Annotated in this window: 61 protein-coding genes (1 of these 61 cut by a window edge); 36 read left to right on the top strand and 25 right to left on the bottom strand. The window is 53.9% G+C overall.

The genetic code is table 11. The features are described 5' to 3' along the window. The 3 genes from CLV80_RS15960 to CLV80_RS15950 form a co-directional block, all read left to right on the top strand. Positions 1–287 carry the 3' portion of a hypothetical protein gene (locus CLV80_RS15960; protein ID WP_106358938.1) on the top strand. Its footprint begins 220 nt before the window's first position, so only the last 287 of its 507 coding nucleotides appear in the window; its start codon lies beyond the left edge, outside the window; its stop codon occupies positions 285–287. A 265-nt stretch (positions 288–552) separates the two neighbouring features. After that, on the top strand, positions 553–2,250 hold the full coding sequence (locus CLV80_RS15955) for a tetratricopeptide repeat protein (protein WP_106358937.1): 1,698 nt from the start codon (positions 553–555) through the stop codon (positions 2,248–2,250). Further along, on the top strand, positions 2,237–3,112 hold the full coding sequence (locus CLV80_RS15950) for a 4-(cytidine 5'-diphospho)-2-C-methyl-D-erythritol kinase (RefSeq protein ID WP_106358936.1): 876 nt from the start codon (positions 2,237–2,239) through the stop codon (positions 3,110–3,112). Before CLV80_RS15955 ends, CLV80_RS15950 begins: the two co-directional genes overlap by 14 nt. On the opposite strand, the gene CLV80_RS15945 is transcribed toward CLV80_RS15950, so the two are convergent. From CLV80_RS15945 to CLV80_RS15935, 3 genes are read right to left on the bottom strand one after another with little or no spacing between them, the layout of a single operon-like run. Then, positions 3,109–3,753: an HAD family hydrolase gene (locus CLV80_RS15945; RefSeq protein ID WP_106358935.1), complete on the bottom strand. Its 645-nt coding sequence runs from the start codon at positions 3,751–3,753 to the stop codon at positions 3,109–3,111. The genes CLV80_RS15950 and CLV80_RS15945 overlap by 4 nt on opposite strands. Continuing rightward, positions 3,753–4,307, bottom strand: coding sequence for a 16S rRNA (guanine(966)-N(2))-methyltransferase RsmD (rsmD, locus tag CLV80_RS15940; protein ID WP_106358934.1), 555 nt, complete (start codon positions 4,305–4,307; stop codon positions 3,753–3,755). Before rsmD ends, CLV80_RS15945 begins: the two co-directional genes overlap by 1 nt. Then, positions 4,304–5,518, bottom strand: a complete 1,215-nt coding sequence (locus tag CLV80_RS15935; RefSeq protein ID WP_106358933.1) for an NAD(P)/FAD-dependent oxidoreductase — start codon at positions 5,516–5,518, stop codon at positions 4,304–4,306. Before CLV80_RS15935 ends, rsmD begins: the two co-directional genes overlap by 4 nt. Before the next feature lie 86 nt (positions 5,519–5,604). On the opposite strand from CLV80_RS15935, the gene CLV80_RS15930 reads away from it, so the two are divergent. After that, the gene (locus tag CLV80_RS15930; protein ID WP_106358932.1) at positions 5,605–6,096 is read left to right on the top strand and encodes a peroxiredoxin; all 492 of its coding nucleotides are present in this window, start codon (positions 5,605–5,607) and stop codon (positions 6,094–6,096) included. 39 nt (positions 6,097–6,135) lie between these two features. On the opposite strand, the gene CLV80_RS15925 is transcribed toward CLV80_RS15930, so the two are convergent. From CLV80_RS15925 to CLV80_RS15895, 7 genes are read right to left on the bottom strand one after another with little or no spacing between them, the layout of a single operon-like run. Beyond that, the gene (locus CLV80_RS15925) at positions 6,136–6,981 is read right to left on the bottom strand and encodes a mechanosensitive ion channel family protein (RefSeq protein WP_106358931.1); all 846 of its coding nucleotides are present in this window, start codon (positions 6,979–6,981) and stop codon (positions 6,136–6,138) included. A 1-nt stretch (position 6,982) separates the two neighbouring features. After that, positions 6,983–7,282: a 4a-hydroxytetrahydrobiopterin dehydratase gene (locus tag CLV80_RS15920; RefSeq protein WP_106358930.1), complete on the bottom strand. Its 300-nt coding sequence runs from the start codon at positions 7,280–7,282 to the stop codon at positions 6,983–6,985. Continuing rightward, entirely contained in the window at positions 7,279–8,463 is a 1,185-nt protein-coding gene (locus CLV80_RS15915) for a GNAT family N-acetyltransferase (protein WP_106358997.1), read from the bottom strand. Before CLV80_RS15915 ends, CLV80_RS15920 begins: the two co-directional genes overlap by 4 nt. A 31-nt stretch (positions 8,464–8,494) precedes the next feature. Then, positions 8,495–9,247 carry a glycerophosphodiester phosphodiesterase family protein gene (locus CLV80_RS15910; RefSeq protein WP_106358929.1) on the bottom strand — a complete coding sequence of 251 codons (753 nt, stop codon included), beginning with the start codon at positions 9,245–9,247 and terminating at the stop codon, positions 8,495–8,497. Further along, complete coding sequence (locus CLV80_RS15905) at positions 9,244–9,705, bottom strand: RidA family protein (protein ID WP_106358928.1); 462 nt, start codon at positions 9,703–9,705, stop codon at positions 9,244–9,246. Before CLV80_RS15905 ends, CLV80_RS15910 begins: the two co-directional genes overlap by 4 nt. Before the next feature lie 54 nt (positions 9,706–9,759). Continuing rightward, a complete protein-coding gene (locus CLV80_RS15900; RefSeq protein WP_106358927.1) occupies positions 9,760–11,064 on the bottom strand; it encodes an HlyD family type I secretion periplasmic adaptor subunit in 1,305 nt (434 codons plus the stop codon). Next, a complete protein-coding gene (locus CLV80_RS15895) occupies positions 11,061–12,794 on the bottom strand; it encodes a type I secretion system permease/ATPase (RefSeq protein WP_106358926.1) in 1,734 nt (577 codons plus the stop codon). Before CLV80_RS15895 ends, CLV80_RS15900 begins: the two co-directional genes overlap by 4 nt. Before the next feature lie 194 nt (positions 12,795–12,988). Between CLV80_RS15895 and CLV80_RS15890 the strand changes: the two genes are divergently transcribed. After that, entirely contained in the window at positions 12,989–13,312 is a 324-nt protein-coding gene (locus CLV80_RS15890; protein ID WP_243394600.1) for a hypothetical protein, read from the top strand. A 51-nt stretch (positions 13,313–13,363) separates the two neighbouring features. On the opposite strand, the gene CLV80_RS15885 is transcribed toward CLV80_RS15890, so the two are convergent. Continuing rightward, positions 13,364–15,520 (bottom strand): transglycosylase domain-containing protein, encoded by a 2,157-nt coding sequence (locus CLV80_RS15885; protein WP_106358924.1) that lies wholly within the window; start codon positions 15,518–15,520, stop codon positions 13,364–13,366. A 273-nt stretch (positions 15,521–15,793) separates the two neighbouring features. On the opposite strand from CLV80_RS15885, the gene CLV80_RS15880 reads away from it, so the two are divergent. The 5 genes from CLV80_RS15880 (at position 15,794) to CLV80_RS15860 (ending at position 20,588) form a co-directional block, all read left to right on the top strand. Continuing rightward, positions 15,794–16,132 (top strand): P-II family nitrogen regulator, encoded by a 339-nt coding sequence (locus CLV80_RS15880; RefSeq protein ID WP_106358923.1) that lies wholly within the window; start codon positions 15,794–15,796, stop codon positions 16,130–16,132. Between the two features lie 22 nt (positions 16,133–16,154). Continuing rightward, complete coding sequence (gene amtB, locus CLV80_RS15875; protein ID WP_106358922.1) at positions 16,155–17,474, top strand: ammonium transporter AmtB; 1,320 nt, start codon at positions 16,155–16,157, stop codon at positions 17,472–17,474. 232 nt (positions 17,475–17,706) lie between these two features. Next, a complete protein-coding gene (dgcN, locus tag CLV80_RS15870; RefSeq protein ID WP_106358921.1) occupies positions 17,707–18,708 on the top strand; it encodes an N-acetyltransferase DgcN in 1,002 nt (333 codons plus the stop codon). Positions 18,709–18,765: 57 nt separating this feature from the next. Next, positions 18,766–19,725, top strand: a complete 960-nt coding sequence (gene dgcA, locus CLV80_RS15865; protein WP_106358920.1) for an N-acetyl-D-Glu racemase DgcA — start codon at positions 18,766–18,768, stop codon at positions 19,723–19,725. Continuing rightward, complete coding sequence (locus tag CLV80_RS15860; protein WP_106358996.1) at positions 19,722–20,588, top strand: D-amino-acid transaminase; 867 nt, start codon at positions 19,722–19,724, stop codon at positions 20,586–20,588. Before dgcA ends, CLV80_RS15860 begins: the two co-directional genes overlap by 4 nt. A 67-nt stretch (positions 20,589–20,655) precedes the next feature. Here CLV80_RS15860 and CLV80_RS15855 read toward each other — a convergent pair whose 3' ends face one another. The 3 genes from CLV80_RS15855 to CLV80_RS15845 are packed head-to-tail and all read right to left on the bottom strand — an operon-like array spanning position 20,656 to position 22,356. After that, complete coding sequence (locus CLV80_RS15855) at positions 20,656–21,291, bottom strand: hypothetical protein (RefSeq protein ID WP_106358919.1); 636 nt, start codon at positions 21,289–21,291, stop codon at positions 20,656–20,658. A 22-nt stretch (positions 21,292–21,313) separates the two neighbouring features. Continuing rightward, positions 21,314–21,607 carry a DUF1244 domain-containing protein gene (locus CLV80_RS15850; RefSeq protein ID WP_106358918.1) on the bottom strand — a complete coding sequence of 98 codons (294 nt, stop codon included), beginning with the start codon at positions 21,605–21,607 and terminating at the stop codon, positions 21,314–21,316. 11 nt (positions 21,608–21,618) lie between these two features. After that, the gene (locus CLV80_RS15845; protein WP_106358917.1) at positions 21,619–22,356 is read right to left on the bottom strand and encodes an N-formylglutamate amidohydrolase; all 738 of its coding nucleotides are present in this window, start codon (positions 22,354–22,356) and stop codon (positions 21,619–21,621) included. A gap of 118 nt (positions 22,357–22,474) precedes the next feature. On the opposite strand from CLV80_RS15845, the gene pyk reads away from it, so the two are divergent. The 7 genes from pyk to CLV80_RS15810 all read left to right on the top strand — a co-directional run bounded on the left by pyk (position 22,475) and on the right by CLV80_RS15810 (position 27,711). Beyond that, positions 22,475–23,920 carry a pyruvate kinase gene (gene pyk / locus CLV80_RS15840; protein ID WP_106358916.1) on the top strand — a complete coding sequence of 482 codons (1,446 nt, stop codon included), beginning with the start codon at positions 22,475–22,477 and terminating at the stop codon, positions 23,918–23,920. Between the two features lie 33 nt (positions 23,921–23,953). Beyond that, positions 23,954–24,178 carry a hypothetical protein gene (locus CLV80_RS15835; RefSeq protein WP_106358915.1) on the top strand — a complete coding sequence of 75 codons (225 nt, stop codon included), beginning with the start codon at positions 23,954–23,956 and terminating at the stop codon, positions 24,176–24,178. Positions 24,179–24,288: 110 nt separating this feature from the next. Continuing rightward, entirely contained in the window at positions 24,289–24,489 is a 201-nt protein-coding gene (gene rpmI / locus CLV80_RS15830; RefSeq protein ID WP_045997239.1) for a 50S ribosomal protein L35, read from the top strand. Between the two features lie 17 nt (positions 24,490–24,506). After that, a complete protein-coding gene (gene rplT, locus CLV80_RS15825) occupies positions 24,507–24,869 on the top strand; it encodes a 50S ribosomal protein L20 (protein WP_106358914.1) in 363 nt (120 codons plus the stop codon). A gap of 36 nt (positions 24,870–24,905) precedes the next feature. Further along, positions 24,906–25,682 carry a lysozyme family protein gene (locus CLV80_RS15820; RefSeq protein ID WP_133169787.1) on the top strand — a complete coding sequence of 259 codons (777 nt, stop codon included), beginning with the start codon at positions 24,906–24,908 and terminating at the stop codon, positions 25,680–25,682. A gap of 82 nt (positions 25,683–25,764) precedes the next feature. Beyond that, the gene (gene pheS / locus CLV80_RS15815; RefSeq protein WP_106358912.1) at positions 25,765–26,829 is read left to right on the top strand and encodes a phenylalanine--tRNA ligase subunit alpha; all 1,065 of its coding nucleotides are present in this window, start codon (positions 25,765–25,767) and stop codon (positions 26,827–26,829) included. A 453-nt stretch (positions 26,830–27,282) separates the two neighbouring features. Further along, complete coding sequence (locus CLV80_RS15810; RefSeq protein WP_106358995.1) at positions 27,283–27,711, top strand: ASCH domain-containing protein; 429 nt, start codon at positions 27,283–27,285, stop codon at positions 27,709–27,711. On the opposite strand, the gene CLV80_RS15805 is transcribed toward CLV80_RS15810, so the two are convergent. Continuing rightward, entirely contained in the window at positions 27,708–27,971 is a 264-nt protein-coding gene (locus CLV80_RS15805) for a hypothetical protein (RefSeq protein WP_106358911.1), read from the bottom strand. The genes CLV80_RS15810 and CLV80_RS15805 overlap by 4 nt on opposite strands. A gap of 160 nt (positions 27,972–28,131) precedes the next feature. Here CLV80_RS15805 and pheT point away from each other — a divergent pair, with 160 nt between their 5' ends. Together pheT and CLV80_RS15795 are read left to right on the top strand one after the other, a co-directional pair. Continuing rightward, positions 28,132–30,528 (top strand): phenylalanine--tRNA ligase subunit beta, encoded by a 2,397-nt coding sequence (pheT, locus tag CLV80_RS15800; RefSeq protein ID WP_106358910.1) that lies wholly within the window; start codon positions 28,132–28,134, stop codon positions 30,526–30,528. Between the two features lie 43 nt (positions 30,529–30,571). Then, on the top strand, positions 30,572–31,024 hold the full coding sequence (locus CLV80_RS15795; protein ID WP_106358909.1) for a YtoQ family protein: 453 nt from the start codon (positions 30,572–30,574) through the stop codon (positions 31,022–31,024). On the opposite strand, the gene CLV80_RS15790 is transcribed toward CLV80_RS15795, so the two are convergent. After that, the gene (locus CLV80_RS15790; protein ID WP_106358908.1) at positions 31,016–31,720 is read right to left on the bottom strand and encodes a glutathione S-transferase family protein; all 705 of its coding nucleotides are present in this window, start codon (positions 31,718–31,720) and stop codon (positions 31,016–31,018) included. The genes CLV80_RS15795 and CLV80_RS15790 overlap by 9 nt on opposite strands. Before the next feature lie 151 nt (positions 31,721–31,871). Here CLV80_RS15790 and mscL point away from each other — a divergent pair, with 151 nt between their 5' ends. Then, positions 31,872–32,300 (top strand): large conductance mechanosensitive channel protein MscL, encoded by a 429-nt coding sequence (gene mscL / locus CLV80_RS15785; protein ID WP_106358907.1) that lies wholly within the window; start codon positions 31,872–31,874, stop codon positions 32,298–32,300. Between the two features lie 47 nt (positions 32,301–32,347). Here mscL and ald read toward each other — a convergent pair whose 3' ends face one another. Further along, a complete protein-coding gene (gene ald / locus CLV80_RS15780) occupies positions 32,348–33,466 on the bottom strand; it encodes an alanine dehydrogenase (protein ID WP_106358906.1) in 1,119 nt (372 codons plus the stop codon). 130 nt (positions 33,467–33,596) lie between these two features. On the opposite strand from ald, the gene CLV80_RS15775 reads away from it, so the two are divergent. The 3 genes from CLV80_RS15775 to CLV80_RS15765 all read left to right on the top strand — a co-directional run bounded on the left by CLV80_RS15775 (position 33,597) and on the right by CLV80_RS15765 (position 36,426). Beyond that, entirely contained in the window at positions 33,597–34,055 is a 459-nt protein-coding gene (locus tag CLV80_RS15775) for an Lrp/AsnC family transcriptional regulator (protein WP_106358905.1), read from the top strand. A 377-nt stretch (positions 34,056–34,432) separates the two neighbouring features. Beyond that, a complete protein-coding gene (locus CLV80_RS15770) occupies positions 34,433–35,455 on the top strand; it encodes an aspartate-semialdehyde dehydrogenase (RefSeq protein ID WP_106358904.1) in 1,023 nt (340 codons plus the stop codon). Positions 35,456–35,532: 77 nt separating this feature from the next. Beyond that, positions 35,533–36,426, top strand: coding sequence for a DMT family transporter (locus CLV80_RS15765; RefSeq protein WP_207766603.1), 894 nt, complete (start codon positions 35,533–35,535; stop codon positions 36,424–36,426). On the opposite strand, the gene CLV80_RS15760 is transcribed toward CLV80_RS15765, so the two are convergent. Next, positions 36,423–37,307, bottom strand: a complete 885-nt coding sequence (locus CLV80_RS15760; RefSeq protein ID WP_243394599.1) for a DMT family transporter — start codon at positions 37,305–37,307, stop codon at positions 36,423–36,425. The two genes, CLV80_RS15765 and CLV80_RS15760, sit on opposite strands and share 4 nt — an antisense overlap. Positions 37,308–37,464: 157 nt before the next feature. On the opposite strand from CLV80_RS15760, the gene CLV80_RS15755 reads away from it, so the two are divergent. Together CLV80_RS15755 and CLV80_RS15750 are read left to right on the top strand one after the other, a co-directional pair. Further along, entirely contained in the window at positions 37,465–39,126 is a 1,662-nt protein-coding gene (locus tag CLV80_RS15755; protein WP_106358903.1) for a mucoidy inhibitor MuiA family protein, read from the top strand. Between the two features lie 280 nt (positions 39,127–39,406). After that, a complete protein-coding gene (locus CLV80_RS15750; protein WP_106358902.1) occupies positions 39,407–39,748 on the top strand; it encodes a hypothetical protein in 342 nt (113 codons plus the stop codon). A gap of 142 nt (positions 39,749–39,890) precedes the next feature. Here CLV80_RS15750 and CLV80_RS15745 read toward each other — a convergent pair whose 3' ends face one another. Beyond that, positions 39,891–41,540, bottom strand: a complete 1,650-nt coding sequence (locus tag CLV80_RS15745) for an electron transfer flavoprotein-ubiquinone oxidoreductase (RefSeq protein ID WP_106358901.1) — start codon at positions 41,538–41,540, stop codon at positions 39,891–39,893. 207 nt (positions 41,541–41,747) lie between these two features. On the opposite strand from CLV80_RS15745, the gene greA reads away from it, so the two are divergent. From greA to CLV80_RS15710, 7 genes are all read left to right on the top strand, one after another. Further along, on the top strand, positions 41,748–42,218 hold the full coding sequence (gene greA / locus CLV80_RS15740) for a transcription elongation factor GreA (protein ID WP_106358900.1): 471 nt from the start codon (positions 41,748–41,750) through the stop codon (positions 42,216–42,218). Positions 42,219–42,232: 14 nt separating this feature from the next. Beyond that, positions 42,233–43,141, top strand: coding sequence for a hypothetical protein (locus tag CLV80_RS15735; protein ID WP_106358899.1), 909 nt, complete (start codon positions 42,233–42,235; stop codon positions 43,139–43,141). A 62-nt stretch (positions 43,142–43,203) separates the two neighbouring features. After that, entirely contained in the window at positions 43,204–44,034 is an 831-nt protein-coding gene (fghA, locus tag CLV80_RS15730; protein WP_106358898.1) for an S-formylglutathione hydrolase, read from the top strand. Next, a complete protein-coding gene (locus CLV80_RS15725; RefSeq protein ID WP_106358897.1) occupies positions 44,031–44,474 on the top strand; it encodes a YaiI/YqxD family protein in 444 nt (147 codons plus the stop codon). The genes fghA and CLV80_RS15725 overlap by 4 nt, the downstream gene beginning before the upstream one ends. A gap of 68 nt (positions 44,475–44,542) precedes the next feature. After that, a complete protein-coding gene (locus tag CLV80_RS15720; RefSeq protein WP_106358896.1) occupies positions 44,543–45,166 on the top strand; it encodes an HAD family hydrolase in 624 nt (207 codons plus the stop codon). Then, entirely contained in the window at positions 45,163–46,083 is a 921-nt protein-coding gene (locus CLV80_RS15715; protein WP_106358895.1) for an ornithine cyclodeaminase family protein, read from the top strand. Before CLV80_RS15720 ends, CLV80_RS15715 begins: the two co-directional genes overlap by 4 nt. Positions 46,084–46,105: 22 nt before the next feature. Continuing rightward, entirely contained in the window at positions 46,106–47,026 is a 921-nt protein-coding gene (locus CLV80_RS15710; RefSeq protein WP_106358894.1) for an alpha/beta fold hydrolase, read from the top strand. Positions 47,027–47,029: 3 nt separating this feature from the next. On the opposite strand, the gene CLV80_RS15705 is transcribed toward CLV80_RS15710, so the two are convergent. Beyond that, positions 47,030–48,271 (bottom strand): MFS transporter, encoded by a 1,242-nt coding sequence (locus tag CLV80_RS15705; RefSeq protein ID WP_106358893.1) that lies wholly within the window; start codon positions 48,269–48,271, stop codon positions 47,030–47,032. A gap of 92 nt (positions 48,272–48,363) precedes the next feature. On the opposite strand from CLV80_RS15705, the gene zapE reads away from it, so the two are divergent. Then, positions 48,364–49,416, top strand: a complete 1,053-nt coding sequence (gene zapE / locus CLV80_RS15700; protein WP_106358892.1) for a cell division protein ZapE — start codon at positions 48,364–48,366, stop codon at positions 49,414–49,416. Here the strand turns inward: zapE and CLV80_RS15695 are convergent. Continuing rightward, entirely contained in the window at positions 49,413–50,060 is a 648-nt protein-coding gene (locus CLV80_RS15695; RefSeq protein ID WP_106358891.1) for a carbonic anhydrase, read from the bottom strand. The two genes, zapE and CLV80_RS15695, sit on opposite strands and share 4 nt — an antisense overlap. Before the next feature lie 113 nt (positions 50,061–50,173). Between CLV80_RS15695 and CLV80_RS15690 the strand changes: the two genes are divergently transcribed. From CLV80_RS15690 to CLV80_RS15680, 3 genes are all read left to right on the top strand, one after another. Beyond that, positions 50,174–50,590, top strand: a complete 417-nt coding sequence (locus CLV80_RS15690) for a hypothetical protein (RefSeq protein WP_106358890.1) — start codon at positions 50,174–50,176, stop codon at positions 50,588–50,590. A gap of 69 nt (positions 50,591–50,659) precedes the next feature. Then, complete coding sequence (locus tag CLV80_RS15685; RefSeq protein ID WP_106358889.1) at positions 50,660–52,039, top strand: leucyl aminopeptidase family protein; 1,380 nt, start codon at positions 50,660–50,662, stop codon at positions 52,037–52,039. Beyond that, positions 52,036–52,851 carry a C40 family peptidase gene (locus CLV80_RS15680; RefSeq protein ID WP_106358888.1) on the top strand — a complete coding sequence of 272 codons (816 nt, stop codon included), beginning with the start codon at positions 52,036–52,038 and terminating at the stop codon, positions 52,849–52,851. The genes CLV80_RS15685 and CLV80_RS15680 overlap by 4 nt, the downstream gene beginning before the upstream one ends. On the opposite strand, the gene CLV80_RS15675 is transcribed toward CLV80_RS15680, so the two are convergent. The 4 genes from CLV80_RS15675 to CLV80_RS15660 all read right to left on the bottom strand — a co-directional run bounded on the left by CLV80_RS15675 (position 52,848) and on the right by CLV80_RS15660 (position 54,497). Next, positions 52,848–53,327 carry a hypothetical protein gene (locus CLV80_RS15675; RefSeq protein WP_106358887.1) on the bottom strand — a complete coding sequence of 160 codons (480 nt, stop codon included), beginning with the start codon at positions 53,325–53,327 and terminating at the stop codon, positions 52,848–52,850. The genes CLV80_RS15680 and CLV80_RS15675 overlap by 4 nt on opposite strands. Continuing rightward, positions 53,324–53,491 (bottom strand): hemin uptake protein HemP, encoded by a 168-nt coding sequence (gene hemP, locus CLV80_RS15670; RefSeq protein WP_106358886.1) that lies wholly within the window; start codon positions 53,489–53,491, stop codon positions 53,324–53,326. The genes CLV80_RS15675 and hemP overlap by 4 nt, the downstream gene beginning before the upstream one ends. 199 nt (positions 53,492–53,690) lie before the next feature. Next, positions 53,691–54,026, bottom strand: coding sequence for a DUF2794 domain-containing protein (locus tag CLV80_RS15665; RefSeq protein ID WP_106358885.1), 336 nt, complete (start codon positions 54,024–54,026; stop codon positions 53,691–53,693). A 207-nt stretch (positions 54,027–54,233) separates the two neighbouring features. Further along, positions 54,234–54,497, bottom strand: coding sequence for an I78 family peptidase inhibitor (locus CLV80_RS15660; protein ID WP_106358884.1), 264 nt, complete (start codon positions 54,495–54,497; stop codon positions 54,234–54,236). Positions 54,498–54,700: the final 203 nt, after the last annotated feature.

Below are 54,700 nucleotides of genomic sequence, written 5' to 3'. Positions count from 1 at the left end.
CAACGCGCCAAGACGGCGCAAGTTGGATGTTACGCTATGACCCGGGCCGCGCTGTGTTCGCGACACCGGGGGAACTGGGTTTAGGGGTGACGCAGGCGTGGAACGCGAACGGGAACGCGAATGACTGTGGTAATCCGGGTTTTGGTTTCAACCTTGGAAACTATGCGCAGGATTTTTGCGTGAACGGACAGTGGATTGAGGAAAGCGGCATGCCGCCAGATACACCGTTTTTGGTCAGCCCGGTGCCCGTTGATCCATATTGCCGAACTTACGCACCGGTAAGTTAACGCCGATTCGCGAATCACTCTATTGACTGCGAATCACTTCATCGCTTAGTGTCGTTTTCAACGCGAAACGCCATACGTAATAGGCGTGCCGGAGCAGTCTTGGCAGGGCGAGTAGGCGGGCTTTCGGGCCTGTCTTCTTGTGCCAGCGGCAGGGCTTAGGTCATTCACGTTGCGACAACCCGCCATGATCACGAGGACGTGTTTGCATGACTGGCATAGTCCCTTTAGGCTCAAGGTGAACCTGACCAAAAGGCCTGATTAAATCGTGCTAAAACGCTTACTTTCTGCCGTCGCTGTTTCTTGTCTGTTGTCTTCTGGGTCTGCGGTACTAGCCGACCCCAATGCTGGGGCGTACCTTGCCGGGCGGCAAGCCGTCCACGACCATGACTATGGTTCCGGAGCAAGGTATCTGACCGAAGGACTGCTTAGCGATCCGTCGAACCCCTATCTTCTTGACCGCGCGATGACATCTTATGTTGCGCTTGGGCAGATGGATCAGGCAATTTCTATTGCCCAAGCTATCGTTGATCAGGGCTTTAATAGTCAGGTGGCGCATCTGGTTTTACAGATGGCAGACGTGAAGTCGGAAAATTGGGACGGAGTTTTTCAAGCGTTAGAAAAAGGGCGTACCGTTAGTCCACTGATCGATGGCGTCGCCCAAGCTTGGGCGCATCTTGGGAATGGTGACATGACTAAAGCCAGCGCTGGCTTTGACCGTGTGATCGAAACCGAAGGTATGGTGGTTTATGGCGTAACGCACAAAGCATACGCGCTTGCGTCTGTTGGCGATTTCGAAGGCGCCGAAGCGATGTTTAGTATGCGTATCCCCGGTGGGATGCGGTATAACCGACAAAGCGGTATCGCCCATGCGCAAATCCTGAGTCAGCTTGGCCGGAACGAAGATGCGTTGGTGATCCTTGAGGGGGTTTTTGGCGCGCAGTTGGATCCGGGTCTTGCGCAGCTGCGGGATCAATTGCAGGCGGGTGAAGCTGTCGCCTACAGTGCGGTCACCACGCCTGAACAGGGGATGGCGGAAATTTATCATATCACAGCTGGCGCGATCCAAAACGATGTGCCAGATGCTTATACGTTGATGTATGCGCGTGCGGCTAACTATCTATGGCCCGATAATACTGTCGCAACGTTGATGACTGCTGGTTTGCTGGAAAAACTTGGGCAGTACGACCTGTCGAATGCAGCTTACACGAGCGTCCCACGTGACGATCCTGCATTCCATGCTGCCGAACTTGGCCGTGCTGATGTATTGCGTTCCGGTGGTCGTGTCGAAGCCGCGATCGAAGTTTTGGATGCGCTGGCCCGCAGTCACCCTGATTTGCCACAGGTCTTTACCAACCAAGGCGACACCCTTCGGCAGGCTGGCAGGTATGAGGAAGCGGGCAGGGCCTATACACGTGCGATCGAACTTTATGCTGACGATGATCCGACCAAATGGTTTGCTTACTACACACGCGGAATTTGCGAACATAAGACTGATAATTGGCCCGCTGCTGAGGCTGATTTTCGCGCGGCGTTATCGTTGCAGCCGAACCATCCGCAGATACTGAACTATCTGGGGTATTCTTTGGTTGAACGCGGTGAAAAACTGGATGAAGCACTTAGCATGCTTGAAACAGCCGCCGCCGCACGTCCAGATCACGGCGCGATTATCGATAGTCTTGGCTGGGTTTTGTTCCAGCTTGGTCGTTATGACGAAGCCGTTGGATTGTTGGAAAGTGCTGCAGAGCTGGAACCCGTCGATTCCGTTGTGAATGACCATCTTGGTGATGTGTACTGGGCCGTCGGCCGTGAAATAGAAGCAAAGTTCCAGTGGAATAGGGCGTTGTCGTTTGACCCTAAAGAGACAGAGGCATTACGCATCCGCGACAAGTTAGAACGTGGATTGGATTTGGTGCGGCTTGACGAAGGCCTTGCGCCGATCCGGGTGGCCAGTGGCGACCATTAAGGCAATAGCACCGGCCAAGGTTAATCTTACCTTACATGTAACAGGACAACGGGCAGATGGGTACCATTTGCTGGATAGTCTTGTCGTATTTGCGGGTGTTTCTGATCAGCTCACGGCGACGATTGCGCCAGATATGCGTATTTCGGTGAATGGGCCGTTCTCGATTGGTGTGCCGACTGACGAAGGCAACTTAATGATGCGCGCTGCGGACGCTTTGCGGATCGCACGCGGTGTGGACAAAGGCGCAATGCTGACGCTTGAAAAGCATTTACCGCACGCCGCCGGTATTGGCAGCGGATCGTCAGATGCTGCTATCACCCTCGCGATGTTGGCCGAGCTTTGGCAGGTTGATCCATTGCCTGCGACCGCACCAGAAGTGGTAGCATTGGGCGCTGATGTGCCCGTTTGTTTGCGTGCACCCAACCCGACACGGATGTCGGGGATTGGTGATGTGCTTGCCTCTGTGCCGCAACTACCGCCATGTGCAATCGTTTTGGTGCGGCCTCGGGTCGATGTCCCGACGGGGCAGGTGTTTAACAGCATGACAGATAAGAATGGTGCGCCAATGACCCCGTTGCCCGAAGGCGCCGACCATGATGCTTTCGTAAATTGGCTAAAGGCGCAGCGAAACGATATGCAGGCCGCCGCCGAAAAGATCGCGCCGGAGATCAGCGAAGTCATTGCCAAGCTGGAGTCTTTGCCCGGGGTGAGTGTCGCGGGCATGTCGGGTTCGGGTGCCAGCTGCTATGGTTTGGTCAAGGATATGGCGACGGCACGCCATGTCGCGCGGATCGTCCAAGTGTCAAAGATGGATTGGTGGGTCGCCCCGGCCGAGGTCTTAGGCACAGGGCAGGTGTTTTAGCTTAGCCCAAGCGCTTGCTGGATTTGATCCATGTGGGTCACGGGCGTTGCACCTGTATCGCCAATACGCGCTGGATCACCATCGGCCACATACCCAAAGCAGGGCATTCCTGCTGCTTTGGCAGCTAAGAACCCAGCGGGCATATCGTCGATCATTACAGCGTCTTGTGGCGTGACGCCCATGTCTTTCGCGATTTGTAGCAGCATATCTGGTTTGGGCTTTGGTCCGTGGTCGTGGCCAGAATAGATGCGCCCGTCGAATAGATCGAAAAGGCCGCTTGGCGTCAGGCTGATTTCCATTTTCGGAATTGGCCCGTTGGACGCAATCGCACGTTTGATGCCTGCGCGGTCTAGCGCATGGATTAGGTCAATGACCCCTTCGATCACAGGGACGCCGTTGCGCAGTGCTTCGAAAACTTCAGCATAGATGTCATCAACCCATGTGTCAGGCAGAACCGCGCCGCGACGGGTTGCTTCAATTCCGACGCCTTCGATTGTGCCGCCAGCGAAAAGCCGGTGCACGTCATCTGGGCTGATCGCTAGACCAAAGTGGGTCAGGCTGGCCGAGATGATTTTATCAGTTGTTGGTTCGGTATCCACAAGAACGCCGTCGCAGTCGAAAATCACGAGTTTAGGAGTCATTAATTAGCCTTCAAGAATGTGACCCAAGTATCGCCATAGCGGCGTTGGTCGAGCGTCGTAAAACCGGGTGGTGCGATTTGGGCGGTGCTTTCTTCCCACACGATCAGCGCATCTGGTGCAATCCAGCCAGCGGCGTTGGCAGCAGCAAGCGCCTTTGCACCCAACCCTTGGCCGTATGGCGGATCAAGGAACGCCAACGCGCAGGGGTCGCCTTGGGGAAGGCGCGATGCGTCACTGCTAATCAACGTCGTGTCGGATTGTCGGCGCAGTTTGGCGATGTTTTCGCGGATCAGCTTTTGCGCGACCCGCCCGCTATCGACAAAGGTCACATGAGATGCGCCACGTGACAGGGCTTCAAGCCCAAGCGCACCGGTGCCCGCGAATAAATCCAACACGTTCATATCCGCGATAGGATTGCCAAAACGTCCACCTAGCAGAACGTTGAATAGGCTTTCGCGCACGCGGTCGGTCGTGGGGCGCAGATGCGCACCTGCGTCGCCTTTGCCGACAGCGGCTAGCGCGGTGCCACGATGGGTGCCTCCGATGATCCTCACGGCTTTAACAGCGCCTTCATGTCGGTGGCCGGGTCGGTGATCGCCGCTGGGGCAGGGCTCCGGCATGCTTCGATTAGGCGCTTGCCGATCATGTAATTGCGCGGGTCGTTCATCGCGTCGACAGCGAGCAGTTCGTCGCCTTTGTAGTACCAGTTGGACTGCACACCGGGCGCGTCCCCTTTGCGGATGTAAACATCGGTATAGCCAATGTTTAGCCCCGCAATTTGCAGCTTGCAGTCGTATTGATCAGACCAGAACCATGGCTTCGGCGTATATTTTTCGTCGCGCCCCATGATGTTGCGCGCGACGGCCTCTGCCTGATCAATGGCGTTACCAACGCTTTCAAGACGGATGCGCTCGCCCTTGAACAAACAAGATGCGCAATCACCTGCCGCCCAGATATGTGGGTCCGAAGTACGCCCGTGGCTGTCAGTGGTGATGCCATTATCGACGGCGATGGCAGCGCTTTCAGCTAGGATCGTGGCAGGGTTGATACCAACACCAACTACAGCAAAGTCGATCTCTAATTCGGTGCCATCGGTCAGCAGCGCACCCGTGACGTGGTCGTCGCCCAGCAATCGATCAAGACCGACACCTTCGCGGATATCAACGCCATGCGCGCGGTGAAGCTCGCGAAAATAGTCTGATGTCTCTGGGGCCGCGACGCGCTGTAGAATACGGTCTGCCATTTCGACCAAAGTAACCTTTAGCCCGCGCTTTGCGGCGACGGCTGCCGCCTCCAGTCCGATATAACCACCGCCGATGATCAGCACATGTTTGTTGGCGACAAGGGCAGGTGCCATCGCATCCGCATCGCTCAGGTCGCGCATCGCATAAATACCGTCCAGCATTCCACCGACCGAGGCGGGCAGCATGCGCGGATGCGCGCCGACTGTGAGAGCTAAATCATCGTAAGAGATGACTTCTTCGTCAGATAGCGTGATGGTTTTATTTTGACTATCGACCGCAACCACGCGTGTATTGAGGCGCAGGTTTATCTTTTGATCAGCATAGAATTCTTCGGGCCGTAGATACAGCCGCTCTTCGGCCATTTCCCCAAGTAAATAAGCCTTTGAAAGCGGCGGACGCTGATAAGGTGGCACCTTTTCTGCGCCGATAAGTGTAACATCACCATCAAAGCCTTCGCTGCGCAGTTTCGCAGCGAGAGACGCGCCTGCCTGACCTGCACCGACAATGACAACGTGAGCCATACCTATCTCCTTGGGGTTCACCCTCTTGTTTCAGGGACATCTATATGTGAGTCATCAAAAGATACAAACACGAAGGGGCTATAATAATGACTATCAAAACAGGTGATACACTTCCGGCCGCAACATTGTTGCAAATGGGCGAAGACGGACCAGCACAAGTGTCACTTTCAGACAAGCTGACGAACCGCAAAGTGGTGATCTTTGGTTTGCCGGGCGCGTATACTGGTACATGTTCTACGGCTCACGTACCAAGCTTTATGATCACGCATGATGATTTCAAAGCCAAAGGCGTTGATGAAATTATCTGCATTTCGGTCAATGATCCGTTTGTGATGAAAGCATGGGGCGACGCAACTGGCGCTATCGACGCTGGCATCACAATGCTGGCCGACGCCGAAAGCGCGTTTACAACCGAAATCGGAATGAACTTTAGCGCGGCGCCGGTAGGTTTCGTGAACCGGTCTAAGCGGTATTCGATGCTGGTAGATAACGGCGTGATTACAATTTTGAACGCCGAAGCGAACCCAGGTGAATGCGAAATTTCTGCTGGTGAAACATTGCTTGAGGCAATGGAATAAAATCAAATGGGCGGCGCTGAATGCACCGCCCATTTTTTGTTATGATTGGGACTGAACCAGCGTTCGTGTCGGGAACGGAATGTCGATACCCGCTTGATCAAGCGCCTCTTTGACTTGACGTTTCATATCAGCCTGAAACTGGAAAAAGTCACCGCTATCACACCAAACGCGCACCAGAAAATCAACAGAGCTATCGCCGAGGTTATTCACCTGAATGAACGGGGCAGGGTCCGTTTTTGCGCGTGGATCGGCAAGGATAGTGTCGCGGATAACCTGTTCGGCATTTTTAAGATTTGCGCCGTAACCAACTCCAAATGTCCATTCGGCCCGTCGTGTGGCGTAGGTCGAGTAGTTTACGATGGTGTTGCCCCAAACCTGTGCGTTGGGGATGATGATTTGTAGATTGCCGGGCGACGCCAGTTCAATAAAGTTCAAAGTGATGTCTTTTACGGTACCCATTTGGCCGGATACTTCGACAAAATCACCAATTTTTACTGGACGGAAGAACACGATCATCACACCAGCTGCGACGTTTGACAGCGTGCCCTGCAAAGCAAGACCAATCGCCAAACCTGCGGCACCGATGACGGCGACGAACGAAGTGGTTTCGACGCCAAATGTGTTCAACACAAATAGGAATGCGAAGCCAATCGCGATATACCGCGCTATATTCCCAAGGAAATTGAACAGTGTAATGTCGAGATGTTTGTTGTTTTCACCAAGATGAACGAGCCGTTTTCGTAACCAGCCACCGATCACAAAGCCGGCGATGATGATCAGTAACGCCGCAACGACATTACCAAAGATCGAGGCTAGAAACTCAAGCGTCAGTAGATCTCCGATGGTTTTGCCATTCCAGATGGCGGTGTTTAGTAGCTTGTCCAAGTCAGCCCCCTGCGAGTTTATCCAATTTTGCGCCAAGTTTGGCGTCGAGGGCCGATAGACCACCTGCGTCATGCGTGGTCAACGTGACGTAGACGGTTTTATAGATATTGGACCATTCGGGGTGATGGTTCCATTTTTCGGCCCAGATCGCCGCACGAGTCATAAAGCCGAAGGCGTCGATGAAGTTGGAAAACGTATAGGTTTTTTCAATCGCGTCGCGGCCGCTCACAAACCCCCATCCGTTTTCCAGAAGCGGGGTGATCAATTCGTTGCGTTCGGCTTCGGTCAATGTGTCAGTCATTGCTGTTCCTCACGGTTGGTTTTGCGGAATGGACCATAGCTGGTCAGAACTTCGATTTCGTGGTCGATGGCGTCACGTTCGGCATCAAGATAGCGCGCGACCGCATCTCGAAAGCCTGGATCGCCGAACCAATGCAGCGAATGGGTGGTGACGGGTAGATATCCCCGCGCCAGTTTGTGTTCGCCTTGTGCACCCGCCTCGACCCGTGACAGGCCGTGGGTGATGGCGAATTCTATTGCCTGATAATAACAAAGTTCAAAGTGAAGGCAGGGGTGGTGTTCGATACAGCCCCAATAGCGCCCGTAAAGCGTTTCGCGCCCGATAAAATTCAGCGCCCCAGCCACGGCGCGGCCGTCGCGCACCGCCAGCACCATCATCATATCGTCGCGAAGGGTTTCTTGAGCGCAGTCAAAGAAATTCCGCGTCAGATAGGGGGTGCCCCATTTGCGATTGCCCGTGTCTTGGTAAAACTGCCAGAATGCATCCCAATGTTCGGGCTGAATATCATCGCCTGTCAGGGTAATGATATCTCCGCCAAAGCTTTTCGCTTGTGCGCGTTCTTTTCGGATGTTCTTGCGCTTGCGACTGGATAGCGTGGCAAGGAATGCATCGAAGTCTTTATAGCCGTCGTTGACCCAGTGGAATTGCTGGCCAATGCGGGCTAGCAGACCCATTTCCGCGCCCGCGATTGCTTCTGCTTCGGTACAAAATGTGGCGTGGACGGATGAGATTTCGTTGTCTGCGGCGATCTGGATCGCGCCTTGGATCAGGGCGGACATTCCGATCACCTCATATCCCGGTCTTGTCAGAAACCTGCGTCCTGTGGCCGGGGTAAAAGGTACTGCGATTTGGAGCTTGGGGTAATATCGCCCGCCCGCGTTTTCATAGGCATGCGCCCAGTTGTGATCAAAGATGTATTCGCCCTGACTGTGTCCCTTTGCATAAAGTGGTGCTGCGGCGATCATTTGGCCGTTTTGGCGAACCGTCAAATAGCGTGGCTGCCAGCCACTAGCACCACCAACGGACCCGCTGTCTTCAAGCGCCTTTAGAAACCGATATGTCGTGAACGGATCATGGGGGCGACCGTCTGTTGCCTCTGGGCACGCGCAAGCATCCCAGTCGGCTGGGTGAATGTCCGCAAGGCTGGGATGGGCGGCGACTTCGATTGGGGTGTCTGTCATATCATCAGACTTGGGTGCGATCTGCGCTTCGTCAAGCGAGGTAGCCTTCAAAGGTCACATTTTCGGCGATCTCGCGCGCTTTTGCCTCGGCTGCGGGCGAACGGATTGTCCAACAAAGCACCTGTGCGCCTTGGGATTTCAGTTCCGCAACGCGCGGACGATCCAAGTCGGCAGCTTCGTGGCTGATAAAGCAGGCCCCGGTACGGTCATAGTCCGGGATCTCTCGCAAAACGGCGCGGGTTTTATCCGGGACTTCGGGCCAGAATTGCGCCTCATAGCTTGATGTTGTAATCCCGCGCGGGATATTCGGGGCAATCTGCGCCATCACGGCGACGCTGTGCGGATTGAACGACATGACCGCAACGTCGCCGGAATAGTCTTTCAGCGCATCGGCAGTGGCCTGTTCGAGGGTGCCAACATTTGGACCCATCGCGCCATCTTGATCCTTGATCTCGATCAGCAAAGGCACACGGCCACCGACGGTTTCCAGAACTTGCGTTAGCGTTGGAATGGTCCCAGCGTCACCAGTTAACTTGATCGCGCCCAGTTCTTTGCCTGTGCGTGCCCGGACGGGGCCAGTTTCCGGGGTTAAGCGATCAAGCAGGTTGTCGTGAAAAACCATTGCTTGATCATCGCGGCTTAGCTGTACGTCAATTTCGATGCCATAGCCTGCATCGACGGCAGCTTGGATAGAGGCAAGGCTGTTTTCCACCCGCCCCGCAGCGCGGTCATGTAGGGCGCGGTGCGTGATCGGGCGAGCAAAGAAAGACGGCGGCAAGGTCATTTGATCTGAAAAATCGCTTCGATTTCGACAGCAACGCCAAATGGCAGGCTCGCGGCGCTTACTGCAGACCGCGCGTGGCGTCCTGCATCGCCGAGTGCCGCAACCATAAAGTCAGAAGCGCCGTTGATTACCTTCGGTTGGTCGGTAAATTCTGGGGTCGAGTTCACAAAGCCTACCAGCTTTACGACGCGCACGAGCCGATCGATATCGCCGCCACAGGCTGCTTTGAGTTGAGCGAGCAGGTTGACCGCGCATGTTTGTGCTGCGGCAGCGCCTGCTTCGGCGTCAGTGTCCTGACCCAGTTTTCCGATAATCAGCCCGTCAGCATTGGCCGAGATCTGGCCGGATACATGGACCATATCGCCAATAACCACATAGGGGACATAGTTCGCTGCCGGGGCGGGCGCATCCGGAAGGGTGACGCCCAGTTCTGCCAGTTTGGTTTCAATCGTGCTCATGGGAATCTCCTGTCATTCTGCCCGAACGCTAGCGGGCAAAACGACAGGGTGCAATCACGACTCGCGGAACGCCTTGGCGAAATAGTCAGCCAACGGTTTTAGGAAGTACGCCATCGGGCTGCGGTCGGCCGTGCGCATGAACGCTTCGACGGGCATACCGGGAAGCAACGTCATATCTGCAGGTAGGCGATCGATCTCGCCTTCGTTTAGTTGAACCTCTGCACGGTAAAACGACAGACCGGAGTTTTCGTTCTGAAACGCATCCGCAGAAACAAGTGTCACCTTGCCATTCAGTTCAGGTGTACGGCTGCGGTCAAAGGCTGAAAAGCGCAGGGTCACATCTTGGCCGACATAAATTTGATCAACGTCTTGCACGTTAACTTGGGTTGCTATGACCAATGGGCGGTCTTGGGGGATCAAGAAAAGAACGGGGTCGGCGGGTAGGATAACCGATTGCTGCGCAAAGACCTGCATGCCGTAAATAATGCCAGAAACAGGGGCGCGCACATCAAGTCGATCTAGCTGCCGCACTAATGTTCGGCGCCGTTCGGCGAGTTCCAACTGATTGTACTGAAGATCACGCAAGCGCGTGATTGCTTCTTCGCGGCGGGTGGTTGCAATGCTTAGAATTTGCAGGTCGATTTCTGTCGTGCGTTCTGCTGCTTGGGCCGCTTGGGCTGTTAGCTCGCCCATCGTTCCTAAAAGGCTGGCCTCTTCGCGCTGCAGTGCAAGAACGCGGCTGGCTTGGGCGAGGCCGCGATCAAGTAGGCTTTGTTGGTCACGTAATTCTTCGGCTATTAAATTGCGCTGCGTGGTCAGCGCTGTTTGCTGCGCTGTGATTCCATTGATTTGGCTTGCGATCTGCGCACGCTGCTGGGTCAACTGTTCAACCGCGCCGTCATTGGATTCACGGCGGGCATCGAACAGCCGGTTTTGGCCGGCGATCAGCTCTGTAACCTCGGGGGTGTCGACTTCAAGTAGTGTGGACGAAAATGTAAGCGTATCCGTGTCATCACGTTCTGCTTCGAGACGCGCACGCCGGGCAAGGATTTCAAATAGCTGCCCTTCGACGACGGCCAGTTCTGATTGCAGGACCGTCGCGTCAAGGCGGATAAGTAAGTCACCTGCGATTACAGTGTCACCTTCATCGACAAGGATTTCAGAAACGACCCCGCCGTCAGGGTGCTGAACGACCTGTCGGTTGCGGTCTACTTCGATTTGGCCACTGGTAATAACTGCGCCTGTGATTTGGGCAAGGAAAGCCCATGTTCCAAAGCCGCCCACAAGGATAAGAAGAGTTAAAACGCCAGCGCCCAAGTGGTTCTTTGCGGACCAACGGTTTTCTGGTTGATCGGTCATGCTACCCCTCCCGACTTGCCGGTCGAGCGCTGGATGTCGCCATGATTCTTGACCAGTTCAGCCATCACAGCATCCTTTGGCCCATAGGCGCGCCGCGCGCCGTTGTCGATGACGAGCAATGTGTCACATTCCTGGATCGCAGCGGGACGGTGAGCCATGATGAATATGACGTTTCCTTCGGATTTTAGGACCTTGATCGCTTGGTTCAGAGCAACGGAACCTTCGTTATCCAGGTTGGAGTTGGGTTCATCCAACACCAACACGACCGGATCGCCATAAAGGGCGCGTGCAAGACCGATCCGTTGAATTTGCCCACCTGATAGCCGCCCACCGTTGGCAGAAACACGTGTGTCATATCCGTCAGGTAGTTTTAAAATCATGTCATGTGCTGCAGCTTTTTGTGCGGCTTTGACGACGGCTGCATCGTCGGGTTGCATGAGCATACGTGCGATGTTTTCTTTGATCGTCCCGTCAAACAGTTGCACGCGCTGAGGTAAGTAGCCAATGTGTTTGCCTAAAACGTCAGGGTCATATTGTTCAAGCGACGCGCCATCTAAACGCACGTTACCAGATGCTGGTTGCCAAACACCTGTCAGTACCCGTGCGAGCGTCGATTTTCCCGCGCCTGACGTACCAATCACGCCGACGGCTTGTCCGGGTTTGACTTCGAAACTGATTGACCGAAGTGCGGGCAGTTTTTCACCCGGCGGTACAACGGTAACCTGCTCAACGCGTAAAGCAGCCTTGGGCTTTGGCAGTTCTGTACGCGGCATGTCTGGCGGTACGGCGCTAAGCAGTACGCCCAAGTTAGCCCAGCCTTCACGTCCGCGTTGAAATACGGCCCATTGGCCGACAATCATTTCAATCGGGGCAAGCCCGCGACCCAACAAGATTGACCCCGCTATCATTGCACCGGGCGACAGTTCGTTGATTAGCACTAGGTATGCGCCAAGGCCCAGCATTGCCGATTGTAGAAATAGGCGAAACGTTTTGGTCATTGCGGTGAATGTACCAGAGGCATCAGCCGCTGAAATGCTGGCGTCCAGCGATTTACCGCGTGCCAGCTGCCAGCGATCAAAGGCCGCGCTGCGCATTCCCAAAGAATGAACCATTTCGCTTTCGGAGCGGATTTGGTTGCCGAGTTGATCTGCTGCAAAGCGTGAGGAGTTTGCGGTCTCTAGCGGTTTACGGCTGGTGACTTGGTTCGCGATGGCGACAATCATCAACACGATCGCGCCAAACAGGGCAAGAATGCCCATCGCTGGGTGGAAAATGAAGATGCCAAAGAAAAACAGTGGTGCCCATGGTAGGTCGAATAATGCCATCAAAGCGGGTGAGGTAATCAGGCGCTGAACCGACTCTAGGTCGCGCAGGCCTGTTGCCGCTTCGCGAGGGGCACGTGACAGTGTTGTCGCACGCATCACCGCTGCAAATACCGGGCGATCAAGGCGCGCTTGAAACCGTGCTCCGATCCGCCCCATGACCCGACCACGAACATAATCAAGGATCCCCATCATTCCATAAAGAAATGCGACGAGGGCAGACAATGCGATCAACGTCTCGAACGATCGTGAGCTAAGAACCCTGTCGTACACGTTTAACATATACAATGGGCCGGTTAGCATCAGAAGGTTTACGAAAAAGCTAAAGATTGCAACGGCCCAGTAAAGAGAACGGCTTTCTTGTCGTGCGGCACGCAACTGCGCGCGTCCGTTCGGATATGAGGGCATTGGTTGGTCTTTTCCTTGCATCGAAAACCTATTGTGCAACCTATAGAAAAATGCGGCGTTGGTAACTGTTTATCTGGGGTCATGCCCCGCGAAGGCGCAAGGATAATATAAACGATTGATCAATATGGCGATTTATCGCAAATATCAACGTCATGAAATATCTGACTTCTTTTTCGTTCGCCGCAGCTGTTTTGATGCCTGTCCTTGTTTTTGCAGGGCCATATGATGGTGTTTACAAACAAACCGCCCATTCCGAATGTGCGCTTGTTGGTGTCGATGGTGGTTCTCTTAAGATCGAAGAAGTCGTCTTTCACGGCGTTGAGATGGAATGCCGTATGACAAACCCTGTTGATATTAACGACATGAATGCGACGATCTATCAGATGGAATGCTCTGGTGCCGGACAGACGTGGACGGAACGGTCAATCCTGATGAAAGACGCAGAAACTGACGGTATCATCATGGTGTGGAATGGCTATGCGTTTCGCTATGACCGCTGCGAGGAAGGCGAATATTAACGCTTGGTTGATTGCCCGACACGCTTGGTGGTCGGACAATCAAATCGGGATTTAGTTTCCGACAATCGAATCTAACAAGTTCAGAATGTCTTGATCCAGCACTTCGCCGCCTTCGCTATGCAAAAGCCCCGATTGCGCTGGTTCTGGCGGGATTGTCATTGGAAGGGGCGTTGGGTTTTTGTCAGCAAGCACACGTGTCATGGTTTCACGCCAGATCGTTGCGGGCAGCCCCCCACCCGTTACGCCGCTTAGCGGGCGGTTGTCATCATAACCCATCCAGACCGCCGTGACATAGTCACCGGTAAAGCCAATGAACCACGCATCGCGCGCACCCTGTGTTGTTCCGGATTTCCCAGCGATTTGCCATCCATCAATGCGTGCGCGCCGCCCGGTGCCTTCTTCGACGACTTTCGTCATCATCCACGTTAGCTGGCGGGCCGCATCCTGACCAATGATCCGTTCGCCGATGCCCGCGCCCTGAGAATCCATCAAGGTTTCACTGTCGCCACGGATGCGCAGGTCGACAAGCCCATAGGGCGTCACTTGCGATCCGCCGTTCAGGATGCCGGCGTAGGCCCCTGTCATGTCCAGCAGTGTGCTTTCAGAAACGCCAAGCGCCAACGCCGGACCTGCCGCCAAGTCACCGTTTAGTCCGAATCCATTTGCGACATTACGTACCAGTTCACGGCCAACGTCCTCTGATAGGACAATCGCAGGGATGTTGCGGCTTTCGGCTAAGGCTTGGATCAATGTAATCGGACCTTTGAACGTACGGTCATAATTTTCGGGGCACCAATCGCTTGCGCCACGGCGTTTCCAGCATGTGCGTTCATCGTCGATCATCGTGTAAGGTGACATGCCCAGATCAAGTGCTGCGGCGAATATGAACGGCTTAAAGGATGAACCTGTCTGACGGTTTGCCTGTGTCGCGCGGTTAAATGCGCCAGTTTCGCCGATATTGCGGCCCCCGACCATTGCGCGGACAGCACCATCTGCGGACATCACAACAATGGCGGCTTGCGCTTCGGAACCTTCGCGAACTTCGTTTTCAAAGACACTGATCATCGCTTCTTCGGCAGCCGTTTGGATCGCCGGGTCAAGCGTTGTGCGGATAAATACGTCTTCGGTTGTGTTGCGGGTGAACGATTCAGGACCGCTGCGCATGATCCAGTCAGCAAAGAAAGTCGCTGCGTTGGCGCGTGCGGTTTCCGATAGCGTCGCGGGGTTCGCGCGGGCTTCATCGGCTTGGGCTTGGCTGAGATAGCCCTGATCTTCCATCAGGCCGACAACAACGGCTGCGCGGTTTTGCGAGCGCTGTAAGTTGCTTGTCGGGGCCAATGTCGATGGTGCGGTCAGCAAACCTGCAAGCATAGCAGATTGCGCAGGGCTGAGCGCCATAGCGGGAATGCCAAAGTATCGTTGCGACGCCGCCTCGAAACCACGCGCCCCTGCGCCCAGATAGGCGCGGTTGAGATAGATCGTTAAGATTTCGTCTTTGGTGTAGGCAAGTTCCATGCCTACTGCGAAGACGGCCTCGCGGGCTTTGCGCCAAAGCGACCCTTGGCGGCAGTCGTTTTCATATTCTGCCTCTGAGTCCCATCTGGTCGGGTCGAACGGTACACCAAGGCAAAGCAGCTTTGCTGTTTGCTGTGTTATTGTTGAACCGCCGTGACCCGATAACGGACCACGTCCTTCGCGTAGGTTGATGCGCACTGCGGATGCAACCCCGCGTGGGGAAATCCCAAAATGACGGTAGAACCGTTTATCTTCGGTTGCGACAACTGCGTTGGTAAGGTGCCCGGACACGGTGTCAACAGTCACCATCCCGCCGAATTGATCGCCACGCCATGCAAATACTTCGCCACGGTAGTCGGTCATTGTAACTGAGCCGCGTGTGCGACCGTCGATCAATTCGTCGACCGGGGGCATTTGCGCGGCAAAATAGAATGAAAATCCAGCGATAATCAGGCCAACAACAAGTCCCAGGCGCCAGCTAACTGCCCAGATAATGCGTGCGGCCCAGATGAATGGAAAAAGTAGCCACCCGAGTAACCCGCGCGGTTTGGTGCGCTTAGGTGCGGTCTTGCGGCGCGTTACTGGTTTTTTGACGGGCTTTTTCTTAGGTGCAGGTTTCTTTTTCGCTGTCCCGTTGCCCGGGTAGCGCTTTTCGGCCACCAAAGGTGTCCGCTTATTGCCATTTCCACTCATGTTCTGCCCGACCGACTGTTTGTCTGATTTTTTACTACCATAGCGGGGGCTTTCACAAATGTAGAGCGCGATGAGTCGCTGATACGGTGTTTTTATGCCGCTAAATATTTAGGCACTTATGGCTATTTGTGCAAAAATTGTGCAATCGTGCCTGCTTTTGGGGCGATCTGATACCTCAGGAGTCTTGCTCGCGGTGGCTACACGCGGTTTCTGTCTCTTTGCAAGCGGGCGCTGCCAAGAGCGCTTTGCATATGAATTTGCAAGGGGAAGAACGTGAAACTCATCATTGCAACAATTAAGCCGTTTAAACTCGAGGAGGTCCGCGAGGCGCTGACCACCGTGGGCGTGCGCGGCATGATGGTGTCTGAAATCAAGGGCTTCGGCTCTCAATCCGGCCACACTGAAATTTATCGTGGTGCCGAATACGCCGTGAATTTTGTACCAAAAGTTAAGCTTGAGGTCGTCGTTCCAGATTCAATGGCCGAACAGGTGGTTTCCACCATCGCATCCACAGCCAAGACCGAGAAAATCGGTGACGGCAAGATTTTCGTTCTCGACGTTGAAAGCGCCCTTCGCGTGCGCACCGGCGAGACAAACGATGACGCGCTTTAAGCGTGAATTAAGGGACAGACTAATGAAACTGAATAAATCTCTTCTTGTTGGTGCGGGCCTTGCGCTTATGCCGACATTTGCGCTGGCACAGGATGCCGCGCCAACATTCGATGAAATCGGCCCGTATCTGATGACGACCTTGCTGTTCCTTGTGGGCGGCTTTTTGGTGTTCTGGATGGCTGCCGGTTTTGCCATGCTCGAAGCAGGTCTTGTGCGCTCTAAGAACGTTACAACACAGCTGACAAAGAACATCGCGCTGTTTTCAATTGCGTCCATCATGTACTGGTTGGTTGGTTTCAACCTTATGTACCCAGGTGAATGGCTTGTCGAAGGCTGGCTTGGCCCGTTCTTCTCGATCACATCACTAGAGCCTGTAGGGCTGGCTGCTGCTGATGCGTCACTTGATTACGCATCTGTCGCTTCTGACTTCTTCTTCCAGCTAATGTTCTGTGCAACGACTGCATCGATCGTTTCTGGTACTTTGGCTGAGCGCATCAAACTGTGGCCATTCCTGATCTTCGTTGTTGTGCTGACTGGCTTCATCTACCCAATCGAAGCATCTTGGCAGTGGGGCGGCGGCTTCTTGTCTGAAATGGGCTTTTCTGACTTCGCTGGTTCAACTCTGGTTCACGCTGCTGGTGGTTTCGCTGCCCTTGCTGGTGCCTTTGTTCTGGGTCCACGGATCGGTAAATACAAAGACGGCAAAACAATCCCAATGCCGGGTTCTAACCTGACACTTGCTACACTGGGTACATTCATCCTGTGGCTGGGTTGGTTCGGCTTTAACGGTGGTTCGCAGTTGGCTGCGGGTACTGTTGGTGACATCACTGACGTTGGCCGCATCTTTGCAAACACCAACATGGCTGCCGCTGCCGGTGCTGTTGCAGCGCTGATCCTGACACAAGTCATGTACAAAAAGGTCGATCTGACCATGGTGCTGAACGGTGCGCTTGCTGGTCTGGTTTCTATCACGGCTGGCCCGCTTGACCCGTCGCTGTTCGGTGCGCTTTGGATTGGTGCTGTTGGTGGCGTAATCGTTGTCTTCGTTGTTCCATTGCTGGACAGCCTGAAAATCGACGACGTTGTTGGCGCTATTCCAGTCCACCTCGTTGCGGGCTTCTGGGGTACGATGGTTGTGCCTGTTTACACAGATGGCACAAGCTTCGTGACACAGTTCATCGGCTTCGCAGCAATCGGTATCTTCGTCTTTGTCGTATCTCTGATCGTTTGGATTATCCTGAAATCCACAATGGGTATCCGGGTATCTGAAGAGGCTGAGATCAACGGTCTGGACGTGTCCGAGCTGGGCATGGAAGCCTATCCTGAGTTCTCGAAAGGCTGATACCCTTCCTCTCAGTTTTTCAATACTTGCCCGGGCGTTCGCGCCCGGGTTTTTTCTTGGATGGGTGGATCAAGATCCACCCTACAAATTGAGCGCAAGAATTTGTTCTAAACTGCGATATCATGCAAAATTGTTGCGTATAGCTTCGTATTGAGAGTCATCTTAACGATATCATTCTAGGTATGACGCGCAATTCTCTCGATATCAGTTTTCCTCGAATCCGGAGTTTCCCATGATCCAGACCCCATACCTTTTGTTTCTGGGCGATGCGCCCGATCAGCTTGCCGCGAAGGTCGCGCAGGGCATCAAGGACTGGCGCCCGGACAATGCCGTTGGACAATTCCGTATGCCGGGTTGTGGCGCGGATGTCGGCATCAAGGACATGACGTTGGCAGAGGCCAAAGCAGCAGGTGCTAAGACTCTTGTGATTGGTGTGGCGAACCGCGGCGGTGTTATTTCGGACGCTTGGAAGGCCGTCTTGGTAGAGGCTCTGCAGATGGGCTTCGATGTCGCGTCTGGTTTGCACAATCTACTGCGTGACGAAAATGATCTGATGGCAGCAGCGCGCGTGAATGGACGTACATTGTTCGATGTGCGTATTCCGTCGGTTGCCTATCCCATCGCGAACGGCAAGAAGCGCACTGGCAAACGGTGTTTGGCAGTTGGTACGGATTGTTCGGTTGGCAAGATGTACACTGGCCTCGCAATGGACGCAGAGATGCAAAAGCGCGGCATGAAGTCGACATTCCGTCCGACCGGGCAGACCGGCATTTTGATCACAGGTGGTGGTGTTCCATTGGATGCGGTGATCGCGGACTTTATGGCGGGCGCTGTGGAGTATCTGACCCCTGATAACGATCCGGATCACTGGGATCATATCGAAGGGCAGGGGAGCCTGTTTCACGTGTCATATTCAGGTGTGACAATGGCACTGATCCACGGTGGGCAGCCCGATGCGTTGGTGCTCGCGCATGAGCCGACCCGCACACATATGCGTGGTTTGCCTGACTACGCACTGCCGAGCCTAGAGGCGCTTCGTGATACTGCGCTTTCGATGGCGCGTATTGCCAACCCTGACTGCCAGGTTGTGGGCGTATCGGTGAATACGCAGCACATGTCTGAGCCCGAAGCGATAGCATATATGGCAGAGGTCGAAGAGCGGATGGGCCTTCCAACGGTCGACACGTTCCGCCAAGGGGCAGGGCGACTGGTCGATGCATTGGCGGCGATATAAGATCAAATTTAGCTAAATTTGATCGCGCCGGCGTTCTAACCAAGAAAAGGCATATCGATGAAAATTCAAGTGACGCGTGATGTATTCCAGCTCGCGCAGGTGTTCACGATCAGTCGTGGTTCTCGCACGCAGGCAGAGGTACTAACCGTCACGGTTAGCGGCGATGGCGCCGTTGGTTGGGGTGAATGCGTGCCATATGCGCGCTACGACGAAACCTTGGATAGCGTGACAGAACAGATCAGCGGCTTTTCTGGCGCGTGGGGTGACCTGCAAGATGCTTTGCCAGCGGGTGCGGCGCGTAATGCATTGGACTGTGCGTATTGGGATCATGCAGCCAAGCAAGCCGGAAAACGGGTTTGGGACTTGTTAGGCCTGCCAGCGCCCGGCCCGGAAATCACCGCCTATACTTTGTCGCTTGATACGCCCGAGGCAATGCAGGTTCAGGCCGCAAAAAATGCGCTCCGTCCGTTGCTGAAGATTAAACTTGGTACGCCCGACGATATGGCTCGGTTAGAGGCGGTTCGTCGCGGTGCCCCTGAAGCCCGGATTATCGTGGATGCAAATGAAGGTTGGACTGCTGATGTCTATGCCGACCTTGCGCCCCATCTGATCCGGCTTGGCGTACAAATGGTTGAACAGCCACTGCCTGCTGGGGAGGACGAAATGCTGGCGGAAATCGCGCGCCCCTTGCCGGTTTGCGCGGACGAAAGCTGCCATGATCGAACCAGTCTTTCTGCGCTAAAGGGCAAATATGACATGGTGAACATCAAGCTGGACAAAACAGGTGGCCTCACCGAAGCGCGCGCATTGAAAGAGCAAGCCATCGCTGAGGGTTACGGTGTTATGGTCGGTTGCATGGTCGGATCGTCGCTTGCTATGGCGCCAGCGACCATTCTTGCGCAGGGTGTGGCCTTTACGGACCTTGACGGCCCGCTCTTATTGGCCGAAGACCGTGATCAACCACTTATTTTTGATGAACAAGGCGTGCACCCTCCTGCCGCCGCATTATGGGGATGACCATGCGCACAGTTTACGTCAACGGCGAATACCTACCTGAAAACGAAGCCAAGATTTCGATCTTTGATCGCGGTTTCCTGATGGCCGATGGCGTTTACGAGGTAACATCGGTCCTAGATGGCAAGCTGATCGACTTTGACGGGCACGCAAAACGGCTCGAGCGTTCTTTGGATGAACTAGACATGCCGCGCCCTGATGCGCTGCCTGATCTGCTGGACGTGCACCGCGAATTGGTGCGTTTGAACGGCATTGAGGAAGGCATGATTTATCTTCAAATCACACGCGGTGCGCCTGACGACCGCGACTTTGCCTTCCCTGATCCGGAAACGACGAAGCCAACTGTTGTTTTGTTCACCCAGAACAAACCTGGTCTTGCTGACAACCCAACGGCCAAGAAAGGGATCAAAGTGATCTCGATCGCGGATCAGCGCTGGGCGCGCCGTGACATCAAAACTGTTCAGTTGCTGTACCCGTCCATGGGTAAGATGATGGCCAAGGCCGCAGGCGCTGACGATGCGTGGATGGTCGAAGATGGTGCCGTGACCGAAGGCACGTCAAACAACGCCTACATCGTTAAAGGCAATACCATCATCACGCGGAACTTGGGCAATGAGATCTTGCACGGGATCACCCGCGCAGCCGTTCTGCGTTTTGCTCGCGAAGCACAGATGCAGGTCGAAGAACGCAGCTTTACCATTGCCGAAGCGCAAGAAGCTGATGAAGCATTTATCACGTCGGCCAGCACATTCGTCATGCCCGTCGTCGACATCGATGGTGCATCCATCGGCACCGGCACACCCGGCCCAATCGCAGCGCGCTTGCGTGAAATCTATCTGGATGAAAGCCGTAAGCTGGCTGTTTGATCTCGGTCGTATTCACAAGTCCACCGGCGAATAGAGCCGGTGGGTTTCGATGCCGTCCGTGCCTGCTTCAGGCCGCCAGTCCTTTCGAGCACATTCGGGCATACTCAATCTCTTCATCTGTCATGTCGGGGTGCCTGTTGATGAATGCTTGAATGACTCTGTCATTGTCTGGGTGAAGAACGTGGTTCAGGCCGTGTAGGGCTGCGCTTTGGCAGTCGTAGCTGTCGATTAAGAGTACTTTAGACAGAGTTTCAAACATCGCATTTTGAATGCGCTGGTGTTCGAGGTTCGTGCTTGGTTGCGCTCTTTTCATTGGATTGATTTCGTAGGCCAATCCGTCCCACCACATCTCACAGGCATTTCCGAGCGGTTGTTGCGCGAAAATATCGCGAAACATGAAGTACATTGAGGTAATCAGTTCTTCTTTGACTTCGATAGGGATATCTTGGTTCCAGATTAAATCGGTGAGATTTCCTTTATCACCCGGGCCAAACATCGCCCAACAGCCTCGCTCAAGGTTTGTAAGGTCATATCTTTCCAGCAGACTACCTGCATTCCTAAACATTTCGATGAAGCGATGCGTATTGTGTTTGGGATCGAAAATGATCACCAAACCCTGGTGGGAATGGGCCTTTTGATTGAAAACAAAGTCCTCAAACTCTCTTTGGGAGGCTTGTTCTATATTGAACTCAAGTTTTGTCATCGGTTTCCCGCAGTTTAATCACTCACCCATGTGACTTCTTGAACGCTTCTTTTGCTTCAGCACTCGCTTCGGTCTGGTGCTTCGCTTTCCACTCGGAAAACGGCATGCCGTAGAACGCTTCGCGGCCTTGCTCTTTGTCCATTTCGATGCCGCGTTCGTTAGCTGCTTCTTGGTACCAGCGCGACAGGCAGTTCCGGCAGAACCCGGCAAGGTTCATCATGTCGATGTTTTGCGCGTCGGGCCGATCTTCAAGAAGGTGCTGGCGCAGGCGGCGGAATGCGGCGGCTTCGATTTCGATGCGAGTTTGGTCGTCCATGGTGTTCTCCGTCAAAGCCCAGTCTGGGCGAGTACTTCTTTCAATATAGGTGCTAATCGCTGCGCCCAAAGGATTTGTCCGGCTTCTTCGGCAATAAGGTCGTTGCGCACTTCGATAAGAACGTTTGGCCGTCCATGCTGTAGCGCATGTCGGTCGACAGCGTCGCCTTTGAGGTGGCCAGAATAGGGTTCGTTGTCTCCAACGCACCAACCTTGATTGATACAGGCTTCGATGAATGGTTTCGCAAGCCGATCATCATGCGCGTAAAGAACGCCAACTTCCCAAGGCCGCGCTGACCGTCCGCGTAGTTGCGGTGTAAAGCTATGGACCGCGCAGATCACGGGGTCCTGCATTTGCGCCGCCAGTTCGGCATAGGCGTTGTGATAGGGGCGGTGAAGATGCTCTAGCCGCTTTTCCTTTTCAACCGCATCTGCATGACGGTTTGCGGGGATGATGGTCCCATCATAAAGACGCATAAGCAATGTCGGGTCATCTTCACCCCGGTTGGGATCAATCACAAGCCGCGAGAAGTTTGATAGAATTGCTGGGCTGTCCAGTGCCTCTGCTAAATGGCGGGTCACCCCAGCTGCGCCGACATCATATGCGATGTGGCGCTGCATGTCGTCATGGGGAAGCCCAAGGTTGCCGTTATTTATCCAATCAGGGACATGGTTGGTCGCATGATCACAGCTAACCAGCCATCGCCCAGACCTGTTTTTATCAATAATTTGGTAAGCAGAGTGTGTCATCTTTGGTGTCATTCCTTTGTCACCCGATTTAGGCTAGTTGTGATAGGATTGGAATTGCGCAATAAGGGCAATAAGCCGCCTGTTATCGCTAACGGCATAGCCGCACGAAGGAAAAATCATGAGACGCCACCGTAACGTAAAGATCGTCGCCACACTTGGCCCAGCTTCCAATGACTATGAGATGATCCGCGCATTGCATGAAGCAGGCGCAGACGTTTTCCGTCTGAACATGTCGCATGGTGATCACGCTGAAATTAAGGTCCGTCACGAGATTATCCGCCAAGTCGAAAAAGACATGGATAGCCCGATTTCCATTCTTGCCGATTTGCAGGGCCCAAAGCTGCGCGTTGGTGTTTTCGCCAACGGCGAAGAGGAATTGGTCGAAGGCGCTGCGTTCCGGCTTGATCTGGATGACGCCGAGGGCGACGTGAACCGCGTTAAGTTGCCTCATAAAGAAATTTTCGACGCGCTAGAGCCTGGCGCGCACCTGTTGGTCAATGACGGTAAGATTAAGCTGCGGGTCAAAGACTGTGGTCGCGACTTTGCTGATTGTGAAGTTATCGTTGGCGGCACAATTTCTAACCGCAAGGGCGTGAACGTTCCTGATGTTACCTTGCCGGTGGCGGCCTTGTCTGAAAAAGACCGCAAAGACCTCGAATTTGTATGTGAACTAGGCGTTGATTGGCTGGCACTATCGTTCGTGCAACGTGCTGCCGACGTTGAAGAAGCGCGTGAGCTTGCCAAAGGTCGTGCCGCGATTTTGTCAAAAATTGAAAAGCCAAATGCGGTAAAGTCATTTGATGAAATCTTGAAAGTCAGCGATGGCATCATGGTTGCTCGTGGTGATCTGGGCGTTGAGCTGCCTGTTCATGCGGTCCCGCCAATTCAAAAACAACTGATCCGCAAGTCACGTGCTGCCGCAAAGCCGGTCATCGTGGCGACGCAGATGCTTGAATCTATGATCGATTCACCGATGCCGACACGTGCCGAAGTATCCGACGTCGCAAACGCAATTTACGAAGGTGCAGACGCGATCATGTTGTCTGCGGAATCTGCTGCCGGATCGTATCCGATTGAAGCGGTAAGCACGATGAACAACGTCGCGGGTGAGGTCGAGTCAGACCCGACTTATACAGAGATTATCGAAGCGTCGCGGAAAACGGATGGGATAACAGTTGCAGATGGTATCGTATCTGCGGCACGTGAAATTGCAGAAACGACAGACGTTAAGGCGATCTGCTGTTTCTCACAATCTGGTACAACAGCTTTGCTTGTTTCGCGTGAACGCCCGCGGGTTCCAATCGTTGCGATGACGAACCAAATCGGAACAGCCCGTCGCCTGTGTCTGTCTTGGGGAACAAACTGCGTTGTCACGGGCCCTGTTGACCGCTTTAAAGATGCGGTTCTCGCGGCGGTTAGTGCAGCAACGAGCCTGAAATTGGCGAACAAGGAAGATATGATTGTGATTACCGCTGGGGTGCCGTTTAACACGCCCGGATCGACAAACATCCTTCGTGTTGCGCCCTGCGATGAACGTTTGATTTTCCCAGCCGAAGCAGACTAAGCTGCCGCCTGTAAGAAAACGGGAACGCGCTAAATGGATTATGATCTGATTTTTGTTGTGGGCGTGCTATGCTGCGCCTTCGCAATTCCAGCCTTGATCAGCGCGTTTTCGGACAGACGCTTTCCACGTGTGGCGATCATGTTTGCCGTCGTTGGGGGCGTCAGCGTTGCCTATGCAATGCAGGAAAATCCCGGGGTTTACGGTTTCGCGACTGTCGACGACGTATTTGTTGATGTCTTGGGCCGGTATATGCTCTAAATCCCTTGCCTATTTGAATGATGCGTCCTATACGGCGCGTCTCAACCCGCGCGTCCGGCCCGTATGGCATGCCGAGTCGCGCTTCCGACCGACCCAAAGAGGAGACGGAAATGCCGAAGATGAAAACAAAATCGAGCTGCAAAAAGCGGTTCAAAACGACGGCTTCTGGCCGTGTCGTTGCTGCCCAAGCGGGTAAACAGCACGGCATGATCAAGCGCTCGAACAAGTTCCTTCGTAACGCACGTGGCACGACCACATTGTGCAAAGCTGACGAAGGTATCGTTAAATCAATGATGCCTTACGCACGTTAATTAGAGGGAATTAGGATATGCGCGTTAAAGGCGGAACAGTCACACATCGTCGTCACAAAAAAGTTCTCGACGCTGCCAAAGGTTATTATGATCGCCGGTCAAAGACTTTCAAAGTCGCTAAACAGGCCGTCGACAAAGCCAACCAATATGCAACACGCGACCGTCACAATCGCAAGCGCAACTTCCGCGCATTGTGGATTCAGCGGATCAACGCAGGCGTTCGTTCGGTTGACGAAACACTGAACTATTCCAAGTTCATCAACGGCCTGACACTGGCTGGGATCGAAGTCGACCGTAAGGTTCTGGCTGATCTTGCAGTGAACGAGCCTGAAGCATTTGCGACAATCGTTGGCAAAGCTAAGGACGCTCTGGCTGCTTAAGCTGCCGAGTAACGAGAATTGATCAAGGGCCGCCCATTGGGTGGCCTTTTTTCGTTGCAGGGGCATTTCGAAACGAAAAAGCAACGAATTCCCGTGATGCTGCGTGCAATGATGATGCTGCGTTTGATATTCGTTTGGGTGACCGCGATTTCACCTTTGGCTTGCTGGGGGCAATCGGGGTCTCTGGTGGGGGATGGCGTGTTTGGTCAGGCGCGGGGGCTGTTCGTGCGGGATGGTGTTTCCATTGCTCCGAAACCCGCAAGTTCGAGCCTTTTCAGTGGACATATTGATGGCGGCTTCTTTGCGCCGCTTCCAGTGGTGGTCAGACAGGCAGATTCTAGCGCTGTGCAGCGATTGCGCAGCATTATCGGGCAGGCGGAATCTCCTGTTGCAGGCTATGATGCGGTGCAGCATAGGGCGGTAATTAAACCGCGCAAGCGGCCGACAGAAATGACAATTGGCGAAATTTTTGATTGGATTTCTGCAACGCCCGGCCAGTCACATGCGATTGGCAGGTATCAGTTCATCCCAGATACGCTTACACGTGTCGTTGCGCAGGTTGGCGCACGGCGAAGCGATCAGTTTAGCCCTGCAATGCAGGATCGGCTCGCGGATGTCTTACTTGATGACGCTGGATTTGGGGCATTTCTAGCTGGTGATTTAAGCCAGCAACGCTTCATGAACAATCTTGCGAGTATTTGGGCGGGGCTGCCGACATCGACGGGGCGATCAAAATACCATGGTATTGCGGGAAACAGAGCGACGGTTACGTTGGCGCATTTCCAGTCCGAGATCACAAAAATCGCACCCTGATGATGGTGGTGAGCGCCTGCATGAGCTTGCAACCAAGCCCCCATTTCGCTAGCACCGCTTGGACAGTTGTAAGAGGCGCGCCATGGACGATCTGAAATCCAAATACCTTTCCCTGATTGCCGATGCCGCCGACGAGGCCGCAATCGAAGACCTGCGTGTGCAAGCCGTCGGCAAAAAAGGCGAGATCAGCCTGCAAATGCGTGAACTGGGCAAGATGACCCCAGAAGAGCGCCAGACGGCGGGCCCCGCGTTGAACGCCCTCAAGGACGAGATCAACAGCGCCCTATCCGCGAAAAAGGCCGCGCTGGCTGATGCTGCTTTGGATGAACGCCTGCGCAGCGAATGGCTGGACGTAACATTGCCTGCGCGTGATCGTCGCGAAGGTTCAATCCACCCGATCAGCCAAGTGACCGAAGAAGTTAGCGCGATCTTTGCCGACATGGGCTTTGCCGTGGCCGAAGGCCCGCAGATCGAATCTGATTGGTATAATTTTGATGCGCTGAACATCCCGGGCCACCACCCTGCGCGGGCCGAGATGGACACGTTTTACACGCACCGCGCCGAGGGTGATAACCGCCCGCCGCATGTTTTGCGTACGCACACCAGCCCGGTTCAGATCCGGAGCATGGAGGCCAACGGCGCGCCGATCCGGATCATCTGCCCGGGTCGCGTGTATCGTGCGGATTATGATCAGACCCACACACCGATGTTTAACCAAGTCGAAGGTCTGGCCATCGACAAAGACATCAGCATGGCGAACCTGAAATGGACGCTAGAAGAATTCTTTAGCGCGTATTTTGGTGCCCGCGTGAAAACCCGTTTCCGCGCGTCCCACTTCCCCTTCACCGAACCATCGGCCGAGGTTGATATTCAGTGTTCATGGGTTGATGGGCAGCTAAAGGTCGGCGAAGGCGACGGTTGGCTCGAGGTTCTAGGTTCCGGCATGGTTCACCCCAAAGTGCTGCAAGCCGCCAAGATTGACCCTGATCAATGGCAAGGCTTTGCCTTTGGCGTTGGTATCGACCGGATTGCGATGCTGAAATACGGCATCCCCGATCTGCGCGCGTTCTTTGATTCAGACCTGCGCTGGCTGCGCCACTATGGGTTTAGCGCACTACAAGTGCCGACGCTGCATGGTGGGCTGTAGGGGGCAGGTATGATGTGGTGGACTATTGTGGGTTGCCTTTCTGTAGTTCTGGTTTGGAAGATCGCGCAGAGCTTCAGCGCCAATAAGTTTCTTGAAGAAATTTCTACCGGCTTGTCGCGGGATGAAGCAGAAAAGCAAATGCATGAATGCTTTGATATTGTGTTGATGCGCCACAAACTTGGTAGTGCCTCAGGAATCTCCCGTAGAGATGCCAATGCCCGACTTGAACGTGCGGTCTGGATGCAAGATCGAATGAATGAGTTGGATGGATTACCTCTGGTCCGGCAGCAAGGCTCAAGATACGAGCTACTTATTTGGAAACTCTCAAATCGGTATGATGTATCATCCAAGCAGCCACCCGGTATCGCCGGGCAGCCCCCGACCCTCCCCACGGGAGGGGGCTTCACCCCCACCCAGGGCCGGGGACTGCCCTATGTTTTGAATGGAAACCACATGACCAATGACGTTGAAGACCTGCAAGACACATACCCCGGCGCTGGGACGTTTCGGTTTGGCGATGGACCAGAGCTGTGCCAGCATCTGATCGCGCTTGTCCGCAAGGGCAAGAAACGCGCGACCTGTGGTGCGCTTTCTGAATTCGAAGGCGACCCTGATTCAATGCCCGTCGTTGGCCGCTGCGATATTGCCGCCAACTGGGACGGCACGCCTGCGCTGGTGATCCGTACGACTGGCGTCGAGGAAGTCCGCTATTGCGACGTGACCGAAGAAATGGCGCTGGCCGAGGGCGAAGACGACACGCTGTTGGCGTGGCGTAAATCACACAAGGCCTATTTCAAACGCAACGGTGACTTCGACCCCGAGATGATGCTCGTGTTCGAACACTTCGAATTGGTCGAAGATCTAGCCGGGCGTGAACTTTAGCGCTTGATCTGCACGATGTGATCGCCTGCGAAAGATCGGTGTCGGTTGTCGGACCGCATGTCGATCTTGCGCACGTCAGCAAAGTTTTTGCAGCCAATTTCGACCCCACCAACGGTGCGGCTATGTTGGTTGCAGTAAACTTGGACGGCGGATGCCATGTTGGTCATCCGACCAGACACCAAAGAATCGCTATTGGAATGCAACAGCAGGCCAACCACAAACAGCGCGGCGGCAAAGAGCAGATACTTAATACCAGACATTTCTCGTAAACCCGGAACGGCTGAACAGTTTCAGTCCGAACTGCGCGGTATTTACGCTTGTTCGATTACCTTTTCTAGCGATTTTTTGCGTGATCGCTTTTGTGTGCCGCACATTTAGGCTAAGCCCTGTTCAACCTATTTAAACCGCAGGACCGGACCCATGAAATTCACCCTCTCCTGGCTGAAACAACACCTTGAAACTGACGCATCCGTTGCGGAAATCGAGGAGGCGCTGACCGACCTTGGGCTTGAAGTCGAAGGTATCGAAGACCCGGCCGCAAAGCTGCGCGATTTTACCATCGCCAAAGTCGTTCACGCCGAAAAGCACCCTGACGCTGACAAGCTGAAGGTTTGCAAGGTGATCTCGAACGAGGGCGAGACACAAATCGTCTGTGGCGCACCGAACGCGCGCGAAGGTATAACTGTCGTTCTGGCGAAACCCGGCACCTACATTCCCGGTCTGGATATCACCATCAAGGTTGGCAACATCCGCGGCGTTGATAGCTTTGGTATGATGGCCTCTGAGAAAGAGCTGGAACTGTCCGACGAACATAACGGCATCATTGAACTGCCATCTGGTGAGGTTGGCGAAAACTTTGCCGATTGGCTGGCTGCGAATGATCCGTCTAAGGTCGATCCCGTGATCGAGATCGCGATTACCCCGAACCGTCCCGATGCATTGGGCGTGCGTGGTATTGCCCGTGATTTGGCGGCACGTGGTCTGGGCAAGTTGAAGCCGTGCGACGTTGATCCTGTCGCGGCATCGTTCAAGTCTGACATGACCGTATCAATTGATGACGATACGCTTGATGGCTGTCCTGTATTCTATGGTCGCTTGATCAAAGGTGTAAAAAACGGCCCAAGCCCGGAATGGCTGCAGCAGCAGCTGCGCGCGATTGGTTTGCGTCCGATCAGTTTCCTTGTCGATGTGACCAACTGGTTCACATATGATCTAAACCGTCCGCTGCACGTGTTCGATGCGGACAAGGTCGCGGGTAACCTGCGTGTTCATCGTGCTAAGGGTGGCGAAACCATCACTGCACTAGATGACAAAGAATACACACTGCAGGCTGGCCAGATGGTCATTTCTGACGACAAAACCGTTGAAAGCATCGCTGGCATCATGGGCGGCGCTGACACTGGATGCACCGAAGATACTGTGAACGTGTTCGTTGAAAGCGCCTATTGGGATCCGATCCAGATCGCTTACGCCGGTCGTGCACTAAAGATCAATTCAGACGCGCGGTATCGTTTTGAACGCGGTGTTGATCCGGCCTTCACACCCGAAGGGTTAGAGCATGCCGTGCGTATGATCGTGGATCACGCGGGTGGTGAGGCATCTGAGGTCGTTCAGGCCGGCGCGGTTCCTGATACCGCACGCGCCTATAAGCTGGACGCCAAGCGCCTGATCAGCTTGGTCGGGATGGATATCCCCGAAAGCACGCAGCGTCAGACACTGACCGCCCTTGGCTTTAGGCTCGAGGGTAACATGGCGCATGTGCCGTCATGGCGCCCTGATGTTCAGGGCGAGGCTGATCTGGTCGAAGAGGTCGCGCGTATTGCGTCGCTGACCAAGCTCGAAGGTAAGCCGCTGCCACGTATGGATGCTGGTGTGCCAAAACCAATTTTGACCGAAGGCCAGACCCGTCAGAAAAACGCGCGCCGGACCGCCGCTGCACTTGGTTACAACGAATGCGTTACCTACAGCTTTATCGACCGCGAGGCCGCGACGCTGTTTGGCGGTGGTGATGATGCGACGATGCTCGAGAACCCGATCAGTTCGGAAATGTCGCATATGCGTCCAGCGTTGTTGCCCGGTCTGTTGCGTGCTGCTGCCCGCAATCAGGCGCGTGGTTTCATGGATATGGCATTGTTCGAAGTCGGTGCAGCCTTTCACGGCGGTGAACCGGGCGAACAGCATAACCTCGTTTCTGGTGTTTTGATTGGTCGCACTGGCCCCAAGGATGTGCACGGCACGTCCCGTCCGGTTGATGTCTATGATGCCAAAGCAGACGTAGAGACCGTGCTGGCGGCAATCGGTGCACCTGCGAAGGTACAAATTCTACGTGGTGCGCGTGAATGGTGGCATCCGGGCCGTCACGGCAAAGTTTGTCTTGGACCGAAAAAGGTTCTGGCCGTCTTTGGTGAACTGCATCCAAAGGTGCTGCGCGACATGGATATCAAAGGGCCAGCGGTTGGCTTTACCGTTTGGTTGGATGAAATCCCGACGCCGAAAAACAAATCTTCAACGCGTCCAGCACTTGCTGCGACTGACCTGCAAGCTGTCGAGCGCGACTTTGCTTTTGTTGTTGATGCCGATGTCGAGGCGCTGACGCTAGTCAATGCCGCCGCCGGTGTAGACAAAGTGTTGATCACCGATGTGCGTGTCTTTGATGAATTCATTGGTGGTTCGCTGGGGGAAGGCAAGAAATCCCTTGCCGTAACAGTTCGCCTGCAACCCAAAGATAAAACTCTCAAGGATGCAGATATCGAAGCGGTCAGCGCGAAGATCGTTGATAAAGTCGCTAAGGCCACAGGCGGAACGCTGCGCGGGTAATCCCGTGTTGGCGTTTGGTGTGAAGCAACTAAAGGAGCAGAAAATGCTAAAGGTGTATTTGTCAGGTGAAATCCACACTGACTGGCGTGACCAAATCACGGCAGCGGCTGGTGATCTGGACGTTAGCTTTTCTGCTCCGGTGACTGATCACGCAGCGTCTGATGATTGCGGTGTCGCGATTATGGGCGCAGAGCCGGACAAATTTTGGCATGACAACAAAGGTGCGAAGCTAAACGCGATCCGCACCCGTCACGCGATTGAGACTGCTGATATCGTCGTCGTTCGGTTCGGTGACAAATATAAACAGTGGAATGCAGCCTTTGATGCGGGATACGCCGCTGCGCTTGGCAAGTCACTGATCGTGATGCATGGCGATGACCACCAGCACGCCCTGAAAGAGGTGGATGCAGCGGCCCTTGCTGTTGTGCAAGAGCCGGCGCAGGTCGTTGATATCTTGCGCTACGTGCTTAGCGGACAGCTGCCCTTATCAAGCTGATCCAGTCGGGTCAGGAATGGTTTTGGCCTTTTGAACGGCTGGGCGTGCAAAAAACCGCTCAACATATGCAGGCACGTTTTTCAGGTCATGATAGCCGACTTCGTCCTTGGTTCCATAGAACTCTAACGCGTTGACCCAAGGGGCGATTGCCATGTCCGCGATAGAGTAATCACCCGCGACCCAGTCTTGCCCATCTAGCTGTTTTTCAAGCACGCTCAAAAGGCGGATTGCCTCATCACGATAGCGTTCGCGCGGGCGTGGATCTTCGATCTGGGAACCCGCGAACTTATAAAAGAAACCCATCTGCCCCAGCATCGGCCCGAGACCGCCCATTTGAAACATCAGCCACTGGGTCACGCGTGCCTTGTCAGTTGCTGTCGTGCCGATGAATTTCCCAGTTTTTTCAGCAAGATAAAGTAGAATAGCACCACTTTCGAAAATGCCAATCGGGCCATCGGGTCCGTTGGGGTCAACAATGGCTGGAATCTTGTTGTTTGGGTTAAGCGACAGGAACGCCGGGCTTTTCACATCGTCGTCGTTAAGGGTCACCAAATGCGCCTCGTAAGGCAGGTTCATTTCTTCGAGCGCGATAGAAATTTTGACCCCGTTTGGAGTGGGGTAAGAGTAAAGTTGAATGACCGATTTATCTTGGGCTGGCCAACGTTCGGTAATCGGAAAATTTGTAGCATCAATCATCAGTTGAATCCTTTGTGTGGCTTCGTTGTTTTCAAGTAGGGGGAACGCATGGAAATAAAACCCATGATTTTGTTCGTAAAACTGCGTAAATATGTGCGCACATGCGCAGCTGGCGTAGGATCAGCGCGCCAAAAAGGAAGTGGGACAACACATGATCAACGAATTCAAAGACTTTATCGCCAAAGGCAATGTCATGGACATGGCCGTTGGTATCATCATTGGTGCCGCCTTCACAGCGATCGTGACATCGCTTGTTGGTGACCTGATCAACCCAATCATCGGCCTTGTGTCTGGTGGTGTCGACTTTACAAATAAATACGCTGTTCTTGCCGGTGAAGTGCCAGCCGGTGCATCTTTGGAAGCCGCGCGCGAAGCGGGTGCGTCTATTTTTGCTTATGGTTCTTTCATCATGGCAGTCATCAACTTTTTGATCATCGCGTTTGTTGTGTTCATGCTGGTTAAGATGGTGAACCGTGCAAAAGATGCCGCTGCAAAGGAAGAAGAAGCAGCACCTGAAGCACCAAAAGGTCCAACACAAGAAGAGCTTCTGGCTGAAATCTTGGTTGCACTGAAGAAATAAGCTTAACGTTGTTAAGCATGAGGGCCCGTCATTGCGACGGGCCTTTTTTATATCTTAAGCGCTAAAATTGGCGGTAGTACGTCAAGATCTAGCGCCTTGCCGACTGCGGCATAAGTTACTTTGCCTGCGTGAATATTTAAGCCGCGCAAAAGATGTTCGTCGTCTTTACAGGCCTGTTTCCAACCTTTGTCCGCCAAGGCGAGCATATAAGGCATCGTGGCATTTCCCAACGCGATGGTCGATGTGCGCGCAACGGCGCCCGGCATATTGGCGACGCAATAATGCATAATTCCATCCACACTGTAGATCGGGTTTTCGTGGGTCGTAACGCGTGATGTTTCGAAACATCCGCCTTGATCAATAGCGACATCGACAAGCGCTGCACCGGGTTTAAGTTCAGACAGTTGCGCGCGGCTTAACAATCTGGGTGCCGCAGCACCATGAATGAGCACTGCACCGATAATGAGATCGGCTTCTCTTGCGAGATCAATAACGTTGCCCGCGCTTGCGAAATTGGTTTTAAAACGTCCACCATACATTTCGTCTAAGTAGCGAAGTCGAGTAAGCGAGCGGTCTACGACAGTCACATCCGCGCCCATACCAGCAGCTATTTTGGCCGCCTGTGTTCCGACAACACCCCCACCAAGAACCGCAACATTTGCAGGGCTAACACCGGGGACCCCGCCCATAAGAACGCCGCGACCGCCGTTTGCCTTTTGAAGTGTCCATGCCCCCATTTGCGGTGCAAGCCGACCTGCGACTTCGGACATCGGCGCGAGCAGGGGTAACCCCCCTGCATCATCTGTTACTGTCTCGTAGGCGATACATGTGGCGCCAGAGTCCAGCAGATCGTCAGTCTGTCCGAGATCCGCTGCAAGGTGCAGATACGCAAAAAGAAGCTGCCCTTCGCGTAGCATTTTTCGCTCTGGTGATAGGGGTTCTTTTACCTTCACAATCATTTCAGCGTTGCCATAGACCTCAGCAGGGGTGCCGACAATCGCGGCACCTGCGTCAATATACGCTTGATCTGCGAACCCTGCGCCTACTCCCGCGCCAGTTTCGACAGTCACGGAATGCCCGTGGGCGATCGCCTCTCGTGCTGCATTCGGGGTAATGCCGACGCGAAATTCCTGCGGTTTTATTTCTTTGGGGCAGCCAATATGCATGTACGTCTCCTACTAATTACAACCCTAAGTGCATTTTGACGCATTTTTCTGGGTATTTTGATTGTCTGTGGTGGTGTCGGCCGTAAAATTGTGCGTATGTTTGGTCTTTAATAGAATGATTGTGCGTGGAATGGATCTAGACACGATTGATCGGCGAATCTTGCAGGTTTTGCAGAAGACTGGGCGCGTATCCAACGCGGAACTTTCTGAGGTTGCGAACCTGTCACCTTCGGCATGCCATCGCCGTGTGCAGCGAATGGAAAAAGAAGGCTATATTCGCGACTATGTGGCGCTTTTGAACCCGCGTAAGGTCGGGCTGCCAACAACTGTGTTCGTTGAGATAACCTTAAGCGCACAAGCGGATGAAGTGTTGGATGCGTTCGAGCGTGCCGTTGCATTGGTGCCTGATGTTCTTGAATGTCATTTGATGGCTGGCACCGCCGACTACTTGCTAAAGGTTGTCGCAAACGACACCGAGGATTTTGCACGTATTCACCGCCGGTACCTTGCACGGTTGCCGGGCGTCGCGCAAATGCAGTCATCGTTCGCGTTGCGAACCGTACGCAATACAACAGCTTTACCAGTTTAGGCATTGGTTACCCCTAATCGCTGTGGGTATGTGTATCGTGCCATCGCGATCTGTGCGCAGTGGCCGTTCGTTGATTGTGTATCACCGCCGATCAATTTTCTACGCCCCCATACGAATGAATGAACATCTATCTGTCGCCTTGATCGACCTTATCTAAATATTTCATATTTGTTATGTATTCTGAGGTATCAGTATCGGTGCAAAGGTATAGCTCTGGGTTAGGCGGTGTTTAGAAAACGTCATTGGCCGGTTTCAGGTCGAAACGGTTGTAGATCGCTTCGACGGGTAGGGATTAAATTCGCGGACTGTGGGGTGCCCCTTTCCCTTAACGGCGTAGCGCGTTAATAGGCCTTTGATATAACGAAGGAGCCAGCCAAATGGGTTATAGAATCGTCGTCGTCGGTGCCACCGGAAACGTGGGCCGCGAAATGCTGAACATCCTTGATGAACGGGAATTCCCAATCGATGAACTGGCCGTTCTTGCCAGCCGTAAATCGCTGGGTAGCGACGTCAGCTTTGGTGAAAAGACCCTGAAGACTAAGGATCTCGACACCTTTGATTTTACGGGTTGGGATATGGCCCTGTTTGCTGTCGGTTCTGACGCAACAAAGAAATACGCGCCAAAGGCAGCCGCGGCTGGTTGTGTCGTTATCGATAACTCTTCGCTTTACCGCTATGACCCAGATGTTCCACTGATTGTTCCCGAAGTGAATGCCGAAGCGATCCACGGCTATTCAAAGAAAAACATCATCGCGAACCCGAACTGTTCAACCGCACAAATGGTTGTCGCGCTAAAGCCGCTGCACGACCGCGCAACGATCAAGCGCGTTGTGGTTAGCACATATCAGTCCGTATCTGGCGCTGGTAAGGGCGGCGCTGACGAACTTTGGGATCAAACCAAATCGATCTACAATCCGACTGACAACAAACCACCACGCCAGTTCACCAAACAAATCGCGTTCAACGTCATTCCGCACATTGATGTGTTCATGGAAGACGGTTCCACCAAAGAAGAGTGGAAGATGGTCGCAGAAACGAAAAAGATCGTCGACAAGAACATTAAGGTCACCGCGACTTGCGTACGTGTGCCCGTATTTGTTGGCCATTCAGAAGCGATCAACATCGAATTCGAAGATCACCTTGATGAAGACGAGGCACGCGAAATCTTGCGCGAGGCACCGGGGATCATGGTGATCGATAAGCGCGAAGATGGTGGTTATGTCACACCGGTCGAATGTGTCGGTGATTTCGCGACGTTCATTAGCCGTATCCGCCAAGACAGCACAATCGACAACGGTTTGAACCTGTGGTGCGTGTCAGACAATCTGCGCAAAGGTGCCGCACTGAATGCAGTACAGATTGCCGAAGTGCTGGGTCGTGAGTGCTTGAAAAAGGGGTAACAACCCGGTTTAGTATTGATAACGAAAAGGGCGTCTTCGGCGCCCTTTTTCGTGTCTAAATAGCGGGATTACTGATTATGGTGACTGTTTTGACCCGTACCGAACCTGATGCACGCCCGTTGGTCGGGGTCGCGCTTGTTACGCTGGCAGTGCTGTTTTTTGCGCTGGGTGATGTCCTGACCAAAGGGCTGACTGCCCGCTATCCAATTCCGATGATTGTCGCTGTGCGGTATTTGGCGAGCCTTATTTTGCTCGCGGTCTTTGTTTGGCCGCGCATGCGATCCAGGCTTTGGAAAACTGAGCGTACGGGGTTGGTGCTGTTAAGAGGATGCACGCTGGCTTTGGCGTCTTTGACGATGGGGTTGGCGTTGCGGCTGATGCCAGTCGGTGAAACCATCGCCATCATGTACGTTTCTCCGTTCGCGGTAATGGCGATTGCAGTGCCGTTGTTGGGCGAAAAGGTCACGCCGGTAGGTTGGTTCTTTGCGATTCTTGGCTTTTGCGGCGTGCTGTTGATTATGCGACCCGGTGGAGGGCTTGATCCGGTCGGGGTGCTGTGGGCGTTATTGAATGCGGCCTGCGCTACGGCCTATCATTTGTTGACGCGTGTGTTGTCGCGGACAGAAACAAGCATCGCATTGATCTTTCATGTCACTTTGGTGGGGGCCATTTTCTTTTCGGTTTTGGCGCTGCCAACGCTGAACGACCCATTGCCAAGCTTGCCCGACTTTGGCGCGATGGTTTTGCTTGGCGTGTTTGCGACTTCTGGACATTTTCTGTTTGCGGTTGCGTACCGTCATGCGCCAGCGTCACTCATCGCGCCTGTGAATTACCTGCATTTGGTTTGGGCGGCATTGTTGGGTTGGCTGGTCTTTGGTGACCTACCTGACGGTATATCGATGATCGGTATTGCAATGATCATCCTTGCGGGTGTGTGTCTAGCGCTGCAGTCGCACCTTCAACGTCATTAGCGGGGTTTGCTGCGCCACATAATGATTAAGCCAGATGCCACGATCAACGCACTGCCGAACAACATGTTGGTGCTGACGCTTTCTTTGAAAATAAAGACACCGCAGGCGCCTCCAAACAGCAGTCGCGAATATCTGAACGGGGTCACCGCAGACACTTCACCTGTGCGCATGGCTTTCATCAAACCAGCATAGGCGGCCGCACCGACTAATGATGCGCCGCAGAGGTGCAAAGCCGTTGGAAGGGTGATGGTTGCGAATGATACGCCTTCATAAACCGAATAAATGAGGCCTGCGGCCACGACGGCAAGAAATCCAAAAAACCCAAGCGCTGCAGTCCCGAGCGTCTTAGGCGCCGCGCGGCTTGCTAGATCGCGACCTGCAAAGCCGAGCATCCCAAGTACTGCCAAAATTGACAACGTAGAAAAGCTATCACTGCCGGGTTGGATAATGATAAGCACGCCAATCAGCCCAACAACAATCGCGATCCAACGGCGTGGCCCGACCTTTTCACCAAAAATCAGCGCCGCGCTTGCGACGACGACAATTGGTGTAGCTTGTAAGATTACTGTCGCAGATGACAGCGGGGTAAGTGCAATAGCCAGCGCATAGAATAGGCGGCCCATAACCTCGAATAGGACCCTGATCCGCATTGGGCGCGAAACAACATCAGCGCTAAGAAGTGGTGTTTTCGTTAGGAATGCCGCTGCGGCAAATACAATCGCGCCCCCAGTGCCAAACAAAATCAATAGCTGTCCAATAGGTAGGGTCACTGCAGCTGCTTTGACAAATACGTCTTCAATTGCAAAGCACGCCATCGCAGCGATCATCCATAGGCTACCAACCAAATTGGCCTGCCGATCCAATGTGTGTTGGTCTTGCATACTGATCCTGCTGAGAATGGGTCGGCCATGTGTGAGCGGCTTTGGTTTGATGGTCAATTGAACATTATAAAATAATTTTCGATTGCGACCAAGGATTTCCCCGTGACGCGCGTCATACAGTGTACAACTATCAAGCGAAATTTGCAGGAGAACTCATATGTTTCGCCCACTTCTGACCACAAGCCTTATTGCGCTCTGCGCTCCCGCCTTTGCCGATACATTCACTGGCGACGCCAGCGTCGACACAGTCACGATTTATCCGGGGCTGGCGACGGTGACCCGCCAAGTCACGTTGGATTTACCTGCTGGCCAACATGAAATCATCGTGCCTGGTCTTCCCGAACAGCTTGCGACCGAGAGTTTACGCCTTTCTGCCCCGCAGGGCGTTCAGCTTGGCGCGGTTAGTCTTGCACATGACCGTTTGCCAGTGACCCCGGATCAAACATCGCCCGAAATTCTGGCTGCAAAGGACGAGGTTGCGCGTTTAGAAGATGTGCTACGTCAGCGTGACGCAGAGATTGCAGAAGTTCGGTTGCAAGTCATGGCCGCCGAAGAACAGATCGCGTTCCTTCAGAGCCTATCACAGGCCAGTGCTGGCGAGACCTTAACCACGAGTAGCATCACCGATATTCAGGCGCTTGCGCAAATGGTCGGGGCGGAAACGCTTGCGGTCCGCAAGGCCGCCTTTGCAGCAGAGCAAGAGGCGCAGGCATCTGAACGCGCCCGTGAAGATGATGTCGAAGCGCTAGACGCGGCACAGCGCGCGCTTGACGCGCTCATGGCGCCAGAGCAAGATGGATCGGTCTTGACCTTCTCTGTTGTTACGGCAGAGGCAGGCGAGGTGACGATTGACGTCAGCACGCAAGAAGGCTTCGCCAATTGGTCCCCTGTTTACGATATGCGGCTGACGACGGGGGATGCGCCGACACTTGACTTAGATAGGTCCGTAGTGGTGGCTCAACACACCGGTCAAGACTGGACAGACGTTAAACTGGTACTGTCTACGGCGCGTCCGGGCGAACAAATCGCCCCAAGCGGCGTTTGGGCGCCGTTGCGCAGAATTGTATCAGAGGACGACCTTCAGCGCGAAAAGATGATGCGCACGATGGAGGACGGGATCTCGATGGAAGCTTCGGATATAATGGGTTCATTGGCGTCGCCGCTAACGCCCGCCCCCAGTGTGCAAGCGACGGCGGACTTTAGTGGCGCGGCGGTTACTTATACTTATCCGGGTCGCGTCAATATCCGTAACGGCGTGGATGACTTGCGGTTGCCACTGGATACTCTGTCGCTTGATGCGGATGTTTGGGCCGAAGCCGTCCCTAGTCGCGACAACATCGCCTACCGCGTCGCAGAGTTTACTAATGATACGCAGGAATTGTTGCTGCCGGGTAAGACCCTGATGTTTGCTGATGGCACAATGATTGGGTTCTCTAACTTGCCCATGATAGCAGCTGGTTCTGAAACCCAAATGGGATTTGGTCCGTTGGATGGCATTGTGCTGAATCGGATGACACCAAACAAGTCAGAGGGCGAGCGCGGCGTGTTTTCCAGCAGCAATCAGCTGGAAGAAGAGGCTGTGATTACGGTCGAAAACCTGACTGGCCAAGACTGGGACGTGCTGCTGCGTGATGCAGTGCCATATTCCGAACAAGACGACCTAGAGGTCGAGGTCACTGCCAGCCCAGCTGTGACGCGTACCAACCCGGATGGCCGTCGCGGCATTCTGGAATGGGACCTATCAGTGCCAGCAGGTGAGAAGCAAGAAATCACATTAGATTACACGCTTACATGGCCGTCGGGGTATGTACTTCAATAAGGGTGGATCAAGATCCACCCTACGGGTGCCACGCTAGATTGGTTTGGTCTAACGTGGCACCTCATGAGGATGACCTAAGTTGCGTCTAGCAAATGAATGAAGGGACGCTAGCCGCAAAGTTACCTCGATTTCTTATTAAACTTTTGGTATTAGGTGGACGTCCTTAGCATCATCGGCGGGTAAGATTTTGCGAGGAGATCAGCCGGGACGTTGAAAAACGTAAAAGGATGTCCGCTGTCCTCTTGGCACCAATACTATTCGTGGCAATGGAAAGGCCTAGATGCAAATTACCGGCGACTACCTTGTCGACTTTGGCGTTCCGCTTTCTATTATTTTATCGGTCGTCATAGGGATAACTAATAAGTCTTTCGCGAGTAAGTTTATTTTGGTCGCGGGCGGTTTACTGTTCTTTGGTGCCTACATTTCTGTTCTGATTTTTGGGAATGATTGCGTTGGGCGTCCCGGAATTGGTTATAAGCGATGCTCGAGTTTCTCGGGGGCGGTTGCCGATATGGCGTCGAGCTTCAACGCATTTGCTATTTTCGCTTATGTGTTTCTTGCCGCTCCGCTCTTTCTCGTCGCGCTTATTTTGGAGTTCAGGTTCCGAAGTACTGAACGGTAAATAAGGTTGAATGCCACCAGCTGTTTGCCAGAAATAGAGCTGCGAATTTAGATTAGTTGTAGTTTCGAATCTTGACACATGAAGTCGAAACAGTGTGCAGAGCCGTTCAACAAAAAGGGCCCCAAGTGGGGCCCTTTTTGTTTTACATATTCGGATAGTTCGGCCCATCGCCGCCTTGTGGGACTGTCCATGTGATATTCTGGCTTGGGTCCTTGATGTCGCAGGTTTTGCAGTGGACGCAGTTTTGGAAGTTGATGACAAAGCGGGTGTCTTTGCCTTCTTCCTCTACATACTCATAGACGCCAGCTGGGCAGTAACGTGCGGCGGGGCCAGCGTATTTGGGCAGGTTGATGTTAACCGGCACCGACGGGTCTTTGAGGTGTAGGTGGGCAGGTTGGCTTTCCTCGTGGTTGGTAAAGCTGAATGCCACGTTTGTAAGCCGGTCAAATGACAGCGTGCCATCGGGTTTGGGGTAGTCGATGACCTTGTGCTTGCTGGCCTCTTCGGTGGCGTCCGCGTCGGATTTGCCGTGCTTGAGAGTGCCAAGCAGTGAGAACCCGAATGTGTTGGTCCACATGTCCATGCCGCCAATCGCAAGCGAAGCGAGTAGACCGTATTTTGACCAAAGCGGTTTAACATTCCGGACTTTTTTCAGGTCATCGCCGATTTCGCCATCGCGTACGGTGGTTTCGTAATCGGTGAGTTCGTCGCTTTGATGACCTTCTTTGAATGCTTCAACCGCTGCTTCGGCAGCCGCGATGCCTGATAGCATTGCGTTATGGTTGCCTTTGATGCGTGGGACGTTGACCATGCCCGCGGAACAACCTAGTAGCGCGCCGCCGGGGAATGTCAGCTTTGGCATCGACTGATAGCCGCCTTCGGTAATTGCGCGGGCGCCGTAAGCGATGCGCTTACCACCCTTAAGCAGGTCGGCGACCATTGGGTGATGCTTAAATCGCTGGAATTCCATGTAAGGGAACAGATGCGGGTTCTTGTAGTTCAGGTGGACAACAAAGCCGACGTACACTTGATTGTTTTCAAGGTGGTAGATGAATGATCCGCCACCTGCGTTGCCGCCCAAAGGCCATCCCATCGTGTGGGTGACTGTGCCTTCTTTGTGCTTGGCCGGGTCGATTTCCCAGATCTCTTTCATGCCAACGCCGTATTTCTGAACGTCGTGACCAGCGCCTAGCGCGAATTTCTCGATGACTTCTTTGGATAGTGATCCGCGCACGCCCTCGGACAGGAACACGTATTTACCGTGCAGCTCCATGCCGGGCTCGTATGATGGACCTTGGCTACCATCTGCGCTTTTGCCGAATTCGCCAGCTACGACGCCTTTGACTTCGCCGTTGTCACCGTAAACCAATTCAGAGCACGCCATGCCGGGGAAGATTTCGACGCCTAGCTCTTCGGCTCGTTCGGCCATCCAACGGCAGACGTTGCCCATCGACACGATGTAGTTGCCGTGATTGTTCATCAGCGGTGGCATAGCAAAGTTCGGCACGCGAATTTGGCCTGCTTCGCCAAGCATGTAGAAATTGTCTTTCTCGACGGGCACGTTCAGGGGCGCGCCTTTTTCTTTCCAATCAGGGATCAGTTTGTCCAGACCACATGGATCAAGCACCGCGCCAGAAAGAATGTGCGCGCCAACTTCGGACCCTTTTTCTAGAACAACGACGTTCAGATCAGCATCAAGTTGCTTCAGGCGGATCGCCGCTGATAGGCCAGCAGGCCCTGCGCCAACGATTACTACGTCATATTCCATCGCTTCGCGTTCAATCTCGGCCATCGACAAATCCTTCACTTGTTGGGACTGCTGCCCCCTTTTAATCGGTTGCAGCAAGGGTTACCTGATGCGTGATTGTGGGGCAATCAAGACACAACGTCAAAAGCAGATGCCGCGACACGTGATCGCGGCATAAGGCTTGACTTTGATCACCCCACTTAGGCTATGAACGTTCGATTGACACTTTTTACCCCCGGGAGCGGATGCAATATGGATAAGATTCCACTCACACGCGCAGGCTTTGATAAATTAGATGCCGAACTTAAGCATTTGAAAACAGTTGAGCGCCCCGCAATTATTCGCGCCATTGCCGAAGCTCGCGAGCATGGCGACCTGTCCGAGAACGCGGAATATCATTCTGCGAAAGAAAAGCAGTCCTTTATCGAAGGCCGCGTAAAAGAGCTAGAAGGCGTAATTTCACTGGCTGACGTGATCGACGTGGCCAAGCTAAAGGGCACCGTGAAATTTGGTGCGACAGTTGAGCTGGTCGATGAAGACACCGACGAAGAAAAAACCTATCAGATTGTGGGCGAGTATGAAGCCGACATCGAAAGCGGTAAGCTGAATATGCAGTCACCCTTGTCACGTGCCTTGATTGGTAAAGACGAAGGTGACAGTGTCGAAGTTCGGACACCAGGTGGTGTGCGTAGTTATGAAATCCTAAGTATCATTTATAAGTAAAAAGGTGCCGTGTTATGGCGCATCGATCAACCAACGGATCGACAACGGGTGGCGATGGGCTAACCCGTTTTGACCGCACCGCTTTGGGGCTTGCGGTCGGCTGGCTTGTTGTTGTCAGCCTGTTTTTCTTGATCTTGCCGCCGGGAGTATTCACCGACGCAGGCTTTGACAGTCTGCGTTTTGTGATGTTGCTGGTCGCGATCTTCATGCCTGTGATGATGATTGCCGTGGTTGCTTTTGCTGCGCGGTCACATCGTGCGTCACGTGATGAATCGTTTCGAATGCAGGCCGCGCTTGATGCGATGCGCCAAACCCGCGCCTCACAGCCCGCACCGCAGCGCCCGGCGGCAGCATCTCCTGCTGCGGCAGCGCGCCGCCAGCCACCAGAGTTGCGGGCCCAGACAGCAGCACCAGTTGCTGATCCACCGGCAGAGCCATCCCCACCTATCCAGCAATTATCGCATATTGATTTGGTGCGTGCGCTGAACTTTCCCGACAACGAAGATGACGTCGAAGGGTTTGCTGCGCTACGCCGTGCCTTACGTGACCCTGATGCCCGTCAGATCGTACAATCCAGCCAAGATGTGCTGACCCTGCTGTCGCAGGATGGCATTTATATGGATGACCTGCATGCAGATCCGGCACCAGCTGAACTATGGCGCCGATTTGCCAAAGGTGAACGTGGTGAGGGTATCGCTGGGCTGGGTGGCGTGAATGATCCTGCGCATCTGGTACCAACTGCCAAACGCATGACCGAAGACACGATCTTTCGTGATTCTATGTCGCATTTCCTGCGTCGCTTTGATCAGACGGTTGCGGCCTTTGAAATCAACGCCAGCGATGATGATTTGCTTGCCTTGGCTGAAACCCGGACGGCACGTGCCTTTATGCTGCTAGCCCGCGTGAAAGGCAGCTTTGAATAAGCAAGCCGGGTGACAAGATAGTCATGGTGCGCTAGCCCTTTACCAAACGAAAGGGGCTAGCAATGAAAACCATTTCTGAAAACCGCTGCTACGGCGGCACCCAAGGGGTTTATTCCCACGCTTCTGAAACCTGTAGTTGCGATATGACTTTCGCGGTTTTTCTTCCCGAAGAGGCTGCTTTTGGTCCGGTTCCCGTTTTGTGGTTCCTGTCGGGTCTGACGTGCACCCATGAAAACGCGATGACCAAAGCGGGTGCGCAGGCATGGGCCGCCGAACAAGGGATTGCGATCATTTTTCCTGATACATCACCACGTGGCGAAGATGTCGCCGACGACGAGGCCTATGATCTTGGAAAAGGGGCAGGGTTCTACATCGATGCGACCGAGGAGCCTTGGAGCAAACATTACAAGATGTGGAGCTATATCGCGGATGAGCTGCCTGCGCTGGTCGGCGAGAACTTCCCGCTTGATATGGAGCGTCAGTCTATTTGTGGACATTCCATGGGCGGTCACGGTGCGCTGACGTTCGCGATGGCGCTGCCCGGCCGTTTCCGGTCTGTCTCTGCCTTTGCGCCGATCTGCAATCCGCTGAAAAGTGACTGGGGTCGCAAGCAATTCACGGCCTATTGGGGCGCGGATGAATCCAAATGGGGACCACATGACGCCAGTGTCCTGATGCAGGGCGGCGGGTTTGATGGCCCAATCCTGATTGACACGGGAACAGACGATCAGTTTGGTGACCTACTTGGAACCGAGGCGCTCGCGCAGGCTATGGCCGCAAAACGCCAAGAGGGCACTATCCGTCTGCAAAAGGGATATGATCACTCGTATTTCTTCATCTCGACCTTCATGGAAGATCACGTGAACTTTCACGCCGAGGCGCTCTACGCATGATATACGTTGATGCCGACGCCTGCCCGGTCAAAGCCGAAGTAGAACGCGTCGGTACCCGCCATAAGTTAAAGATGTTCGTCGTTTCTAACGGCGGCATCCGGCCTTCGGCTAATCCATTCGTTGAAACCGTGGTGGTCCCCGATGGCCCCGATGTGGCTGATATGTGGATCGCCGACCGGGCAACCAAAGGCGATGTGGTCATCACGGGTGACATCCCGCTTGCCGCGCGGTGCATCGAAAACGGTGCGTTGGTGCTAAAGCATAACGGCGAACCGCTAACACAAGCCAACATCGGCAACGTACTTGCGACTCGTGATCTTATGGCAGACATGCGCGCCGCTGACCCGTTCCGTCAAGGCGGTGGCAAGCCCTTTAGCAAGGCCGACCGCGCCCGTTTCTTAGACGCGCTCGAACGAATGGTGCGACAGGCAGCGCGGTAGCCAAGTCTGGCGTTTACACCCTGTAAGCGACTGCTAAGGTGGCCCTAATTGGAAAATGAGGGGCCAACATGGCAGATATTCAGGCTGTTATTTTTGACATTGGAAACGTGCTAATTGAGTGGCAGCCAGAGCGGTTTTACGACCGCGTTATTGGCGCTGATCGTCGCAAGGCTATGTTTGCCGATATTGATCTGCACGGGATCAATGATCTGGTGGATCGTGGCCATCATTTCCGCGACACGATTTATGCTGCTGCTGAAGAAAACCCCGAATGGCGTGACGAAGTCCGCATGTGGCATGATAATTGGTCCGACATGGCGACCCCGACCATCGAGCATTCTGTACGTTTGTTGCGTGCATTGCGCGTGGCTGGCGTGCCAGTTTTTGCGCTTTCTAATTTTGGTATTCAGACGTTTGAAATCGCAGAACCTGTCTATCCGTTCCTGAAAGAATTCGACCGTCGTTATATCTCTGGTCATATGCAAGAGGTTAAACCGGGCCACCGGATTTACGAAATGGTCGAGGAAGACTGCGGCATAGCGCCTGCCAGGTTGCTGTTTGCCGATGATCGGGCGGACAATATCGCAACTGCTGCGGAACGGGGTTGGCAAACCCATTTGTTTACCCACCCACAAGGCTGGGCTGATAGGCTGGTGGCTGAAGGGCTGCTAACACCAGAAGCCGCACAATGACCGTGATGATCCCTTTTGCTGAGGGGCAACAGCAGCTTGATTGGCTCGCATTGACGGATGCCTTGGCCGATGGGCACAAACTGAAAAAGGCTGATGTCGCGGATGTGTTTTTGTACGAGGGCGATAAGACGCTTTTGAATCGATCCGCGTGGATTCCCGGGATGGGCCTCGCCGTGAAATGCGCGACAGTGTTTCCGGGCAACCGCGCTGTCGGCAAGCCAATGGTCGGCGGTGCCGTGAACTTGTTTTCTGACGAGGATGGATCGCTTGAAGCAATTGTCGATTTCCATCTTGTCACCAAATGGAAAACCGCTGGCGATAGCCTGCTTGCCGCACGTCGCTTGGCGCGACCTGACAGTAAAAATATTCTGATCGTTGGTGCCGGGACAGTCGGGCATGGGCTGCGGGAGGCCTACGCTGCGGCTTTTCCTGATGCGCAGTTTACTGTGTGGAATAGATCGCCCAAAGGCGCTGATCGGTTCAAAGAGGCATTTCCCGATGTCTATATCGAAGAAGACCTTGCCGAGGCCGTAAACCGCGCAGATATTGTGACCTCGGCTACGATGTCGACCGAGCCGTTGATCAAAGGTGAATGGCTACGACCCGGTCAGCACATTGACCTTATCGGTGCGTATCGTCCCGATATGCGCGAAGTTGATGACGCCGCGTTGCAGCGGTCGCGCATATTTGTCGATAGCTTTGACACTACGGTCGATCACATCGGAGAGATCAAAATTCCGCTCAAAACGGGGGCAATTACCCAAGACCGTATCGTGGCGGATTATTATGGGCTAGACCAATTTGTACGCACTGATGATGCCGAAATTACACTCTTTAAAAATGGCGGTGGTGCACACCTTGATTTGATGACGAGCCGCTACATACTGGCGGCATGGCTAGCGCGGGGCGTGACCTAGCCAAAGAACGGGACGGAAAGTAATGTCGTATCTAGTTTACTTGGGGCTGTTTGTTTTTGTGGCGGCTCTGCCCATCATTCTGGAATTGCGACGCAAACCAGTCAGCGAAGAAGAACGCGGCCAAACAACGGGTGATTTGGCGCAGCTAAGCCAAGGCGTTACGCACTATCGTTGGATTGGCCCGGTGCGCGGACCGGTTGCCGTTGTTGTGCACGGGGTGTCGACGTCTTCGGTCGCGGTTGAAGGTCTTGCACATGGGTTGGGAGAGTTAGGCTATCGGGTCTTGGTCTATGATCTGTACGGTCGTGGATTGTCGGCTGTCGTATCCGGTCGGCAGAACCGCGCATTTTTCTTGCAACAACTGACCGATATGCTCGAGCATCAAGGGCTGACTGAGGATATTACTCTTGTTGGCTATTCGATGGGTGGGTCGATTGCGACGGCGTTCGCGTCAGAGAACCCACACTATATTAAACGTGTTATCCTTGTCGCTCCCGCAGGCGTGATGACCGAAGAAAGCAAGTTTTCACGGTTTTGCCGTCGGTTCCCGCTAATTGGCGATTGGGCGCATGGGGTGTTCGCGCGACGTCGTGCGCGCAAGGCGATCCCGCGTTCAGGTAACAGCCAGATGGCAAGCACGGTTTATGCAGCGCAGCGCCAAGAACTAAAGCGCCGTGGCTATTTGCCCGCGGTCTTGTCCAGCCGTCGTGGTATATTGTCAGAAGTTCAAGAAGCCGATCATCGCCGCCTTGCTCGGTTGGATGTACCGACAATCGCAATCTGGGCCGAGAAGGACCACGTCATTCCTATTCGTGCGCTGGGCGTGATGGCGCAATGGCACCGTGATGTCCTGCAAGAGGTTGTACCAGATGCTGGCCATGCCATGCCATATACCCATTGCCCACAATTAATGCAGGCCATCGGCAAAGCGTTACGTTCCTAAAGATCAGGCTGGCACCGCAGCGGCTGGCCTGTTTTCTTTGATTGGCAGGTGAACGATTGCGCTGAACGCCCCGATGCCGACGCCGACCCACCAAACATGGGAATAGGTGCCGTAGATGTCGTACAGCTTGCCACCCAGCCAAACGCCCATGAATGATCCCAACTGGTGTGAAAAGAAGACGATCCCATAAAGCGTCCCCATATATCTGATCCCATATAGGTGCGCGACGAGCCCAGATGTCAGTGGAACAGTCGCAAGCCATAGGCTGCCCATTCCGACTGAGAACAAGATGACACTGAACGGGGTAATTGGAAAGATGATGAATGCTGCGGAAATGATCGTCCGGCCAGCGTAAATTCCAGCCAGTAAATATTTCTTAGAATAACGATTACCTGCCCAACCAGCGAGCAAGGTTCCTGCGATGTTGGCAAGTCCAATCAAAGAGATAGCAACAGCGCCAAGCCTGCTTGTTGTCGTGATGCCCATACTGGCAAGAAGACCGCCTTGCTCAAGCGGCCCGCACATTTCGGTGACAAGCGCAGGGAAGTGGGCGGTGACAAACGCAAGCTGATACCCGCAGGAGAAGAACCCAAGGAAGATGAGCGTGTAAGACGGATCTTTGAAAGCGCGGATCAGGATGGTGCCCATGCTTTCTTCGAGCTCGGCCTTGGTTGCTTGGGCAGGGCTGCGCATCATCGGCAGAACCAGCAGCGTGGCCATGATCATGCCTGCGAACGCGACGAAGGTGGATTGCCATGTCATGAAACCTAGCAAATATTCAGCAAGCGGCGCGCCAAACACTTGGCCAGCTGACCCCGCAGCCGTCGCAATAGCGAGCGCCATCGACCGGTTTTCGGCGGATGCTGCACGCCCTACGACGGCAAGGATCACACCAAACCCGGTTCCAGCAATCCCGAACCCGACAAGGATTTCATAGAATTGATGTGCTGCTGGTGTGGTTGCACCTGCGGACAAGAGCAGGCCGGCCGCATAAAACAGTGCCCCCATAATGATCGCTTTGCGGTCACCAATTTTCTCGGCAATTGCGCCAAAGATTGGCTGTCCGATACCCCAAGCAAGGTTCTGAATCGCAATCGCTAGGCTGAAATCCGAACGCAGCCATCCGAATTCAGAGGCGATCGGAATCTGAAACACCCCAAATGATGCGCGGATCGCGAAACCGGTCATGATGATCAGACATCCCGCGACAAGAACGGGGGTGATAAGGGGGGCTTTGTGTTCCATGTGCCCAGTTCGCGCGGCCACCAGACAATTGTCAATTATTCAATTGTACCGACACGCTTTTCATCATTGCGGTGCCGGGGTATCCCACGGCTATGACAGTTCAAAATGCATATCAATCCGCTGTTGCTGCGGGCACTCTTAATTCTGATGACGCACAGATCGCGGTCCTTCCCGAGCTTGAGCGTGTTCGCACGGCACTGGCCACCCCGGTTAAGCGTGGGTTGTTCCGCAAGGCGCCGCCGCCGGTGCCTGGTCTTTATATGTGGGGCGGGGTTGGGCGCGGTAAATCCATGCTGATGGATCTACTTTATGATCAGGTCGATGTGCCTAAGCGTCGCCGACATTTCCATGCGTTCATGCAGTGGGTGCATTCTGAAATGACCGAAGCCCGCAAGCAAGGCGTCGACGATGCGATTGCCCCTGTCGCCGCTAAATTGGCGGATGAGGTCCGGTTTCTTGCGTTCGATGAAATGCAGATCACCGATATTACAGACGCCATGATTGTGGGCCGCTTGTTCGAAGCCCTATTTGCAGCGGGTGTCGTTGTGGTTACGACGTCAAACCGCCCGCCCGATGATCTTTATAAAAACGGTTTGAATCGCCAGTTGTTCACGCCGTTTATCGCGCTGATAAAAGAACGGATGGTGGTCCATGAACTGGTCAGTGATACGGATTACCGGCAGGACCGTCTTGCCGGTAAACAAAGCTATTTCACCCCAAACGATGACGCCGCGCGGGAAGCGATCAATGAAATATGGGACCACCTAAGTAATGGTAAGTCTGAATCGCTGGTTTTGCATGTCAAAGGCCGAGAGGTCGAGCTTCCGGGTTATCACAACGGTACGGCGCGGGCGAAGTTTTATGACCTTTGTGGTCGGTTCCTTGGCGCTGCGGATTATCTGGCGTTGGCCGACGCGGTACGGGTTCTGATTCTCGAAGATATTCCGGCGCTATCGCGTAGCAACTTTAACGAAGCCAAACGGTTCGTTACACTTGTTGATGCGCTTTACGAAGGCAAAGTGCAGTTGATCTGTTCAGCGGCCGCCGAACCAGAGATGCTGTACCTCGAAGGTGAGGGCACATTCGAATTTGAGCGCACCGCCAGCCGACTACGCGAAATGCAATCGGCTGACTGGGGGACTTAGATACCGACGAATGCTTCGGCTTCTGGATCGTAGGCCTCAAGGGTGCCTTCGCCGATGTCGTTCCACAGACCGTGAATTGATAATGTGCCGTCTTTGACTGCCTTTTCCACGAACGGGAAAGTCATTAGGTTTTCTAGGGACACAAGCACAGCACCTTTTTCCAGCGCGCGCAGACGCGATTCTTCGTCGCCTTCGGGCAGTGCATCGAAACCGGGGCGCAAGATATCCATCCAGCGGCCAACAAAACTGCCTTTTTCTTCAAGTTCGGGCGCGTTGCCTGAACACATATGATAGCAGCCTGCGACGCCGCCGCAGCTTGAGTGACCGAGAATCACAAGATGCGACACCTTTAACGCGGTTACCGCATATTCGACTGCTGCCGAGGTGCCGTGTTGGTTGCCATCAGGTTGGAATGGCGGCACCAAGTTGGCGATGTTGCGGTGGATAAAGAATTCACCCTGATCCGCACCAAAGATTGATGTGACATGCACACGGCTGTCGCAGCATGAAATAATCATGGCGCGCGGGCGCTGACCTTCGTCAGCAAGGCGACGATACCAACCTTTGTTGTCTGCATAGGTTGTTGCTTTCCAGCCATGATAGCGGGTGACCATGTAAGCTGGCAGTGGGCGGGCGAATTTCATTGCGGGCTCCCTAGCGATTTCGAACGAAACTATTTCGTATTTTCGGAAATTTCGAGCGGTTTTTCACGCCGTTATCAACCTTCTGAAAACTAAGCTTCGCTAGATTTAGATTTATGGAAAAAAATACCACTAAATTCGCACTTCAACGGGACGCTTACGATGATGTCGTTATCTTGTGCTGTTTGGACAAATTGCAGTTCGATCCGGTACCCTTGCAGCGCTTATTCGCAGCCAAAACAGAGGAGGAAGCAGAGCAAATTGTTTGTAGAGTGTTAGAGGAGTTAGCCACCCAGTTGGCTGGGTTACAACAAGGGCTTGCTGCACAAAACTTTGCTGTGATGCTAAAGCTGTGCCGCAAAATTCGGTTGGTCGCAGAGCAAATTGGTCTTACCGAAATGGCGATTACCGCCGGTCATATCCAAACCTGCCTTAAACAATCCGATGGCATCGCATTAGAGGCGACATTGGCCCGGCTGGAACGTGCGTTTGACTTTGCCGTGAGCGAGGTGTGGAATTTCCGCCAAAGGTGACGCCTGCACTTGCGGCGCCATCGCAGCGCGGTAATCTAGCAGCAACACTGACGTGATAGGACGCACCCCATGTTGCTTAACTTTGCCACCGACACTGCGAACGCAATTCCACTGCATGTGGTCGAAGCGGACGGTCTGAATGATGCGCTTGCTGAACTCTCAGCTTTTCAACAGAATTGGACTGTTACGCAAGGGTTCAAAGCGGGGTTGGGGCAGGTTGTCGCGATCCCAGACGCGGATGGTGCCATTGCGCAGGTGCTTGTTGGGTATGGGACAGCGGACAGTCGTGCGCGCGGCCGGTTTCATATGGGTGGCATTGCGGCCAAGCTGCCTGATGGTGTGTATCAAATCGCAAGCGGCCTTGCTGGTGCTGTCCTAGAAGAGGCGGCGTTGGCTTGGCTATTGTCTCAGTATAAGTTTGACCGTTATGCGCCGTGCCGCGCGACTGATGCACAGTTGGTCGCGCCCGATGCAATTGATGCGGACCGCATTGCGATCATCGCAAATGGAGAGGCCCTGATCCGAGATCTGATTAATACCCCTGCATCGGACATGGGCCCGCAAGAGCTTGAGGATGCGGCGCGTGCGTTGGCCGCTGAGCACGGTGCAAAGATGAATGTCACGCTTGGTGATGAATTGGTCAAAGCGGGTTTTCCAATGATTCATACGGTCGGACGCGCATCGTCACGCGCGCCGCGCCTGTTGGATATGCGCTGGGGTGAAACTGGCCCGCAGTTGACGTTGGTTGGTAAGGGTGTGTGTTTCGACACGGGGGGCCTGAATATTAAGCCGGGGTCATCTATGGGGCTGATGAAAAAGGATATGGGTGGTTCCGCGACCGTGTTGGGGCTGGCTCATATGATTATGGGGCTCGGCGTGCCTATCCGCCTGCGGGTGCTGATCCCTGCCGTTGAAAACAGCATTGATGGCGATGCCTTTCGCCCACAAGACATTCTGATGTCGCGTAAGGGGCTAACGGTTGAAATAAACAATACTGATGCCGAAGGGCGATTGGTCTTGGCCGACGCGCTGACCCTTTCGGATGAAGATAAGCCAGAGCTGGTGATTTCCATGGCGACGCTAACCGGCGCAGCCCGTGTCGCCGTCGGCCCTGACCTGTCACCGTTTTACACGGACAGCGATGCGCATGCTGCCGCGATTAGCGATGCAGCGCGCGTCGTTGCCGACCCCGTGTGGCGGATGCCCTTTCATGCGCCTTACGAGGCAATGATTGAACCGGGCATTGCCGATCTTGATAACGCGCCCAAGGGCGGGATGGCCGGAAGCATCACAGCAGCACTATTCCTGCGTCGCTTTATCGAAAGCCCATATATCCACTTTGACATTTATGGTTGGCAGCCCACAGCGGCACCGTCCCGCCCGAAAGGTGGTGTTGGAATGGGCGCGCGTGCTGTACTTGAAGCACTGCCAAAATTGCTGAACCTATGACCGATCATAGGGTAACACCCGCGAATGGTCGGGTTGCGGCGATGTCCCTTGCTGGTAAGGTTAAGGCAGAAAGCTATGTTACTGGCTGGCCGATGATGATCAATCGCCCGGTTGTAGACTTTTTGCGTACACCAGATGGCGCCCGTGATCGGCAGTTGTTAATTGGCGCGATCATCACCGTTTTTGAAGACCGCCAAGGTTGGTCCTTTGTGCAGGCCGCTAACGGATATGTTGGCTATGTGCGGTCCGAACAATTGTCGAAACCCCTTGCCGTAAGTCATTTCGTGGGAACCATGGCGACCCACGCGTATAGCGAAGAGGATTTTAAATCTGAACCTGCGATGGCATTACCTTTTGCCGCGCGCGTTCAGGTGTTGAATGAACGACGCAACTTTTGGGAAACGAACGTTGGTTATGTCTCTAAAAAGCATTTGCGCGCGGTGGACCGTCCGTTCCTAGATCCAATTAACGTGGCCCAGATACATTTTGGTGTGCCCTACCTTTGGGGTGGGGATTCTACGCGTGGGATTGATTGTTCGGGATTGATTTCGGCAAGTTTGACTGCCTGCGGAATTCCGTGTCCGGGCGATAGTGACCTGCAATGCGATGTTGTTGGAACCGATGTGCAGGGTGAATTACAGCGTGGTGATATTGTGTTCTGGACAGGTCATGTCGGTATGATGGTGGACACAGAAACGATGTTACACGCCAGTGCAACACCTATGGCGACCGTCTATGAACCCGTAAAAAAGGTTATTGCCCGGGTCGAGGTTCAAGGGCACGGCGGGCCGATAGCGCGCCGTCGCCTTTAGTGCAAAGTTGCATGTGCCGGTGCTTGGGCACGTGGCATAGGCTGTCCTCGCATCAGCATGGTCTTCAACGCCAGCCCTAAATCAGACGCCAATGATGTGATCAGCGGCGCAATGTCTGCACGCACCAAAAGAGTTGCGATTAACAACGCGTCTTCGCGATCACCTTCGGTTGCGGTTGCCACAAAGTTGGCGAAACACGCTTCGTCAGCGCCAAGGCAGCTGCATCCGACTGCATGACGCATCAGTGGGCGGCGTCGATGTTCGGTGCAAATTGCAAACAATTGCTCTAGTGTCTTAAGTGTCGCGCGACCGTGCGCCTGACCTAACCCCATTGAAAGGTCATTCCATACGGCCTCCTGTGAATCAGGGCCATCGCACCACATGCGGAAATACAGAACGATGCAGGCTTCCAGTCGGGGCTGATCTGACAATTGACCGACGGCTGCGCCGCCCTGTTTGCGAGCCGCCATATTCATTTTGTCAGGATCAATTTACCAGCACGCGTGATGCGTAATGTATAAACTTGGTCGCGCAACACGATGTGCGCTTGGTCGCCATCTTGGGTCAGAATATCTGCGTTATAAGTCGGTAGGTTTTGGGTCGCTGCCGGCTGTGGGCGTGGGACACTGTGGAATGACATTTTTGCGCTCCTTGCGGTGACTATTGTTGTCGAAGAGCTGCGACCACCCGGTTGGGAGACTGGAAGATGCATCGCCTTCGTCCTTTCATTTTCATGATCGGGCTAGCTGTCGTTTGAACAGGTGGCTGGATACAGCGCCTACATTCGTTGAAAGCGCCTAAAAAGTCAATCCGACTTTTTTAGTCAGGTATATTATTTTCTATTCGACTGATCGGATCAGCTTGCGTTCGAGCACGCGCAAAACCTGTTTCAAATCGTTACCGCGCTTTAAAACGCGCCCATCCATGCCGATGACGGCGTATTGCCCCTGTTTCAAACGCAGCTTTGGGCGTTTTTCGATACGGTAAATAGGATGTTCTGCTGCGCGCCGGAAAATCGAAAACACAGCTACCTCACGTAGGCAGGATATGCCGTAATCGCGCCACTCTCCAGCTGCGACCATTCGGCCATACAATCCAAGAATCACCCCAAGCTCTGTTCGGTGAAATGCAATTTGCGGTGGATGTGAAAACGGTTCGGGGGAAAGAATAGTCATATGTAAACGTCGCGCTAAACGCCCTGAAAATCAAGCATACAAGCTAAATGACACTGTTTTGCCGCAAAATGACCGCTATGCCGTCGCAGGCATTACCAACTCGGAACACAACTCACTGCGAGTCTAGCCTTATAGCAAATGCTACCCCGGTGTTGCGGCTCATAGCCCCCACCTTGTTCGTGACGCCGGGGACTATTTTTTCAAATTTTAGCCGCAGGTAACCGACGTAATGATTTCATTTGCGTCAATGCGAAAATTAATGCGCTCTTGACGATAGTCCATCGTTACGATGTCGTCGGGGCGAATGGTCCGGACCATTCCTAAAATCAAAACTTTCTCAAGCGCGGTTGCTTGCTGTCCGACAAGAGCGGCATGGCTGTTTGCATTACAGGTATCTTCCTGGGCAGTTGGAAGGCTGGGCGTGGTTGTCGCGCAAGCGGACAGAACCAAAAATGGGATGATATACTTCATGACCTAACAATGAAGGTTTTCGCCGCCGACACGCAAGTCAAAACAAAGTCTTGGTTGAAGTTGCGTGCCATTTGGCAGATCGTCATTTCAACAAACTAGGAGACGAAGAATGCGTACACGTGCCGCGGTCGCTGTTGCAGCTGGCAAGCCACTTGAAGTGATGGAAGTGAACCTCGAAGGGCCGCGTGCCGGTGAGGTTTTGA

The organism is Yoonia maritima (genome assembly GCF_003003285.1).
Lineage (GTDB): Bacteria > Pseudomonadota > Alphaproteobacteria > Rhodobacterales > Rhodobacteraceae > Yoonia > Yoonia maritima.
The sequence above is the reverse complement of the archived record's forward strand: the minus strand, read 5'-3'. Positions and strand labels throughout refer to the sequence as shown.

Bases quoted from the DNA above. Each gene is read 5' to 3' on its own strand.
- pheS (WP_106358912.1), top strand. From the start codon at position 25,765: ATGGACGATCTGAAATCCAAATACCTTTCCCTGATTGCCGATGCCGCC.
- CLV80_RS15945 (WP_106358935.1), bottom strand. From the start codon at position 3,753: ATGACTCCTAAACTCGTGATTTTCGACTGCGACGGCGTTCTTGTGGAT.
- zapE (WP_106358892.1), top strand. From the start codon at position 48,364: ATGACAGTTCAAAATGCATATCAATCCGCTGTTGCTGCGGGCACTCTT.
- CLV80_RS15790 (WP_106358908.1), bottom strand. From the start codon at position 31,720: ATGATTGATGCTACAAATTTTCCGATTACCGAACGTTGGCCAGCCCAA.
- CLV80_RS15660 (WP_106358884.1), bottom strand. From the start codon at position 54,497: ATGAAGTATATCATCCCATTTTTGGTTCTGTCCGCTTGCGCGACAACC.
- CLV80_RS15665 (WP_106358885.1), bottom strand. From the start codon at position 54,026: ATGACTATTCTTTCCCCCGAACCGTTTTCACATCCACCGCAAATTGCA.
- CLV80_RS15890 (WP_243394600.1), top strand. From the start codon at position 12,989: ATGCCTGTCCTTGTTTTTGCAGGGCCATATGATGGTGTTTACAAACAA.
- pheT (WP_106358910.1), top strand. From the start codon at position 28,132: ATGAAATTCACCCTCTCCTGGCTGAAACAACACCTTGAAACTGACGCA.
- CLV80_RS15810 (WP_106358995.1), top strand. From the start codon at position 27,283: ATGACCAATGACGTTGAAGACCTGCAAGACACATACCCCGGCGCTGGG.
- CLV80_RS15685 (WP_106358889.1), top strand. From the start codon at position 50,660: ATGTTGCTTAACTTTGCCACCGACACTGCGAACGCAATTCCACTGCAT.
- CLV80_RS15845 (WP_106358917.1), bottom strand. From the start codon at position 22,356: ATGACACACTCTGCTTACCAAATTATTGATAAAAACAGGTCTGGGCGA.
- CLV80_RS15775 (WP_106358905.1), top strand. From the start codon at position 33,597: ATGGATCTAGACACGATTGATCGGCGAATCTTGCAGGTTTTGCAGAAG.
- CLV80_RS15705 (WP_106358893.1), bottom strand. From the start codon at position 48,271: ATGGAACACAAAGCCCCCCTTATCACCCCCGTTCTTGTCGCGGGATGT.
- CLV80_RS15885 (WP_106358924.1), bottom strand. From the start codon at position 15,520: ATGAGTGGAAATGGCAATAAGCGGACACCTTTGGTGGCCGAAAAGCGC.
- CLV80_RS15695 (WP_106358891.1), bottom strand. From the start codon at position 50,060: ATGAAATTCGCCCGCCCACTGCCAGCTTACATGGTCACCCGCTATCAT.
- ald (WP_106358906.1), bottom strand. From the start codon at position 33,466: ATGCATATTGGCTGCCCCAAAGAAATAAAACCGCAGGAATTTCGCGTC.
- CLV80_RS15900 (WP_106358927.1), bottom strand. From the start codon at position 11,064: ATGACCGATCAACCAGAAAACCGTTGGTCCGCAAAGAACCACTTGGGC.
- CLV80_RS15735 (WP_106358899.1), top strand. From the start codon at position 42,233: ATGGCGCATCGATCAACCAACGGATCGACAACGGGTGGCGATGGGCTA.
- CLV80_RS15895 (WP_106358926.1), bottom strand. From the start codon at position 12,794: ATGCCCTCATATCCGAACGGACGCGCGCAGTTGCGTGCCGCACGACAA.
- CLV80_RS15750 (WP_106358902.1), top strand. From the start codon at position 39,407: ATGCAAATTACCGGCGACTACCTTGTCGACTTTGGCGTTCCGCTTTCT.
- CLV80_RS15680 (WP_106358888.1), top strand. From the start codon at position 52,036: ATGACCGATCATAGGGTAACACCCGCGAATGGTCGGGTTGCGGCGATG.
- CLV80_RS15905 (WP_106358928.1), bottom strand. From the start codon at position 9,705: ATGAGCACGATTGAAACCAAACTGGCAGAACTGGGCGTCACCCTTCCG.
- amtB (WP_106358922.1), top strand. From the start codon at position 16,155: ATGAAACTGAATAAATCTCTTCTTGTTGGTGCGGGCCTTGCGCTTATG.
- CLV80_RS15755 (WP_106358903.1), top strand. From the start codon at position 37,465: ATGTTTCGCCCACTTCTGACCACAAGCCTTATTGCGCTCTGCGCTCCC.
- CLV80_RS15930 (WP_106358932.1), top strand. From the start codon at position 5,605: ATGACTATCAAAACAGGTGATACACTTCCGGCCGCAACATTGTTGCAA.
- CLV80_RS15855 (WP_106358919.1), bottom strand. From the start codon at position 21,291: ATGACAAAACTTGAGTTCAATATAGAACAAGCCTCCCAAAGAGAGTTT.
- CLV80_RS15720 (WP_106358896.1), top strand. From the start codon at position 44,543: ATGGCAGATATTCAGGCTGTTATTTTTGACATTGGAAACGTGCTAATT.
- dgcA (WP_106358920.1), top strand. From the start codon at position 18,766: ATGAAAATTCAAGTGACGCGTGATGTATTCCAGCTCGCGCAGGTGTTC.
- CLV80_RS15710 (WP_106358894.1), top strand. From the start codon at position 46,106: ATGTCGTATCTAGTTTACTTGGGGCTGTTTGTTTTTGTGGCGGCTCTG.
- rplT (WP_106358914.1), top strand. From the start codon at position 24,507: ATGCGCGTTAAAGGCGGAACAGTCACACATCGTCGTCACAAAAAAGTT.
- greA (WP_106358900.1), top strand. From the start codon at position 41,748: ATGGATAAGATTCCACTCACACGCGCAGGCTTTGATAAATTAGATGCC.
- CLV80_RS15770 (WP_106358904.1), top strand. From the start codon at position 34,433: ATGGGTTATAGAATCGTCGTCGTCGGTGCCACCGGAAACGTGGGCCGC.
- CLV80_RS15915 (WP_106358997.1), bottom strand. From the start codon at position 8,463: ATGACAGACACCCCAATCGAAGTCGCCGCCCATCCCAGCCTTGCGGAC.
- CLV80_RS15760 (WP_243394599.1), bottom strand. From the start codon at position 37,307: ATGCAAGACCAACACACATTGGATCGGCAGGCCAATTTGGTTGGTAGC.
- hemP (WP_106358886.1), bottom strand. From the start codon at position 53,491: ATGTCATTCCACAGTGTCCCACGCCCACAGCCGGCAGCGACCCAAAAC.
- CLV80_RS15675 (WP_106358887.1), bottom strand. From the start codon at position 53,327: ATGAATATGGCGGCTCGCAAACAGGGCGGCGCAGCCGTCGGTCAATTG.
- CLV80_RS15725 (WP_106358897.1), top strand. From the start codon at position 44,031: ATGATATACGTTGATGCCGACGCCTGCCCGGTCAAAGCCGAAGTAGAA.
- CLV80_RS15765 (WP_207766603.1), top strand. From the start codon at position 35,533: ATGGTGACTGTTTTGACCCGTACCGAACCTGATGCACGCCCGTTGGTC.
- rpmI (WP_045997239.1), top strand. From the start codon at position 24,289: ATGCCGAAGATGAAAACAAAATCGAGCTGCAAAAAGCGGTTCAAAACG.
- mscL (WP_106358907.1), top strand. From the start codon at position 31,872: ATGATCAACGAATTCAAAGACTTTATCGCCAAAGGCAATGTCATGGAC.
- pyk (WP_106358916.1), top strand. From the start codon at position 22,475: ATGAGACGCCACCGTAACGTAAAGATCGTCGCCACACTTGGCCCAGCT.
- CLV80_RS15850 (WP_106358918.1), bottom strand. From the start codon at position 21,607: ATGGACGACCAAACTCGCATCGAAATCGAAGCCGCCGCATTCCGCCGC.
- CLV80_RS15920 (WP_106358930.1), bottom strand. From the start codon at position 7,282: ATGACTGACACATTGACCGAAGCCGAACGCAACGAATTGATCACCCCG.
- CLV80_RS15860 (WP_106358996.1), top strand. From the start codon at position 19,722: ATGACCATGCGCACAGTTTACGTCAACGGCGAATACCTACCTGAAAAC.
- CLV80_RS15795 (WP_106358909.1), top strand. From the start codon at position 30,572: ATGCTAAAGGTGTATTTGTCAGGTGAAATCCACACTGACTGGCGTGAC.
- CLV80_RS15805 (WP_106358911.1), bottom strand. From the start codon at position 27,971: ATGTCTGGTATTAAGTATCTGCTCTTTGCCGCCGCGCTGTTTGTGGTT.
- CLV80_RS15935 (WP_106358933.1), bottom strand. From the start codon at position 5,518: ATGGCTCACGTTGTCATTGTCGGTGCAGGTCAGGCAGGCGCGTCTCTC.
- CLV80_RS15835 (WP_106358915.1), top strand. From the start codon at position 23,954: ATGGATTATGATCTGATTTTTGTTGTGGGCGTGCTATGCTGCGCCTTC.
- CLV80_RS15690 (WP_106358890.1), top strand. From the start codon at position 50,174: ATGGAAAAAAATACCACTAAATTCGCACTTCAACGGGACGCTTACGAT.
- dgcN (WP_106358921.1), top strand. From the start codon at position 17,707: ATGATCCAGACCCCATACCTTTTGTTTCTGGGCGATGCGCCCGATCAG.
- CLV80_RS15910 (WP_106358929.1), bottom strand. From the start codon at position 9,247: ATGACCTTGCCGCCGTCTTTCTTTGCTCGCCCGATCACGCACCGCGCC.
- CLV80_RS15745 (WP_106358901.1), bottom strand. From the start codon at position 41,540: ATGGCCGAGATTGAACGCGAAGCGATGGAATATGACGTAGTAATCGTT.
- CLV80_RS15715 (WP_106358895.1), top strand. From the start codon at position 45,163: ATGACCGTGATGATCCCTTTTGCTGAGGGGCAACAGCAGCTTGATTGG.
- fghA (WP_106358898.1), top strand. From the start codon at position 43,204: ATGAAAACCATTTCTGAAAACCGCTGCTACGGCGGCACCCAAGGGGTT.